A 57,671-nucleotide genomic window follows, 5' to 3' on the forward strand; every position below is an offset into this window, starting at 1 on the left:
CGGTTCAGATAGCGCAAGTGCAAATTAAGACTTTTTTTCCGTTCGTCTGAAATTTGCACAAAAGCGCCCTTTTATGCCTGTTTAATGCGCGCTGGCAGTGCGGCCAGGCTATCGATGACCCAGTCAGCGGCGGCTTCCCCTTCAGCGGTCACCGGTTTACCGCTACGCACCAGGACTTTGGTACCGACACCGGCAGCCTGCCCTGCCAGCATATCCTCCAGCTTGTCACCCACCATATAAGAAGCTGCCATATCAATATTCAGCTCTTGCTGAGCCATCACGAGCATACCCGGCTGAGGTTTACGGCAGTCGCACGCCTGACGATACTCTGCAACGGCGGCATCGGGGTGGTGCGGGCAGAAATAGATGCCGTCCAGATCAACGTCGCGATCGGCCAGCGACCAGTCCATCCATTCGGTGAGCTGCATAAAGGTGTCTTCAGTAAACATACCGCGCGCGATGCCAGACTGATTGGTCACGACCACCAGCGCATACCCCATCGCCTTTAGTTGCTGCAGCGCTTCAATGGTGCCGTCAATAAACTGAAAGTTATCGATCTCATGGACATAGCCATTATCGACATTAAGGGTGCCATCACGATCAAGAAAAATAGCGGGGACTTTATTCGCCACGTAGAAACTCCTGCTGTAAAAATTGCCGATCAGTATCGCATGATTGCTGTGAAAGGGAGAATGTCAGATTGAATCACTTCCATTGATTCAGACGTCTGGATGCCTTACCATCCATCCAGCTTTTACCCTTAATAAAAGCAACGAGGCTTCCCACACCACGGACAACGCAACACGATAATAAATAACCTAATGATTAAACTCGAAAATATCACCAAAGTGTTCCAGCAGGGTACGCGCACCATTTCGGCGTTGAAGGACGTCAGCCTGCACGTGCCTGCCGGACAGATTTATGGCGTTATCGGTGCTTCCGGTGCCGGTAAAAGTACGCTGATTCGGTGCGTTAACCTGCTGGAACGTCCGACATCAGGCCGTGTGCTGGTCGACGGTGCTGACCTGACCGCACTCAGCGAGCGTCAGTTGACTCAGGCCCGTCGTCAGATTGGCATGATCTTCCAGCACTTCAACCTGATGACCTCCCGGACCGTCGCGGGTAATGTCTCCCTGCCGCTGGAGCTGGGAAATCTCTCCCGTGAACAGATCAACGCTCGCGTGACGGAACTGCTGGAACTGGTGGGATTAGCCGATAAGCACGATGCCTGGCCTGCGAACCTGTCGGGTGGACAGAAGCAGCGCGTTGCGATTGCCCGTGCGCTGGCCAGCAATCCAAAAGTGCTGCTGTGTGATGAAGCCACCAGCGCTCTGGACCCGGCGACAACCCGTTCTATTCTGGAGCTGCTGAAGGACATTAACCGCCGGCTTGGCCTGACGATTCTGCTCATCACTCATGAAATGGATGTGGTGAAGCGTATCTGCGACCAGGTGGCTGTCATCAGTCAGGGTGAGCTGATCGAGAAAGATAGCGTCAGTGAGGTTTTCTCGCATCCTAAGACGCCGCTGGCTCAGCAGTTCATTCAGTCTACCCTGCATCTGGATATCCCGGATGATTATCAGCAGCGCCTGTCAGCCACTGCCGCTGAGAACAGCGTGCCCTTGCTGCGACTGGAATTTACCGGCAAATCGGTTGATGCGCCGCTGCTTTCCGAAGCCGCACGGCGTTATAACGTGAATAACAACATTATCAGTGCGCAGATGGATTACGCCGGCGGCGTGAAGTTCGGCATTATGCTGGCCGAAATGCACGGCACTGAAAGCGATACCCGCGAGGCGATAGCCTGGCTGCAGGAGAATCATGTGAAAGTAGAGGTGCTGGGTTATGTCTGAAGCGATGATGTGGTTGCTGGGACGGGGCGTGTGGGAAACGCTGATGATGACCTTTGTCTCCGGCTTTTTTGGTTTTGTACTGGGTCTGCCAGTCGGCGTTCTGCTTTATGTCACCCGTCCGGGACAGATTCTGCAGAACCAGGGGCTCTATCGCGTGCTCTCCGCGCTGGTGAATATCTTCCGCTCCATTCCGTTCATTATCTTACTGGTCTGGATGATTCCTTTTACCCGCGTGATCGTCGGCACCTCCATCGGACTGCAGGCGGCAATCGTCCCGCTGACCGTTGGCGCCGCCCCCTTTATCGCCCGTATGGTGGAAAATGCCCTGCTGGAACTGCCTACCGGCCTGATTGAAGCGTCACGTGCCATGGGTGCCACGCCGATGCAGATCGTTCGCAAGGTGCTGCTGCCGGAAGCGATGCCGGGTCTGGTAAACGCAGCGACGATCACCCTGATTACCCTGGTAGGTTACTCTGCCATGGGTGGCGCGGTCGGTGCCGGTGGTCTGGGCCAGATCGGTTATCAGTATGGTTATATCGGATATAACGCCACCGTGATGAATACGGTATTGGTGTTGTTAGTGGTTTTGGTGTATCTCATTCAGTTCTGTGGCGACCGCATCGTACGTGCTGTGTCCCATAAGTAAGCCAGCAATATCACATTATTAAGGAAAGGATATGTCTTTCAAATTCAAAAAAATTGCCGCTGTGGGTGCACTGATTGGCGCGATTGCGCTGGCAGGATGCGATCAAAAAGAGAAAGATGCGAACCACATCAAAGTAGGCGTGATTGTCGGCGCTGAACAGCAGGTTGCTGAAGCCGCGCAGAAAGTCGCGAAAGAGAAGTATGGTCTGGACGTTGAGCTGGTCACCTTCAACGATTACGTTCTGCCGAATGAGGCACTGAGTAAAGGCGATATCGACGTTAACGCCTTCCAGCACAAACCTTATCTGGATCAGCAGATCAAAGATCGCGGCTACAAACTGGTTTCCGTCGGCAACTCTTTCGTTTACCCGATTGCGGGCTACTCGAAAAAGATCAAATCGCTGGATGAGTTGCAGGATGGCGCTCAGATCGCGATTCCAAACGATCCGACAAACCTGGGACGTTCGCTGCTGCTGCTGCAGAAAGCCGGCCTGATTAAACTGAAAGAGGGCACAGGGCTGCTGCCAACCTCGCTGGATATCACTGAGAATCCAAAGCATCTGAAAATTGTTGAGCTGGAAGCGCCACAGCTGCCCCGCTCACTGGACGATCAGCAGATCGCCCTGGCGGTCATCAATACCACCTATGCCAGCCAGATCGGCCTGACCCCGACTAAAGATGGGATTTTCGTCGAAGATAAAGATTCACCTTATGTGAACCTGATTGTCGCGCGCGAAGATAACAAAGATGCGGAAAACGTGAAGAAGTTCGTTCAGGCTTACCAGTCTGACGAAGTTAACGAAGCCGCCAACAAAGTCTTTAACGGCGGTGCAGTTAAAGGCTGGTAAGTCAGCCGACATTCTCCCCAGGGGCGGCGCTATGCCGCCCTTTCTTTTACGGCCTGCCCTGCCCGACTTGTTATTTATTCCTGTCCTTGTTTCAATAACGCCACTTTTGGAAACCTGAGGATGTTGCCATGCGTTTTTTACCGCTCGGCTTGTTAGCATTGATGCTGACAGGGTGCGTTCATGAGTATCACCCGATAACCAGCGCACCGTCCAGGCCGCAGCACTCCACTGAACCGACCCGCAAACCCGCTGCCCGCCCCGCACCGGTTAAGCTCTACACGGATGCCGCCGATCTGGTCAGCAAACCGTTCCGCGATCTGGGTGAAGTCTCTGCTGAAGATTGCCAGATCAGCAATCAGAACTCGCCCGCTAACATCGCCACGGCCCGTAAACGTCTGCAGATCCGGGCGTCACAGATGAAAGCCAATGCGGTGCTGCTGCACAAGTGTGAAATCGTGACGGGTACGCCAGGGTGCTACCGTCAGGCAGTGTGTCAGGGCTCGGCATTAAAAGTCAGCAATCAATGAGTGAATTCACCTTTGCGCAGATTGGGGTCATCCGCTCGCCGTGGAAAGAGAAGTTTGCCGTGCCGCGCCAGCCAGGCCTGGTGCAGGATGGCGGCGGAGAACTGCACCTGCTGCCCCCGTACAATCAGCCGGAAGCGGTTCGCGGACTGGAAGCGTTCAGTCACCTCTGGCTGCTGTTTGTCTTTCATCAGACGATGGCAGGCGGCTGGCGTCCCACGGTTCGCCCTCCCCGACTGGGCGGCAATGCGCGCATGGGTGTCTTTGCAACCCGTTCAACGTTTCGTCCCAACCCGATTGGCATGTCGCTGGTCGAGCTGAAAGAGATCAGGCTTGAGAAGCAGCAGGTGATCCTGCAGCTTGGCAGTCTGGATCTGGTCGATGGCACCCCCATCGTGGATATCAAACCCTATCTGCCTTTTGCCGAAGCGCTGCCCGAAGCCCGGGCGGGATTTGCCCAGGCAGCACCGGCGGCCACGATGCCGGTGCGCTTCTCCGCGCTGGCGCAGGCGCAGCTGCAACAGCATGCCCGCTATCCCCATCTGGCGCGTTTTATCCGTGACGTGCTGGCGCAGGATCCCCGTCCCGCTTACCGTCAGGGCCAGGCAGAGGAGCGGGAATATGCGGCCTGGCTGATGGATTTTAATGTACGCTGGCGCATTGACGATGCCGGGACAGAAGTGATCGCTATCGACCCGCGTTAAAACCCGCTTTTGAGCCAGTGATCTCACTGGTACACTAGCCGCCAGCAAATTTCTGTCTGTGACTTTCCGATCAACTGGAACCGTAATCAATGCGTACTACTCAATATCTGCTCTCTACTCAGAAAGAGACGCCTTCCGACGCCGAAGTGATCAGCCACCAGCTGATGCTGCGCGCCGGTATGATCCGCAAACTGGCTTCTGGCTTGTACACCTGGTTGCCGACCGGGGTTCGCGTGCTGAAAAAAGTCGAAAACATCGTGCGCGAAGAGATGAACAACGCGGGTGCGGTTGAGATTTTAATGCCGGTCGTGCAGCCTGCCGACCTGTGGCAGGAGAGCGGTCGCTGGGAGGAGTATGGCCCGGAGCTGTTACGTATTGCCGACCGCCACGAACGTCCGTTTGTGCTGGGCCCGACGCATGAAGAGGTGGTCACCGACCTGATCCGTAATGAGCTGAGCTCTTATAAGCAGCTGCCACTGAACCTCTATCAGATCCAGACCAAATTCCGTGACGAAGTGCGTCCGCGCTTTGGCGTGATGCGTTCGCGCGAATTCACCATGAAAGATGCCTACTCTTTCCACGTGTCGCAGGAATCGCTGCAGGAAACCTATGATGCGATGTACCGCGCCTACAGCCAGATCTTCAGCCGTATGGGCCTGGATTTCCGTGCCGTACAGGCCGACACCGGCTCTATTGGTGGCAGTGCATCACACGAGTTCCAGGTGCTGGCCCAGAGCGGTGAAGACGATGTGATCTTCTCAACCGATTCTGATTACGCCGCCAACATCGAGCTGGCCGAAGCCGTCGCACCAGCCGGTGAACGCGCTGCGCCGTCGCAGGCGATGCAGCTGGTTGAGACGCCAGACGCAAAAACCATCGCCGAGCTGGTTGAGCAATTTGATGTGCCGGTTGAGAAAACCGTGAAAACGCTGATTGTTAAAGGTGCGGAAGAGAGCGGTCATGCGCTGGTTGCCCTGCTGGTCCGTGGCGATCATCAGCTGAACGAAATCAAAGCAGAAAAGTCAGCTATCGTGGCATCACCGCTGGTCTTCGCGACTGAAGAAGAGATTCGCGCGGCAGTGGGTGCAGGTCCGGGTTCAATCGGGCCGGTCGGCCTGCAAATGCCGATCATCGCAGACCGTACCGTCGCGAAGATGAGTGACTTCAGCGCCGGTGCTAACGTCGATGGTAAGCACTACTTCGGCATTAACTGGGAGCGCGATCTGCCGCTGGCCACCGTTGCGGATATCCGTAACGTGGTTGAAGGCGATCTGAGCCCGGATGGCAAAGGCACACTGCAGATTAAGCGCGGCATCGAAGTGGGTCACATTTTCCAGCTCGGCACGAAATATTCGGACGCGCTGAAAGCCTCTGTTCAGGGCGAAGATGGCCGCAACCAGATAATGAGCATGGGCTGCTACGGTATCGGCATCACCCGTGTTGTCGCCGCGGCGATCGAGCAGAACCATGACGAGCGCGGCATCATCTGGCCGGCGGCACTGGCTCCATTTGAGGTCGCGATTCTGCCCATGAATATGCAGAAATCCTTCCGGGTGAAAGAGCTGGCGGAAGAGCTGTATGCCACACTGCGCGCGAAAGGCGTCGACGTGATTCTGGATGACCGTAAAGAGCGTCCGGGCGTGATGTTCGCTGATATGGAACTGATCGGTGTGCCACACACCATCGTCATTGGCGATCGCAATCTCGATAATCAGGAGATTGAGTACAAATCACGTCGTGCCGGTGAGAAGCAGATGATTAAGCAGGATGAGATCGTCGATTTCCTGCTGAAGGCGCTGAATAAGTAAGTTCTCAGCGCGGGCTGGATCTCTTCGCGGCTCGCCCCTGAAGCCATAAGCACTCAAACGCCCCGCCTGCGGGGCGTTTTTTATTGCACTCTGCCGCGCATCGCTTTGGTACTGCTGCGGCGCGCTTTTCCTTCCAGTCGTCGCTCTTTTGACGCGCGGGTCGGCCGCGTGGCGCGACGCACTTTTTCGACCGTGCTCAGTTCGCGGATCAGATTGAGCAGCCGTTGCAGCGCGGCTTCGCGATTCATCTCCTGACTGCGGTACTCCTGCGCCTTGATCACCACGACGCCTTCAGCAGTGATCAGATGATGGCTGGCGGTAAGCAGCCGCTCTTTATAGAAGGCCGGCAGTGAAGAGGCGGCAATGTCAAAACGCAGATGGATAGCCGTGCTGGCTTTATTGACATGTTGCCCACCCGCTCCCTGAGCGCGTATCGCCGTCAGCTCAATCTCACTGTCCGGGATCTCAACCGAACGGGACAGCATAATCATCGCTCTCCTCTCCCCTGCTTCATGACCTTTACCTCTGATAACCTGTTCATCAACTTAACCTTTTGTGCGAGCCCGCGTTGCGCGGCAGCCAGCGGAATCTGTCACTTTAGCAGTGTTTTACGTGCTGTTCCTGCTTTACGCAGGCTGATTTCCTGTAAATGGCTATGGTATAGTCGCCAGTTAATCAGAGTATCTACGCTCTGCCGAGGAGGATCATGTGCAAAATTATTGTGAGTTAGTTCGCCGCAAATATGCCGAAATCGGTAGCGGAGATTTAGGTTACATACCGGATGCGATTGGCTGCGCATTGAAGGCACTTGATGATATTGCCGCAAATAGTGAGCTAAACTCTTCTGTCAGGGAACAGGCGGCCTACGCCGCTGCTAACTTATTGGTGAGCGACTATGTTGATTAATGAAGCGTACCACCCCATCAATTGCGATGATTACGATAATCTGGAACTCGCCTGTCAGAAAAACTGGATGCTGTCACTGGACATGAAAGATGGCGAGCAGCTGAAGGCAAAGGCGAAAGAGATTTTTTCACGTAAGAACGTGGAATATCTGGCTATCGATCTCTCTGGTGAACATCGCGAGTTACGTCTCGACCACATCGCCAGCTTTACCCATCCCGAGCTGGGCACGGTGGTTGTCAGCGCAGAGTAATTCACTCCTTCCGGGCGGGACATCCCCGCCCCTGTCACACTCAGGGCTGCAGCGAACTGTAATACGCCGCCAGATCCGCCATATCGTCATCACTTAATCCCGCAACAAACGCCTTCATGACCTCAGCCTGACCGCCACTGCGCTCGCCCTTTTTATAAGCCTGCAGCGCATGTTCAAGATACGGGGCGTGCTGCCCGGCCAGACTGGGATAAAGCGGCACGGTCGCTTTGCCTTCCGCGCCGTGACAGGCCATACAGCTGCCCGCTTTCTCTGCGCCACGCTGCGCATCGCCAGCGGCCCAGGCCGGTAATACAGCGGCCATCAGGGCGCCGATCAGCCACGTTTTCATTGTTCAGCTCCTGTGCAGGTGGCCCTGTCCCAGACAATCTGCCAGCCCTGCTCATCGCATGCCACACCCTCCCGGGTGATAAAGAGATCCGGAACACAGACCAGCGTCTGATTATAAAAAATTAGCGGCAGCCGCTCGCGCTGCCATGGAGGAATATGCAGTGCCTGCCAGAGCTTCTTCATCTCCCGTCCCCCTTCCCGCCCCACCAGATGCACCTGGCCCTGCGCGTGAAATCGCACGCTGACCTGCTCATCAGGCTGCGGATGGCGCAACAGGCTCTGCGTCTGGCTGGCACGCAGCGTGCCGAGGCTTTGCGGCAGCGTCAGCGGCTGGCAGCGATCGGGCCACGTCAGCACCGTGTCGCGCAGCGAACTGCGCACCGGCAGCCAGTAGAGCTGCTGCCGGTATCGCCGCAGTTCCGCCTGACCGAATCGCAGACGAGGCTGCGCATCCTCACGACTCGCCATCACCTCATTGCGGATGCGCTGCAGCGCGTCGCGGGAGGGCATCGCTCCGCCCTGCCCGGCGATCCAGCGACGCAGTAAGGCGTTAGCGCGCGGCTCACTCATCGTCATCAGCGGCGGAAAGTGCAGACTGCCATCCGGCTGGACGCGCTCAGCCAGCTCTCCGGCGAGAAGTTCATCCAGCAGCTGCTCCTGCTCACTGCACAGGGCTGCGCTTCGGGCGGTCGCCTCGGCAAAGTGGGGCCAGCGCTGAGAGAGTTCAGGCAGCAGCCGCTGACGCAGAAAGTTACGGTCGTAGCGCAGATCCTGATTACTCTCGTCTTCGATCCACACCAGCTGATGGGCATGAGCATAGGCTTCAAGCGACTGTCGTGACTGATTAAGCAGAGGACGTAACAGCCGATGGGAACCCAGCCTGCGCACTTCGGGCATGGCCGCCAGCCCGGCCGGACCGCTGCCGCGCTTCAGCGCCAGCATAAAGGTTTCACACTGATCGTCGAGATGCTGCGCCGTCAGTAGCTGTTCGTCCGGCTGCAGCGCCGCGCCCAGCGCCTGATAACGGGCGGTGCGAGCCGCCGCTTCAATGCCCTTTTCACTGCCGTCAACGGTGACGTGCAGCACGTCACACGTCAGCTGCCACTGTTCGCATATCGCCTGGCAGTGGGCCGCCCAGCGGTCAGCATTCGGGCTGAGTCCGTGGTGAACATGCAGCGCCCGCAGACGCGACTGAGGATGCTGCTGCTGCCAGTCGCGAAGCTGATGCAGCAGCACGGTGGAGTCAAGTCCGCCGCTGAACGCGACCACCAGGGCAGCGTCCGGTTGCAGCAGTAAGTCAAAAGCGGGCAAAGACATCGCAGAATCCAGAATATCGGGCCACTCAATGTCGCCCGCCGAGCGCGCTAGTTTACGCCTGATAGAGCTCCAGCGGCAAACCATCCGGGTCGGCAAAGAAAGTACAGGCTTTACCGGTGAGTTCATCAATCCGAATCGGCTCGCAGATCACACCTTTCTCAGCCAGCGTCGCCACCGCGGCGGCCACATCCGGCACGGTAAAGGCCAGATGGCGCAGGCCGCACGCCTCGGGATGACTGACCCGTGCAGGGGGTTCGGGAAAAGAGAAAAGCTCAATGGTATAGCGATCCCCTAACGCGAGATCGCCTTTCCAGGAGTCGCGCACTTCGCGGTAAACTTCGCCCATCAGTCGAAAGCCCAGCACATCGCAATAGAAGGCTTTGCTGCGCGGATAGTCAGAGGCGATGATGGCGATGTGGTGAATAGCGTTTAACTGCAACATGTTGAATATCCTGATTCGGGCAGGATGCCTGAGTCAGGCATCCTGCCGCTGATAAAATTTAAAAATTTATGCCGGGTCGTTTTTCAGCACGCGCACACGGTATTCGCCCTCTTCCGTCAGACTGGCACCGTGAATGTCGGTTTCAAACCCCGGATAGTGCCGGCCAATACTGCACAGCATCAGCAGGAAATCGAGCACCGCGCGACTCTTCTCTGTGATCATCTCTCCCGGCATCACCAGGGGAACGCCCGGCGGATAGGGCAGGATCATGTTGGCCGAAACCCGACCGACCAGCTCACTGATATCCACCGTTTCGATGTTGCCCTTCACCTGCTGCTGAAACGCCTGATGCGGTGTCATCTTCATTTCAGGCAGCACGTCGAATGCCTGCAGCATCAGACGCGGCAGATCGTGATGGCGGATCAGCTGATGGATCCCCTGTGCCAGGGTCTGAATGCGCATATTGCGATAGAAGTCGGGATCCTCTGCGTAGAGATCCGGCAGCATGTTTTTCACCCGCAGATTCAGATCGTAGGCGCGTTTAAATTCGGTCAGCCCGCGCAGCACGCTCATCGCCTTGGTTTTATCGATGCCGATACTGAACAGGAACAGCAAATTATAGGGGCCGGTTTTCTCCACCACGATGCCGCGCTCATCCAGAAACTTCGCCACCAGCGCCGCCGGGATCCCCTCTTCCGCCATCTCCCCCAGCTCGCTCATGCCCGGCGTCAGGATTGTCACCTTGATCGGATCAAGATACATGTGATCGCGATCGGCCTGCGTGAATCCATGCCACGCTTCGTCGCCCGGCTGGATCGGCCAGCACTGCGCTTCGTCAACCTGTTCCGGCTGCCAGATGTCAAAGAACCAGCTGTCAGACTCTTCACGCAGCCGCTGGATCTCACGGCGGAAATGAAGCGCGCGTTCGACCGAGCGATTGATCAAACGCTTACCCGGATTGCCGCGCAGCATGGCGGCAGCGGTTTCAATAGAGGAGACGATGGCGTAGTTAGGCGAGGTGGTGGTGTGCATCATGTAGGCTTCGTTAAACGTCTGCTCGTCGTAGTCGCCTTTAATGTGGATCATGGATGCCTGAGAGAACGCCGCCAGCAGTTTATGGGTCGACTGCGTTTCATAGACCACCTTGCCCGGAATGCGGTCTCCGCTCATGCCGCTTTTGCCCGCATAAATCGGGTGGAAATTGGTGTAAGGCACCCAGGCGGAGTCGAAATGAATCGACGGCACAGCCAGCGTCTCTTTGATGTACTGGGTGTTGTAGAGCAGCCCGTCATAGGTGGAGTTAGTAATGACCGCATGCACCGGCCAGGTGGCTCTGTCAGTCGATGCCACTTTATGCGCTATCGCGTCGCGGGTGAACTCCTGCTTCGGGATGCCGCCAAGGATCCCCAGCGCATTGCGGGTCGGCTTCAGCCAGATCGGGATCAGATCGCTCATCATCAGCAGATGGGTCAGCGATTTGTGGCAGTTGCGATCGATCAGCACGGTGCTGCCCGCCGGAGCGGCATACATCCCGACAATTTTATTTGAGGTCGAGGTGCCGTTGGTCACCATATAACTCTGCTCAGCGCCGAAGGTGCGCGCGATATACTCTTCCGCTTCCAGGTGCGGCCCGGTGTGGTCAAGCAGCGAACCCAGCTCGGTCACCGAAATCGAGATGTCTGATTTCAGGGTGTTAGCCCCGAAGAAATCGTAGAATAGACAGCCGACCGGGCTCTTCTGAAACGCGGTGCCCGCCATATGGCCCGGCGTGCAGAAGGTGTACTTGCCCTCTTTCACATAGGTGAACAGCGCTTTGGTCAGCGGCGGCGTGATGTGGTCAAGATAGTCATCCGTATATTGCCGGATGTGCAGCGCGATATCCTCGGCGGCATTCAGCGCATACTCAAAAAAGTGCAGCGGCATACGCATCTCATTGATGCTGATATCCATCTGCGAGTGGGTATTGATAAAGGCATACAGAGGCAGGTATTCGTTTAGCTGATTAATCTCTCCGCACAGTTCGGGGCTGTTGTGCGCATCCCAGTCGAAGATAACGCCGCTGATACGCGGGTTGTGTTCGATCAGTTTCAGCAGATCGTCACTGTTTTTCGGGTAAAGCAGCTGGAAGCCCTGCAGATTTAACGCCGCGTCGAGTTCGCGTAACGGTTCATCTTTGTAAAACACGCCGTGCGCGCCCATGATCGCCAGAATATTCAATGCCTGTCTCCCTGATTGTGGTGGAACCGGTCAAGCATAACCGCTAACCCCCATAAGGTGTAGCGAGGCGGTGCCAGGAGGAAACTGAAAGCGGCGAGTGAGCGTGTTGAGGGAAAGTGCAGGCATAAAAAAAGCGGACCGGAGTCCGCTTTTATGGAAGTGCACTTATCAGGCGTAGCCGTAGCTCATCAGGCGCTGATAACGACGGTCCAGCAGCTCTTCAGTGCTTAACCCATCGAGTTCGGCCAGATCGGCCAGCAGCTGCTGCTTCAGAGACTGCGCCATGTCGACCGGACGGCGATGCGCGCCACCCAGCGGCTCCGGGATTACGGAGTCAATCAGCTTCAGCTCTTTCAGACGGTGAGCGGTAATGCCCATCGCTTCCGCAGCCAGCGGCGCTTTATCTGCACTTTTCCACAGAATAGAGGCACAGCCTTCCGGCGAGATAACGGAATAGGTGCTGTACTGCAGCATATTCACTTTATCGCCCACGCCGATGGCCAGTGCACCACCTGAACCGCCTTCACCGATGACCGTACAGATGACCGGTACTTTCAGGCCAGACATTTCACGCAGGTTGCGCGCAATCGCTTCAGACTGCCCGCGCTCTTCCGCGCCCACACCCGGATAAGCACCCGGGGTGTCGATGAAGGTGATGACAGGCATTTTGAAGCGCTCAGCCATCTCCATCAGGCGCAGCGCTTTGCGATAGCCTTCCGGTGCTGGCATGCCGAAGTTACGGCGAATTTTCTCTTTGGTTTCACGGCCTTTCTGGTGCCCGATGATCATCACCGGACGTCCGTCCAGACGCGCAATACCGCCAACAATCGCTTTGTCATCCGCATAAGCACGGTCGCCCGCCAGCTCATCGAAATCGTCGAACGCGTTGCGGACGTAGTCAAAGGTATAAGGACGCAAAGGATGGCGCGCCAGTTGAGCGATCTGCCATGCGCCTAAATCGGCGAAGATTTTACGGGTCAGCTCAACGCTCTTCTCGCGCAGGCGCTGAACTTCTTCATCCAGATTAACGTGTTTATCATCCTGACGACCAATTGAAGTCAGCGAATCAATCTTCGCTTCGAGTTCTGCAATTGGCTGTTCAAAATCCAGGTAATTAAGACTCATAATGTTCCTGTTCTAGTCAAACTCCAGTTCCACCTGCTCCGATCCGATCAACGAGCGCAGATCGTTAAGTAAACGATCGCTGGGCGAAATTCGCCACGCTGCCCCAAAGCGCAGCTTCGCTCGCGCGTCGGCTCTCTGATAGTAGAGATGCACCGGAATCGTCCCTGATCGATGAGGTTCCAGGGACTGACGGAGTCGGTTTAATAGCTGGTCATCAATTTGCCTGTCCGTCAGCGAGATAGCAAGTCCGCGCGCGTATTTTTCGCGAGCTTCGTCGATGTCCATAACTTCACGAGCGGTCATTTTAAGGCCACCACTGAAGTCATCAAAGCTGACCTGTCCACTGACGATCAGGATTCGGTCTTTCTCCAGCAGCTGCTGGTATTTATCTAACGCATCGGTAAATAACATCACCTCAAGACGACCAGAACGATCGTCCAGAGTACAGATACCAATTCGGTTGCCGCGTTTGGTGACCATTACCCGTGCAGCGATCACCAGACCGGCCGCCACGGTAATTTTCCCCCGGTCGGTTGGATGCATATCTTTCAGCCGCACCCCGCCAACGTAACGCTCAATTTCTTTCAGATACTGATTAATCGGATGCCCGGTCAGGTAGAGCCCCAGGGTTTCCCGTTCGCCATCCAGCTGCACCTGCTCCGGCCATCGCGTGACGCTGGCGTACGATTTCTCCACCTGCTCCGGCTCTTCCGCCAGCACGCCAAACATATCTGCCTGGCCAATCGCCTCCGCCTTCGCATGCTGATCGGCCGCTTTTAACGCGTCACCGAGCGCACTCATCAGCGCGGCGCGATGCGGCCCCAGGCGATCGAAGGCCCCGGACATGATCAGTTTTTCCATCACCCGACGGTTGATCTTTTTGGTGTCGGTTCGGGCGCAGAGGTCAAACAGCTCGCGGAAGTAACCGCCTTCGTTTCGGGCGTCAATGATCGCTTCGATCGGGCCTTCACCGACCCCTTTTATCGCACCGATACCGTAAACAATTTCACCTGCGTCATTCACATGGAAGGGATAGAGACCGGAGTTGATATCGGGCGGCAGCACCTTCAGTCCCATCCGCCAGCACTCATCGACCAGGCCTACCACCTTCTCGGTGTTATCCATATCGGCGGTCATTACCGCGGCCATAAACTCTGCCGGATAGTGCGCTTTCAGCCACAGCGTCTGGTAAGAGACCAGTGCATAAGCCGCAGAGTGTGACTTGTTAAAGCCATAGCCTGCAAATTTTTCTACCAGATCGAAGATCTTCATCGACAGTTCGCCGTCGATGCCCATGCTTTCTGCACCGTCACGGAAAACGGAACGCTGCTTGGCCATCTCTTCCGGTTTCTTTTTCCCCATGGCGCGACGCAGCATATCTGCGCCACCCAGGGTATACCCGGAGAGGACCTGGGCGATCTGCATCACCTGTTCCTGATAGAGAATGATGCCGTATGTCGGCTCCAGCACTGGTTTCAGGCTTTCATGCTGCCACTGGATATCGGGATAGGAGATCGCTTCACGACCATGCTTACGGTCGATGAAGTTATCCACCATGCCGGACTGCAGCGGCCCCGGACGGAACAGCGCCACCAGTGCGATCATATCTTCAAAGCAGTCGGGCTTCAGACGCTTAATCAGATCCTTCATGCCGCGCGATTCAAGCTGGAATACCGCGGTCGTTTCCGAGCGCTGCAGCATATCGAAGCTTTTCTTGTCATCCAGCGGGATAGAGGCGATGTCGATCGGCTCCAGCCCCTGCTTTTCCCGGCGCGGGTTGATCATCTTCAGCGCCCAGTCGATGATGGTCAGCGTTCTCAGCCCCAGGAAGTCGAACTTCACCAGGCCGGCATATTCCACATCATTTTTATCGAACTGGGTCACCGGGAACTGGCCGTGCTCATCGCAGTAGAGCGGCGCAAAATCGGTGATCTTCGTTGGCGCGATGACCACGCCACCGGCATGTTTACCGGCGTTACGCGTGACCCCTTCCAGCTTATGCGCCATGTCGATCAGCGCTTTGACCTCTTCATCCGCCTCATACATGGCCGGCAGCTGCGGTTCAGCAATAAAGGCTTTTTCCAGCGTCATGCCGGGATCGGGCGGGATCAGTTTGGAAATGCGGTCCACGAAACCGTAGGGATGACCCAGCACGCGGCCAACGTCACGGATAACCGCTTTCGCCGCCATGGTGCCGAAAGTGATGATCTGTGAAACCGCTTCGCGCCCGTACATGTCCGCGACGTGTTCAATCACCTGGTCACGCTTCTCCATGCAGAAATCGACGTCAAAGTCGGGCATTGAGACACGTTCCGGGTTCAGGAAACGTTCGAACAGCAGGTCAAACTCCAGCGGATCGATATCGGTAATTTTCAGCGCATAGGCTACCAGCGAGCCGGCACCGGAACCACGACCCGGCCCGACCGGCACGCCATTATCCTTGGACCACTGGATGAACTCCATCACGATCAGGAAGTAGCCCGGAAAGCCCATCTGGTTGATCACGTTGAGTTCAACCTCCAGACGCTCATCATATTCCGGGCGTTTCTGCAGCCGCTCAGCTTCGTCCGGGAACAGGAACACCAGACGCTCTTCCAGCCCCTCGCGGGATTTCGCGACCAGATAATCTTCCGTGGTCATATCACCGGTCGGGAACTGCGGCAGGAAGTATTCGCCCAGCCGGACCGTGACGTTACAACGCTTAGCAATTTCTACGCTGTTTTCCAGCGCTTCCGGGATGTCCGAGAAAAGCTCGCACATCTCCGCTTCGCTGCGCATATATTGCTGAGGACTGTAGTTGCGCGGACGCTTGGGGTCATCCAGCGTATAGCCGTCATGGATGGCCACGCGGATTTCATGCGCGTCGAAATCCTCTTCATTGATAAAGCAGACTTCGTTGGTCGCGACCACCGGAATGCCTTCGGCAATCGCCAGCTCCACCGCCGCGTGCAGGTAGCTCTCTTCATCCGGACGGCCGGTGCGAATCAGTTCCAGATAGTATCTGTCAGGGAAATGCTGCTGATAAAAAGAGAGGCACTGTGAAACCAGCGCGCTGTTACCGCGCAGCAGGCTGCGGCCGACATCTCCGCGGCGTCCGCCTGACAGCAGGATTAACCCTTCCTGCAATTCCATCAGCCAGTCGCGATCAATAATCGGCCCGTCCACGCCATAGCCACGCTGATAGGCGCGGGAGATCAGCAGCGTCAGGTTCTGATAGCCGGTATTGTTCGCCGCCAGCACGGTCAGCTGCGTGAGTTCATCCCCCATCAGCTCGCTGGCGACCTTAAAATCGGCACCAATAACCGGTTTTATCCCTGCGCCGTGCGCCCCGCCGTAGAATTTCACCAGGCCACACAGGTTAGTGAAGTCGGTGATCGCAATCGCGGGCATGCCGAGCGCAGCCGCCTTTTTGATCAGCGGCCCGGTTTTCGCCAGGCCATCAACCATCGAATAGTCACTGTGGACGCGCAGATGTATAAAACGGGGTTCAGCCATATCAGTTTCCGGTTAAAACAGCGTCAGGCTATTAAAGCGTATGGGGCTGGCTGGCGGCCAGTACGTCCGCATCGATCAGCGCGTTGCGGACAGGAGCAAAACTGCGACGATGGTGCGGGGTCGCGCCATATTGCGTCAGTTTTTCCATGTGCAGCGCCGTCGGATAGCCTTTGTGCTGTGCAAAGCCATATTGCGGGAACAGCAGATCGAGTTCAGCCATTTCACGGTCGCGGGAGACCTTGGCAATGATAGAAGCGGCGCTGATCTCAGCGACCAGACTGTCCCCTTTGACTACCGCCTGCGACGGCATCGGCAGCGCCGGGCAGCGATTACCGTCGATCAGCACATAGTCAGGCTGAATGCAGAGGCCAGCAACCGCACGCTGCATCGCCAGCATAGTCGCATGCAGGATATTCAGCTGGTCAATCTCTTCCGGTTCTGCCCGGCCCAGGCTCCACGCCAGCGCCTTCTCTTTGATTTCGTCAAACAGGGCCAGCCGGCGTTTTTCCGACAGCTTCTTCGAGTCCGCCAGCCCGGTAATCGGGTTGGCCGGATCGAGGATCACCGCCGCCGTAACGACCGCGCCAACCAGCGGGCCGCGCCCGACTTCGTCCACACCGGCAATCAGCGTGGCGGCAGGATAGATAAAATCAGGCATTCACCAGCTCCAGGACCGCATCCGCCGCCTGTTCATCGGCGTTCCAGCGGATCTGTTGATGTAATTCATTGAACGTCTGCAGCAGGGTTTCGCGCTCAGGCCCGGCATGCAGCAGCGGATCTAACGCCGCGGCCAGGGCTTCAGGCTGACACTCATCCTGCAGTAACTCTTTCACCAGTTCCCGCCCTGCCAGCAGGTTGGGAAGCGAAACATAGGGGGTCTTCACCAGCCGTTTTGCCAGCCAGAAGGTCGCCGGTTTCATACGATACCCCACCACCATCGGGCATTTTGCCAGCATGCACTCCAGCGCAGCAGTGCCCGATGCCAGAAGTGCGGCATCACTCGCGATCATCGCCTCGCGTCCCTGACCATCCAGCAGGTGCACAGGAAGGTCGGGAGCCGTTTCGGCTTTTATCTTCTCAAACTGTTCGCGCCGGCGGGCGTTTACCAGCGGAACGACGATTTCCAGCGCCGGATAGTGACGGCGCAGTAACCGGGCCGTTTTGAGAAAATCGGCGCTGAGCATGTCAACTTCTGCGCCACGACTGCCGGGCAGCAGGGCCAGACAGAGCGCATCATCGGCAATCCCCAGGTGACGACGCGCAGCCTGTTTGTCAGGGTGCAGCGGCATCGCATCCGCCATGGTGTGACCGATAAAACGGCAGGGAACATTGAAGCGATCGTAGAACGCTTTTTCAAACGGCAGGAAGGCCAGCACCAGATTGGTGTTACGACCAATCTTGAAGACGCGCTTCTGACGCCAGGCCCAGACAGAGGGACTGACGTAGTGAATGGTACGGATACCGGCGCGTTTCAGGTTACCTTCCAGCGTAATATTGAAGTCAGGCGCATCGATCCCGACAAACACATCGGGCTGGAGTTCGGTAAAGCGCCGGGTGAGATCGCGGCGGATCGTCAGCAGACGGCGCAGACGTCCCAGCACCTCCACAATGCCCATGACCGCCAGCTCTTCCATCTCATACCAGGCTTCACACCCTTCCGCCTGCATCAGCGGACCGGCTACGCCGAAAAAACGCGCTTCGGGATGGCGCGCTTTCAGGGCTCGAATCAGACCTGCACCAAGAATATCGCCGGAGGTTTCTCCGGCGACCAGGGCAATTGTTAGAGGACGCGCTGACATGAATTAACGAATTAATCCACGGGTTGAACGGGCAAAGAAATCGTAGAAAGGCTGCACTTCGCTATGCTGCTGCGCAAGCGCTTCAATCTCCGGCTTCACTTCCTCCAGCGTTCTGCCGCTGCGATAGAGCAACTTGTAGGCGTTGCGGATCGCGTGCAACGACTCTTTGCTGAACCCTCGGCGCTTGAGGCCTTCAATGTTGATCCCGAACGGCGTGGCATGGTTGCCCTGCGCAATAACGTAAGGCGGCACATCCTGCGCCACGCCGGAACAGCCACCCACCATCACGTGCGCACCAATAGTGCACCACTGATGCACCGCTGTCATGCCGCCAATAATGGCGAAATCATCGACCGTGACGTGACCACCCAAGGTCGCGTTGTTGGCGAAGATACAGCGGTTGCCGATGACGCAGTCATGCGCAATATGAACGTTGACCATCAGCAGATTATCGCTGCCCACCGTGGTGACATGGCCACCCTGAGTGGTGCCGCGATGAATCGTCACGCTTTCACGGATGCGGTTGCGATCGCCGATTTCAACCCGTGTTGGCTCACCGGCATATTTCAGATCCTGGTTCACTTCGCCGATAGAGGCGAACTGATAGATCTGGTTATCTTTACCGATACGCGTGTGGCCGTTCACCACAACGTGTGACTTCAGTACCGTTCCTTCACCGATCTCCACATTCGCGCCAATAAAGCAAAACGGGCCAATGTGAACGCTGGCGCCGATAACCGCGCCCTCTTCGATGACAGAACTGGGATGGATAGTGGCGGTTGGATCAATCACGAATTATGCCTCCCGGCTGCGGGCACACATCATGGTCGCTTCACAAACGATTTTACCGTCGACAGTCGCCACGCCTTTGAAGCGGGTCAGACCACGGCGGGTTTTCTCGAAAGTGACTTCCATGATCATCTGGTCGCCTGGTACCACAGGGCGCTTGAAGCGGGCGTTGTCGATACCGGCAAAATAATAGAGTTCACCTGGCTCCAGTTTACCTACGCTTTTAAACGCCAGAATACCGGTGGCCTGCGCCATCGCTTCCAGGATAAGAACGCCAGGAAAAATCGGTTTACCAGGGAAATGCCCCTGGAAAAACGGTTCGTTAACAGAAACGTTCTTCACTGCACGCAGGTATTTGTGCTCTTCAAATTCCAGCACGCGGTCTACCAGCAGAAACGGATAGCGGTGCGGCAGCAGCTCTAAAATCTCTTCAATTTTCAGAGTATGAGTTTCAGTAGTCAAAATACTCTTCCTGTCCTAAAAATCTGATGACATCAATAACACGGCCTGCACAGATCAAAATGATCTTCCGCAGGCCGCAAATAGGTTCTGTGGCGCCGGGCTTCCCTGCTTAACATTTTTATTATGAAAGCCGGTCAGTTTTGGGATGGCGGTCAGTCGTCTTTGCCGACCTTGCGCTCGATGGCTTTTAAGCGTTTGCTCATGTCATCGATGTTCATCACCAGCGCTGCAGTTTTGCGCCAGGTTTTGTTGGGTTGCAGCGGAATGCCTGAGGAATAGACGCCAGGCTCTGTGATAGGACGCATGACCATGCCCATACCGGTCACGGTGACTTTGTCACAGATTTCCATATGGCCGTTAATGACGCTGGCACCGCCAATCATACAGTAACGTCCAATTTTCAAACTACCCGCCATGATCACACCGCCTGCAACCGCAGTATTGTCGCCAATAACTACGTTGTGAGCGATCTGGCACTGGTTGTCTATGATAACACCATTGCCTATCAGAGTGTTATCCAGCGCACCGCGATCAATGGTAGTGCAGGCACCAATTTCCACCCGATCGCCGATAATTACCGCGCCTAACTGCGGGATTTTCACCCAGTTACCGCGATCGTTGGCATAGCCGAAGCCATCAGAACCGATGACGGTGCCTGACTGAATCAGACAATCCTGGCCGATTTGAATCTCATGATAAACTGAGACGTTGGCCCAGAGACGGGTGCCACGACCGATGCGGGTTTTTTTGCCCACAAAGCAGCCTGCGCCGATCACCACGTTGTCGCCCAGCTCCACATCCGCTTCGATGACGGCGTTAGCGCCAATCGCGACGTTGTTGCCGAGTCGGGCTGAAGGGTCGATCACCGCGCTGGGCGCGATATTCTGCGCGGGCTGGGGGGTGGTATCGAGTATCTGTGCCATACGCGCATAGGTCAGGTAGGGATTTTTCACCACCAGCGCTGCCGTATTGCACCACTCCAGATCCGCTTCCGTCAGCACCACGGCTGAAGCCTTTATCAGGGCGAGTTGCTCGCGGTAACGGCTGTTTGCAAGAAATGTGATTTGGCCAGTTGTGGCGGATTGCATAGAAGCAATGCCGGAGATGACGATATCGCCATCTCCGTGCAATTCTGCATCCAACTGCTGGGCTAAATCAGCCAGTCGAATAGATGCCATGAATTATTTAACCTGTTTCAGCACGTCAGCAGTAATGTCTTTTGCGTTTGATGCATAAGCCACCGCGTTCGCATCGATCACGACATCGTAACCATCGCTGTCAGCGACTTTCTTCACGGCGTCCTGAATGCGGCTCAGCAGCTTGTTACGCTCTTCCATCTGACGACGGCGGTTATCCTGCTCAAAGGCCTGGGCTTTTGAAGAGAAAGCTTCACGCTGAGACATAACATCTTTTTCCATGCGGCTGCGTTCGCTGGCCTTCATGGTAGAGCCGTCACGCTGTAAACGCTGCATTTTAGTTTGCAGATCGCGTTCCTGGCTCTGCAGCTCAGTTGCACGGCCTTTGAACTCATTTTCCAGCTGTTTAGCAACAGTCGCACGTTGCGGTAACTGTTGGAAAATGCTGGACACGTTTACCACTGCAATTTTGTCAGCAGCCTGAACACCAGCGGAAACCGCTAAAGCAAGACCCAGACCTGCGGCACACAACAACTTTTTCACTATAAACTCCTTACCATCAACGTTTGTGTCAGCGACACAGTGTTTGCCCCGGAACAGCCTGCGCTGTCCGGCAGCAAGACTTCAGCTATGCATCCATGCTCAGAACATTACCAGGTTTTACCAATGTTAAACTGGAACTGCTCTGACTTGTCTCCATCCACTTTCTTTATCGGCTGGGCGTAAGAGAACACCAGCGGGCCGAGCGGTGACATCCACTGCAGCGCAACACCGCTTGAAACGCGGATATTGTTAGGATCGCTGTAGTCCGGAATGCCCGCCGCACGAGTTTCGGCCGTGTTTTCCCAGTGGGTATCCCATGCGGTACCGGTATCGACAAACACCGAGGTACGTACCGAGTTGGCATACTTCTCGCTCAGGAACGGCGTTGGCGTGATCAGCTCCAGGCTGGCAATCGCCATGGCGTTTCCGCCGACCGCATCGTCAGACTTACAGATGCCATCCGGATCGGCCAGGCGGCAATTCGACGAGTTGTTATTGTAGTAGGCAGCCTTCGGACCAATGGTATTGGACTGGAAGCCACGAACGGTACTGGAACCACCGGCGTAGAAGTTCTCATAGAACGGCATCTCTTTGCCGCCGAGACCATCGCCGTAACCCACACGGCCACGACCCAGCAGCACCCAGGTGTGATCCTGGTTAATCGGCACATACTGCTGGGTGTCCAGCGTGGCCTTGTAGAAGCTGTTGTCTGAGCCAGGAATCGTCACCTTACCGTTCAGGTTGGTGCGGTTACCCGCCGTCGGGAAGAAGCCACGGTCCAGCGTGTTGTAGGTCCAGCCGTAGTTGAAGGTGAAGTCATCAGCAGAGAATTCGCCTTTATCATCCAGCTGCTGCGGCTTGCCGACTGAATCCAGATAACGCCACATCGCCACCTGCGGCTGCATGTTGGAGAGGTCGTTGTGGACATAGCCCAGACCGACACGCAGGGTGTTGTTTTCGTTAACCGGGAAGCCCAGCGTGCCATCCAGACCATAACTCTTGTTGGTATAGTCAGAGAGGTCGGCATTGTCCGCTTTAAAGTCGTTATAGAACAGACGACCACCCAGACTCACCCCATCCACGGTGAAGTAAGGGTCAGTCAGCGAGAACTCGGCATAGGTCTGGTAGTCATTTTTGGTGCCGCTGATGCCGACGGTATTACCGGTGCCCAGCCAGTTATCCTGCGTGACCCCGACCTGGAAGCTTACGCCACTCTCAGTGCCGTAACCGACGCCGAAGTTGAAGGTCCCGGTGTTGCGCTCTTTAACCTTATAGACCACATCAACCTGATCCGGTGAACCTGGCACGCGCTGGGTATCCACATCGACGTTTTCAAAGTAACCGGTGCGGTTCAGACGCTCTTTGCCCTGCTCGACCAGGTCGCTGCCCAGCCAGGCCCCTTCCATCTGACGCATTTCACGACGCAGCACCGCATCTTTTGAGGTGTCGTTACCTTCAAAGCGAACGTGACGCACGTAGTAGCGGTTACCGGCATCCACGTTGATGTGCAGTTTGACGGTCTTGTCAGCATCGTTGATTTCAGGCTGTGTCACGACGCGCGGATAGGCGTAGCCGTAGCGGCCCAGCAGTTTCTTGATGTCATCTTCCATCTTCGTGACTTTGGCGCCGTTATAGAGCTCGCCTGCCGGAATTTTGGTCAGATGTTCAATCTCTGCTGAGTGGCCTGCCATGCTGCCATTCACGATCACGCCTGCGATTTTGTACTGATCGCCTTCAGTGATGTTGACCGTGATGTAGATGCCTTTTTTATCCGGCGTCAGGCTGACCTGGGTCGAATCGATATTAAAGCGGGCATAGCCGCGATCCAGATAGAAGCTGCGCAGGGTTTCGAGGTCACCGGCCAGTTTCTGTTTCTGGTATTTACGGTCGCCGACCACGTTCCACCATGGCACTTCATCGCGCAGCTGGAAGCGGGAGATCAGTTCATCAGAACTGAACGCCTTGTTACCGACGATGTTGATCTGCTGAATTTTGGCAGAGACACCCTCCGTAAAGACCAGCTTCAGATCGACACGGTTACGCGGCAGAGGCGTGACCACCGCTTTCACGTTGGCCGTATATTTACCGACGCTGTAGTAGAAATCCTCCAGGCCCTTTTCGATAGAAGAGAGCGTGGTGCGGTCAAGCGCTTCGCCGACACGCACACCGGAGGCTTCCAGATTCTGTTTCAGCTGATCCTCTTTCACCGCTTTGTTACCGGTGAAGGTAATGCTGGCAATGGTAGGACGTTCTTTGACCTGGACAATCAGCGTTGTACCGTCTCGCAGGACCTGAACATCCTCAAAGTTGCCAGTCGCGAACAGTGAGCGAATGGTGTTTCTGACATCATCGTCATTCACCGTATCGCCAACCCGAACTGGCATGCTCAGCAGAGCCGCGCCGACGGCGACTCGCTGCAGCCCTTCGAAATGAATATCCTTCACCACGAAATCGTCTGCACCGTAAACGGTGGCGCTGCTAAACAGCAGCGACGCTATGAGCAACTTTTTCATCGCCATCGTTATTATGCGTTTTCCTAACACATCCCCTGAATGTTCGCGTTCCAGCGGTTACAAACGGGAGAAATCATTGAAAAGTGCAAGCCCCATTAACAGCACCAGCAAAATCGAACCGATGCGATAACTAAAGTCCTGAACTCGCTCGGACACCGGTCCACCTTTGATCTTTTCGATCGCCAGGAAGAGCAGATGCCCACCATCTAAAACCGGCAATGGGAACAGGTTGATGATGCCCAGGTTGACGCTGATCAGCGCCAGGAACATCAGGTAGTAAATCAACCCATACTCTGCTGACAACCCGGCACCCTGCGCAATCGAGATTGGCCCGCTCAGGTTGTTCAGCTTCACATCACCCGTGATTAACTTGCCCAGCATAGAAACGGTAAGCTTCATCAGCTGCCAGGTTTTTACACTGGCCTCACCGATAGCCGCAAACGCGCCATACTGTCTTACCGTTCTGAACTCTTCCGGCAGCGGGACAATGCGCGGGATAACACCCGCAAATCCTTCGCCTTTGCTGCCCGTTCTGGCTTCTGGCGTCATGGTCAGCGTAATTGCATCACCGCCGCGATCCACCTCAAGCGCCATGCTTTTGCCCGGGTTATCCCGGACCTGCGTGACAAAAGTCTGCCACTGCGATAATGGCTGACCATCGACTTTAACGATCCTGTCGCCAGCTTGCAAACCGGCTTCACTGGCTGGCGAGTTCGCCTGCACTTCTGCCAGCGTAGTCTCAATCTGCGGACCACGTGGCCGGATGCCCAGCGCGACAACCGGATCCTGCTTGTCTGGCTCAAACTGCCAGTTACGCAAATCCAGCTGTTTCTCCTGGGTCGCGTCCTCGCCAAATCGTGCCACCGTCAGGGTTGTGCTGCTGTCGCCGATTTTACCCACCAGCGCCATCCGCACAGCATCCCAGTCAGGCGTTTCGATACCGTCAACCGCCTTAAGTTCCATACCGGGTGCAATTTGCGCTTCCGCCGCGACCGAACCGTTTAAAATTTCACCGATTACCGGGCGCACACCCGGCACGCCGTGAATAAACACAACCCAGTAGGCAAAGATGGCAAAGAGGAAGTTAGCGACAGGACCCGCCGCAATGATGGAAGCGCGCTGCCAGACGGCTTTGTTGTTGAAAGCCTGATGACGCAGTTCGGCGGGCACGCTCTCGACACGCTCGTCGAGCATTTTCACGTAGCCGCCAAGGGGAATCAGCGCGATGACAAACTCGGTGCCCTGGCGGTCACGACGCCGCCAGAGTGATTTACCGAAACCGATGGAAAAGCGTTCAACTTTGACGCCGCAGCGACGGGCGACCCAGAAATGGCCAAATTCATGGACGGTAATCAGCACGCCCAGCGCAACGATAAAGGCGACAAAACTCCAGATTATGCTCAACATCTTTGCCTGTCCTTAAAGGGTGCGAAACACCAGCAGCAATAAACAGGCAAACACCGGCACTGCCGCAGTCAGACTATCAATGCGATCCAGAATCCCGCCGTGACCGGGGATCAGATTACCGCTGTCTTTGATGCCCGCTTCGCGTTTGAACATACTTTCGGTGAGATCACCCAGCACCGACGCCAGCGTCGCAATCACCGCGCAAACCACCAGCGTGCCAGCTGACACCGTCAGAGGGGCCAGCGTTGCGAACAGCAGCGCAATCAGCGCGGAAGAGACCAGACCGCCCAGAAAACCTTCCCAGGTTTTACCCGGTGAGACCTTTGGCGCCAGCTTGTGTTTGCCGAACATCTTGCCAAACATGTAGGCCCCTGAATCCGCGCCCCACACCAGCAGCATGACAAACAGCAGCCACCAGGCCCCGGCAAAGTGATCGGTTTCATAGTGATACTGACGCAGCGCCATCATGCCCCAGAAAAAAGGCACCAGGGTTAAGAGACCAAACAGCAGGCGAAGCGGACGTGAATGGCGCCAGAAGGCGGCCGAAGCGGGATAGGAGAGAACCAGCAGCAGCGCAACGACCCACCACACCAGCGACGCCCAGAGCGATGTCGCCACCTGCGGCAGATGCACATCATGCTGATAAGGAGGCAGAGTAAACTGCATCAGGGCCAGTAAGAGGCCACAAAGAACCGCCAGCCAGACGCGCTGCTGACGGGATGCCATCCCTGCCAGCTGACCCCATTCCCAGGCGGCCAGCATACAGATAATGATGGTGGTAATTGCGAAACCCACAGGTGGTAACCAGAACAGTGCAGCTATTACCAGCGGAATTAAAATTAACGCGGTAATCAGACGAGACTTCAGCAAAGGTTACCCCCAGATTGCTCAGGCGCCGCCTGGTGCAGCGCCGCCAAAACGACGCTCCCGCAGAGAGAATGCATTCAGTGCACCTTCAAAAACGTGTTCATCGAAATCCGGCCAGAGCACATCGGTAAAATAGAATTCAGCATAGGCAATCTGCCACAGCAGGAAGTTGCTAATCCGATGCTCTCCCCCGGTCCTTATCACTAAATCCACTGGCGCCAGCTCCTGCATACAGAGCTGCGACGTCAGGCTCTCTTCGGTAATCTGGTCAGGACGCAGTAAGCCCTCCTGAACCTGTTCAGCCAGTTTTTTCACGCCTTCGATAATATCCCAACGGCCGCCATAGTTGGCAGCAATGTTGAGCGTCAGGCCGCTATTATTTGCAGTCAGCGTCTCAGAACGGCGAATACGTTCCTGAATACGCGGGCTGAATCGGCTGGTATCGCCAATGACGCGTAACCGGACGTTGTGTTTGTGCAGGCTCTTCACTTCACTGTCGAGTGCCCAGACAAACAGTTCCATTAACGCGGTGACTTCCTGCGCCGGACGGCTCCAGTTTTCACTGCTGAAGGCGTAAAGCGTCAGGGCTTCGAGATTGTTGCTGACAGCAAAGCTGACGGCACGACGTACCGATTTGACGCCCGCTTTGTGGCCTGAAATGCGCAATTTTCCCTGATTTTTGGCCCAGCGACCGTTGCCATCCATGATGATAGCGACGTGGCGCGGACCGTTTCCCTGCTGGTCATCAGTGTTGTTGTGATTGTTAGACGACATAACGCTTAACCAATTCCTTTCATCAGAAATGCTGTGGTTTCTGAATACATTGCGCCCGATTCAAATCCCGACAGATTCTCAGTGTCGGGCCACACCGAATTCGGTGACAGACCGTGAAACGCGAGCCAGCGACTATACCATTTTCACCTGAAGCGAACAAATGGCCTCATATCGATCGGCGTCACGACGTGAAGCGCGACAACATTTCTGTTGCCCGCGCGCGCGCAGAGCGATCGATTTCAAGGACAGCGTCCACCGAATCCGGTTCCGCACATACCTGTGCCGCCAGCACCGCACTGTTCAGCGCAGCGATGTCGGTAAAGCGGATCTGGTGATTCAGGAAAGCCGCAACGGCAACCTCGTTGGCTGCATTGAGCGTGGTGGTGGCCGCCTGCCCTGCTTCGCAGGCATCAATGGCCAGCTTCAGACAGGGGTAGCGATTAAAGTCAGGTTCAGCAAACGTCAGCGCCGACATGCGGGTGAAATCCAGCGGCGTCACGCCTGCATTGATGCGCGAAGGCCAGGCCATGCTGTGAGCAATGGGCGTACGCATATCCGGTGAACCTAACTGAGCCAGCACGCTGCCATCGCAGTATCGCACCATGGAGTGAATCACCGACTGCGGGTGGAGTATCACTTCCATCTGCGCTGCGCTGGCGTTGAACAACCAACGGGCTTCAATGTACTCAAGACCTTTATTCATCATGGTGGCCGAGTCGACAGAGATTTTTCTCCCCATCGACCAGTTCGGATGAGCACAGGCCTGATCGGGCGACATGGCGCTGAGATCGGCTAAATCTGTGTCACGAAAAGGACCACCTGATCCCGTAAGGATAATCGACTCGATGCCATTATCCCGCAGGTCAGCGTAACCTAACTGATGCTGGATGGTAGCCGGTAAACTCTGAAAAATGGCGTTATGCTCGCTGTCGACCGGTAGTAACTGTGCGTGATGATGACGCACGGCCTCCATAAACAAACGGCCGCAGGTGACAAGGGACTCTTTGTTCGCCAGCAGCACGGTTTTTCCGGCACGGATGGCTGCCAGCGTCGGCAGCAGGCCGGAGGCGCCAACAATCGCCGCCATCACCTGATCCACTTCATCCAGCGCGGCCAGCTCACAGGCTGCCTGAACGCCGGAGAGCACTTCAGTATTGACCCTGATTGCTCTCAGTCGCTCACGCAACGCAGCAGCGGAGGCTTCGTCTGCCATGCAGGCGTAGCGCGGGGTAAAGGCTGCACACTGTTCGGCCATCAGCGCCACGTTATGACCGGCCACCAGTGCTGTAATCTGATAGAGCGCCGGATTGGCGCGAACCACCGCCAGCGTGCTGGTGCCGATTGAGCCGGTTGATCCCAGCAGAGTTAATCGCTTCATGAAGCTATCCGTGTGAAGTCAGCGTGCACAGAGGCACAATGTAAAACGCCGCCAGATGTCGCATTCATACGAATACCTCTCTGTACGGCGTTTTTTCCGGCAGCGATGGGATTAGAAATCCATCAGCTCCGTCTCTTTTTCTGACAGTGCAGCATCCACTTTCTTGATGTAAGCATCCGTCATTTTCTGGATTTCATCCTGCGCACGACGTTCGTCGTCTTCGCTGATCTCTTTATCTTTCAGCAGCGCTTTGATTTTATCGTTGGCATCGCGACGGACGTTACGTACCGACACACGGCCCTGCTCGGCTTCGCCGCGCACGATTTTAATCAGATCTTTACGACGCTCTTCGGTCAGCGCAGGCAGCGGAACACGGATGTCGCTACCGGCTGAACTTGGGTTCAGACCGAGATCGGACTTCATGATCGCTTTTTCAACTGCCGCACTCAGGGTGCGATCAAACACGTTGATTTTCAGCGTGCGTGAGTCTTCCACAGTGACGGAAGCCAGCTGACGCAGTGGCGTCGGCGTGCCGTAATATTCGACGACGATGCCGTCAAGCAGCGAAGGGGAAGCACGACCCGTGCGCACTTTGCTGATGGTGTTTTTGAATGCTTCAACGCATTTTTCCATGCGCGTGTCAGCATCTTTTTTGATGTCGTTAATCACGTTGAAACCCTTGGATTCGGTTTGACCTGGCCAGTTCCGGCCTGGCCGGAAGCGGGATCGATAATCATCGATAATCCTGACTGGTGCGCGATGCGTCATCATCGCGCAGACAGAATATACCTTATTTTATCTCGCCTCGGGTATTAATGCGTAATCAGGGTGCCTTCTTTTTCACCCATCACTACGCGACGCAGCGCGCCTGGCTTATTCATGTTGAAAACACGGATAGGCAGTTTGTGGTCACGCGCCAGGGTAAAGGCCGCAAGATCCATCACTTTCAGCTCCTGATCCAGCACTTCAGTATAGGTCAGTTGCTCATACAGGGTCGCATCCGGGTTTTTTACCGGATCGGCAGAATAGACGCCATCCACTTTGGTCGCTTTCAGGACCACATCCGCTTCGATCTCAATACCGCGCAGGCAGGCCGCAGAATCGGTGGTGAAGAACGGATTGCCGGTACCGGCGGAGAAGATCACCACGCGGTTGTTACGCAGCAGGCTGATCGCCTCTGCCCAGCTGTAGTTATCGCAGACGCCATTCAGTGGAATCGCTGACATCAGGCGGGCATTCACATAGGCGCGGTGCAGCGCATCACGCATCGCCAGGCCGTTCATTACGGTAGCCAGCATACCCATGTGGTCACCCACAACGCGGTTCATCCCGGCCTGCGCCAGGCCCGCTCCGCGGAACAGGTTACCCCCGCCGATCACAACGCCAACCTGGATGCCCAGCTCAACCAGCTCTTTTACCTCTTGTGCCATACGGTCCAGCACACTCGCGTCGATACCAAAACCTTCAGCGCCTTGCAGGGCTTCACCGCTGAGTTTAAGCAGGATACGTTGATAAACAGGTTTTGCGTTGGTCGCCATGGTCAGTTCTTCCTGGAAGATAGGGTGTAAAGGAGAAGTAAATTGTGATCGATCATCCGCTTACCGCAATGAAATTGCTATTGGGATGAAACTGAAAATGTGTCTGTTGCGGTTCACAGACAAAAAAGAACCGCCATCTGGCGGTTCTTTCAGAGCATTAAGACTGCTTGGACATGGCTGCAACTTCTGCAGCGAAGTCAGACTCAACTTTCTCGATGCCTTCGCCCACTTCGAAGCGGATGAAGTTGATGACGTCAGCGCCCTGCTCTTTCAGAGCCTGGCCAACGGTTTTGCTTGGGTCGATAACGAAAGCCTGACCAGTCAGAGAGACTTCGCCGGTGAATTTCTTCATGCGGCCTTCAACCATCTTCTCTGCGATCTCTTTTGGCTTGCCAGACTGCATCGCGATGTCCAGCTGAACCTGGTACTCTTTCTCAACCACGTCAGCAGAAACGTCTTCTGGCTTAACGAATTCAGGCTTGCTTGCCGCAACGTGCATAGCGATCTGTTTGATCAGATCTTCGTTAGCGCCTTTCGCTGAAACCAGTACGCCGATACGTGCGCCGTGCAGGTAGCTGCCCAGCTCTGCGCCTTCCAGGATTGCGACGCGACGGATGTTGATGTTCTCACCGATTTTAGCAACCAGTGCAACGCGCTCTTCTTCGAACTGCGCTTTCAGAACTTCTACATCGGTTACGCGATCGGCTGCAGCCGCGTCCAGAACTTTGTCTGCGAATGCCTGGAAACCGCCATCTTTTGCGACGAAGTCAGTCTGGCAGTTTACTTCCAGAATCACGCCGTAGTCGCCAACGATCTTGGTTTTGATCACGCCATCAGCCGCAACGTTACCTGCTTTTTTCGCTGCTTTGATTGCGCCAGACTTACGCATGTTCTCAATCGCCAGCTCAATGTCGCCGTTCGCTTCGGTCAGCGCTTTTTTGCAGTCCATCATGCCAGCGCCAGTACGCTCGCGCAGTTCTTTTACCAATGCAGCGGTAATGTCAGCCATTCCAGAATCCTCGGTTCGTGCCTGAGTACATGTGCACCAGCAGACACTTATTTGCGGAAAATTTACTCTGTCCCGCCGTCCGACAGGGGGCGTTACAGACTTAGATAAAATAAAGGGGCCAGTACAGGCCCCTTACAGATCACATCTGAATACTAAGGGCTCTTATGCAGAGCAAACCTTATTAAGCGTTTTCTAAAGACGCTTCTTCAGCTTGCTCAGCCAGATCCTGAGAACGGCCTTCGCGAACGGTGGTCGCAACGGCATTCAGGTACAGGCTTACAGCACGGATTGCGTCGTCGTTACCTGGGATAACGAAATCAACGCCATCTGGATCAGAGTTGGTATCAACGATAGCAAATACCGGGATACCCAGGTTGTTTGCTTCTTTGATTGCGATGTGTTCGTGGTCAGCATCAACAACAAACAGCGCGTCTGGCAGACCGCCCATGTCTTTGATACCGCCCAGGCTGTTTTCCAGCTTGGCCAGCTCACGCGCACGCATCAGCGCTTCTTTTTTGGTCAGTTTGTCGAAAGTACCATCCTGAGACTGAGTCTCCAGATCTTTCAGACGCTTGATTGACTGACGCACGGTTTTCCAGTTAGTCAGCATGCCACCTAACCAGCGGTGGTTTACGAAGAACTGGTCGCAGCTCAGTGCAGACTCTTTTACCGCTTCAGCAGCAGCGCGCTTGGTACCTACGATCAGGATCTTACCTTTACGGGAAGCGATCTTGTTCAGTTCAGCCAGAGCTTCGTTGAACATAGGAACGGTTTTTTCCAGGTTGATGATGTGAACCTTGTTACGTGCACCAAAAATGAATGGCTTCATTTTTGGGTTCCAGTAACGGGTCTGGTGACCGAAGTGAACACCAGCCTGGAGCATGTCGCGCATGGAAACAGTTGCCATGATTACCTCTGAAATTTGATTTGGGGTTGGGCCTCCATGTATCCCATACGACCGACCTCTTTCAAGGCACCCCGGCGTATGTGTCGATACATGTGTGTTTTATTACACATAATGAGAGTTATGCGTTTCCTGCTGACCAAAACGGCCATACAGAGAATCGTCGGCGCGCTTTATACCACAAACCGCCGGGGGACGCCAATAAATGATCGCTGACGGAAGCCAGCGCGTTCTCTATTTGGCAGCCCATTTTCTGGCTGCTAACATGACAGCACAGAACTTATTATTGTCGAAAATTTCGACAAATGCGGATTAATTTAATGCCAATTTCAATCAAAACAGCTGAAGAAATCGAAAAAATGCGCGTCGCGGGCCGCCTGGCCGCCGAAGTGCTGGAGATGATCGAACCGCACGTTAAACCGGGTGTGACCACCGGTGAACTGGACCGCATCTGCCACGATCACATTACCCAAAAGCAGCAGGCTGTTTCTGCCTGCCTCGGCTATCACGGCTTTCCAAAGTCGGTCTGCATTTCGGTGAACGAAGTGGTGTGCCACGGTATCCCGAGCGACGATCGCCCGTTAAAGGATGGCGATATCGTCAACATTGACGTCACCGTGATCAAAGATGAGTACCACGGCGATACCTCAAAGATGTTTATTGTCGGCAAACCGACCATTCAGGGCGAGCGCCTCTGCCGCGTGACCCAGGAGAGCCTCTATCTTTCACTGCGTCTGATCAAGCCAGGTATCCGTCTGCGCGAGCTGGGCCGGGCTATCCAGAAGTATGTAGAAGCCAATGACTTCTCCGTGGTGCGCGAATATTGCGGTCACGGCATCGGTAAAGGGTTCCACGAAGAGCCGCAGGTGCTGCATTACGATGCGGATGATAGCGGCGTCGTGCTGCAGGCGGGCATGACCTTTACCGTTGAACCGATGGTCAATGCCGGCGATTACCGCATCCGCACCATGAAAGATGGCTGGACGGTAAAAACCAAAGATCGCAGCTTGTCCGCGCAGTATGAGCATACTATTGTGGTGACGGAAAACGGCTGCGAGATTTTAACCCTGCGCAAAGACGACACGCTGCCTGCTGTGCTCGTCGCAGAGGGGTAATTCCCCGGATAGAGATCAAGCCGGCCATGTGCCGGCTTTTTTTTGGCTAAAAAAGAGAAGAGCAGCATGAGCGTGAGCCTGTCGGAAGAGGTAAAAAACGGTCTGGTCGATTCACCGGCCGAATGGGGTGACGATCAGCTGACGCGCGAGCTGCTGAAGCCGCGGCTGGAGCAGTTCCAGCAGCATCTGGCTGCAGCGTTCGACGCCGGTGAAGCCGTGGAACAGCTGATTGATGCCCGCACGCTGTTTATCGATCGGCTGCTGCGCCGCCTGTGGCGCTTCTTTGGCTTCGATGCGATGCCCGCCATCGCGCTGGTGGCCGTGGGCGGCTATGGGCGGGCCGAACTCCACCCGCTCTCTGACATCGATGTACTGATCCTCAGCCGTCAGCCGCTGGATGAGCAGGCGGCGCAGCGCACCAGCGAACTGCTGACCCTGATGTGGGATCTCCGGCTGGAAGTGGGCCACAGCGTGCGCACGCTGGAGGAGTGTCTGCTGGAGGGGTTATCTGACCTCACCGTCGCCACCAATCTGATTGAGTCACGCATGCTGACCGGCGACGTGGCGCTGTTCCTGGAGTTGCAGAAGAACGTCTTCAGCGACGGCTTCTGGCCCTCATCCCGCTTTTTTGCCGCCAAAATCGAAGAGCAGCAGGAGCGCCACAAACGTTATCACGGCACCAGCTACAACCTTGAGCCGGATATTAAAAGCAGCCCCGGCGGCCTGCGTGACATTCATACGCTGCAATGGGTCGCCCGACGCCATTTCGGTGCCACCACGCTGGATGAGATGGTCGGCTTTGGCTTTCTCACTGAGGCAGAGCGCAGCGAACTCAACGAATGCCAGGCGTTTCTCTGGCGCATCCGCTTTGCGCTGCACCTCTCCCTGCCCCGCTACGATAACCGCCTGCTGTTTGATCGCCAGCTCAGCGTGGCGCAGCGCCTGAACTATCAGGGCGAAGGCAACGAGCCGGTCGAGCGGATGATGAAGGATTTCTACCGGGGTACGCGACGCATCGGTGAACTGAACCAGATGCTGTTACAGCTGTTTGATGAGGCGATTCTGGCGCTCTCCACCAATGAGAAGCCCAGACCTGTCGATGACGACTTTCAGCTGCGTGGCGACCTGATCGACCTGCGTGATGAAACGCTGTTCACCCGTGAGCCGCAGGCGATCCTGCGCATGTTCTACGTCATGGTGCGCAACGAGAACATCAAAGGCATCTACTCCACTACGCTGCGTCACCTGCGCCATGCCCGCCGCCATCTGAAACAGCCGCTGTGTCAGATCCCGGAGGCGCGCCGCACGTTTATGTCGATTCTGCGCCACCCTGGCGCGGTCAGCCGGGCGCTGGTGCCGATGCATCGCCACAGCGTGCTGTGGGCCTATACGCCGCTGTGGGGCCATATTGTCGGCCAGATGCAGTTTGATCTGTTCCACGCCTACACCGTGGATGAGCACACCATTCGCGTCCTGCAGAAGCTGGAGAGCTTTGCCAGCGAGTCCACCCGTCCGCAGCATCCGCTGTGCGTCGAGCTGTGGCCGCGCCTGCCTCAGCAGGAGCTGCTGCTGATGGCCGCGCTGCTGCATGACATCGCCAAGGGGCGCGGCGGTGACCACTCGATTCTCGGCGCACAGGACGCGCTCGACTTCGCGGAAATGCACGGCCTCAACTCGCGGGAAACGCAGCTGGTGGCCTGGCTGGTGCGCCATCATCTGCTGATGTCGGTCACGGCTCAGCGGCGCGATATTCAGGATCCGACGGTCATCCAGCAGTTCGCGGAGGTGATGCAGAACGAAAACCGGCTGCGCTATCTGGTCTGCCTGACGGTGGCCGATATCTGCGCCACCAACGAGAGCCTCTGGAACAGCTGGAAGCAGAGCCTGCTGCGCGAACTCTTTTTCGCCACGGAGAAGCAGCTGCGTCGTGGCATGGAGAACAGTCCGGATCTGCGCGAGCGGGTGCGCCATCATCGTCTGCAGGCGCTGGCGCTGCTGCGGATGGACAATATAGATGAGGAGCGCCTGCATCAGATCTGGAACCGCTGCCGCGCTGACTACTTCCTGCGCCATACGCCAAATCAGATCGCCTGGCATGCCCGCCATCTGCTGGTGCATGACCTGAAGAAGCCGCTGGTGCTGGTCAGCCCGCAGGCCACGCGCGGCGGAACGGAGATTTTTATCTGGAGCCCCGATCGCCCCCACCTGTTTGCCGCTGTCGCCGGTGAACTGGACCGCCGCAATCTCAGCGTCCATGACGCTCAGATCTTCACCAGCCGCGACGGCATGGCCATGGATACCTTTATTGTGCTGGAACCCGATGGCAGTCCGCTCTCCCCGGATCGCCATCCGATGATCATTCAGGCGCTGGAGCAGGCGATAACCCAGTCGCAGTGGGTGCCGCCGCGCACCCGCCGACCGTCAGCCAAACTCCGGCACTTCAGTGTGGACACCGAGGTCAACTTCCTGCCGACCCACACCGACCGGCGCAGCTACCTGGAACTGGTGGCGCTGGACCAGCCGGGTCTGCTGGCCCGGGTTGGTGAAGTCTTTGCCGATCTCGGCGTTTCACTGCACGGCGCGCGCATCAGCACCATCGGCGAACGGGTCGAAGATCTCTTTATTCTGGCCAACAGTGAGCGGCAGGCGCTGGACGAAGAAATGCGCAAAGCATTGCAACAACGGTTGACAGAGGCCCTTAATCCAAACGATAAAGTGTGACCAGACACGATTTATCATCCTCTATTTTTATTTGTGCCGGGAGAGTGCCCGGCATTGCACATGACCGATCAGGAAAAAAATATGCAACAGTTACAGAGCGTTATCGAATCCGCCTTTGAACGTCGCGCGGACATTACCCCCGTCAGCGTTGACAGCGAAACCCGTGATGCCATCAACCAGGTGATCGCCCTGCTGGACAGCGGCGAACTGCGCGTTTCTGAAAAGATCGACGGCGAGTGGGTAACGCATCAGTGGCTGAAAAAAGCAGTGCTGCTCTCTTTCCGCATCAACGACAATCAGGTCATGGAAGGGGCAGAAACCCGTTTTTACGACAAAGTCCCGATGAAGTTTGCTGGCTGGGATGAGGCGCGTTTTAAAGCCGCCGGTTTCCGCGTGGTGCCGCCTGCGGCTGTGCGTCAGGGTGCGTTCATTGCCCGTAACACGGTGCTGATGCCCTCTTATGTCAACATCGGCGCTTTCGTGGATGAAGGCACCATGGTGGACACCTGGGCGACCGTCGGCTCCTGTGCGCAGATCGGCAAAAACGTTCACCTCTCAGGTGGCGTGGGAATCGGTGGCGTGCTGGAACCGCTGCAGGCAAACCCGACCATTATCGAAGACAACTGCTTCATTGGCGCACGCTCTGAAATCGTTGAAGGCGTGATTGTTGAAGAAGGCTCCGTGATCTCAATGGGCGTCTATATCGGTCAGAGCACCAAAATTTATGACCGCGAAACCGGCGAAGTGCATTACGGCCGCGTTCCTGCCGGTTCGGTCGTCGTTTCCGGTAACCTGCCGTCTAAAGATGGCAGCTACAGCCTCTACTGTGCGGTGATCGTGAAGAAAGTTGACGCGAAAACCCTGAGCAAAACCGGTATCAACGAACTGCTGCGCAACATCGACTGATGTCAGTGACGGGCTGGAAACCAGCCCGTCATCTTTTCTTTACAGCCATTCCAAATCAACCTGATTCGCGCCGCGAAGGAACGGGTGCGTTTAGATTTCATCCAGGTCATAATCCGCGCCAGTTAAATCCTGTCGCGCAATGTTCATCCCGCTGATTTATGTCTACAGTTGTCTGACGTCATGAACAAGACTGCGCGCTTCTCACTTTTGATGGAAACAACGCCATGTATGACAATCTGAAAAGCTTAGGAATCAGTAATCCGGACGACATCGATCGCTACAGCCTGCGTCAGGAAGCGAATAACGACATTCTGAAAATCTACTTCCGCAAAGATAAAGGTGAATTTTTCGCGAAAAGCGTCAAATTCAAATATCCGCGTCAGCGCAAAACCGTCGTGGCCGATCACGCGACCCAGGGCTATAAAGAAGTTCAGGAGATCAGCCCGAATCTGCGTTATGTCATCGACGAACTGGACCAGATTTGCCAGCGTGACCAGGTTGAAGTGGATCTGAAACGCAAAATTCTGGATGACCTGCGTCATCTGGAAAGCGTGGTTTCTCACAAAATCAGTGAGATTGAATCGGACCTGGAAAAATTAACCCGTAACGGTCGTTAATTCCCTGCCCGACCGGAAAGGCCAGCACTGCTGGCCTTTTTTATGCCCGCTGTTTGCGTGTTATCCCTGCTCATCCAGCTGCAGCGCCACATAGAGCAACAGCCTGTCATCAAACTGTCCCAGATTAAGCCCGGTCAGTTCAGAAATCCGGTTCAGCCGGTACTCCAGCGTGTTGCGATGGATAAACAGCGCGCGCGCAGTGGCGCCCGGCTGCACGTTATGGGTAAACCAGGCCATCAGCGTACGACGCAGCAGGCCGTTGTTATCCATGCTTTTAAGCTTTGCCAGTGGCCGCGCCAGCTCATTCGCCTGCCAGCCGCCTCGCAGGCTGTCGAGCAGCACCGGCAGCACCAGATCCTGATAGAAGTAGCTGCGTAATCCCGGCATCCGCTGCTTGCCTACCATCATGGTGGTGCGGGCGGTGCGATAGGAGCGCGCAATGCTGCCGGGCCCGGTAAAAACATTGCCGAGTGCAATACGCATCCGCAGATGCCCACGCTCTTTCATCCGCTGCAGCAACTGCTCGATGCGGCGGCGATGATCCTCCTGATCGTGGCGTCCATGCGCATTCAGGGCGGGTTTCAGCACCACCATTTCGGTCAGCGAAACAATGGCGATCAGATTATCGCGCTCCGGCGTGGTTAGCAGTGTCTGCAGCTGCTGCAACTCTGACATGGCGCTGTCCACGCCGAGCTGGCCGCTGTCCACCTCGATGACAGCGGCAACGCGAGGCTGATTGAGGTCGATGCCGAGCCGCTGCGCCCACTCGGTCAGCTGCGGCGACAGCGTGTCACTGCGGATCAGATTCAGCACCAGCTCTTCACGCAGGCGGCTATCCTGGGCCAGCATGTGCAGCAGCCGCGCCTGCTCCAGCATCATCTCTGCCGCCATACAGACCAGCTCGCCATAATGACGCAGCGACAGCGGTTCGCCGGTCAGGCCAATCACACCCGCAATATCGCCATCCAGGCGCAGCGGCAGGTTGATGCCTGGCCGCACGCCGTGCAGATGTTTAGCCACGGCGTCATCAATGTCCACCACGCGTCCCTGAGAGAGCACCAGCAGTGCGCCTTCGTGCAACTCTCCAACGCGTTCAGGATCGCCGCTGCCAATGATGCGGCCCCGCGCGTCCATCACGTTGACATTGCTGTCGATAATTCTCATGGTGCGCGCCACGATATCCTGCGCCAGCCGGGCATCAAGGTGATAGGCAGCCATCCATTACTCCTGAAAAAATAGGGGAGCAACAGAATACGCAGGCGTCGCACGCGGAGCATTGTGCAATTGCACAGAGGCTGGCGCTGATTTCCCGGATTTGCGGTCACTATCACACTCTGCCACGGCGGAGAGCGGGCATAAAAAAGGCGGACCGCAGTCCGCCTGAGAGGTTATTACGCGTCGCTTACTGCATCAGCAGATAGAGCGTATTGTCACCACGCTTCACGTTCAGCGCCAGAACCGACGGTTTGGTGTCGAGGACTTTACGCAGCTCGCCCAGGTTGGTCACCACCTGCTGGTTTACGCCCTGAATCACGTCGCCCTTCTTCAGGCCGATACGCGCCGCGGCACTGCCCGGTTTGACGTTATCCACCCGCACACCTTTGGCACCCGCTTCGATGTTGCTGAGATCGGCGCCTTCAATGCCGGTGTAGATGGTCGCAGACTGAACTTTCGCCTGGCTGCTCTGCTGCAGCTGGACAGAGACGTCGAGCGGCTTGCCGTCACGCAGCAGTCCCAGCTTCAGCGTAGTGCCCACCGGCAGTGAGCCCACTTCCGCACGCAGCGAGGCAAAGCTGCTGAGCGGTTTGCCGTTCATGGAGACGATCACGTCACCGGCTTTAATCCCCGCTTTGGCGGCAGCTGAGTCCGGCAGCACCTGGCTGACAAAGGCACCGCGCTGTGCGTCCACCTTCATCGCTTTAGCCAGCTCGGAGTTCAGCTCTGTTCCCTGCACGCCCAGCTCACCCCGTTTCACCTGACCAAACTCCACCATCTGCGCCGTCAGGTTTTTCACCATGTTGCTGGGGATAGCAAAGCCGATACCGATGTTGCCGCCATCCGGTGCCAGAATCGCGGTGTTAATTCCGATCAGCTCACCGTTGAGGTTAACCAGCGCGCCGCCGGAGTTACCCCGGTTGATCGCCGCATCGGTTTGAATAAAGTTCTCATAATTTTCCACGTTCAGGCCGCTGCGTCCCAGCGCAGAGACGATACCTGACGTCACGGTTTCACCCAGTCCGTAAGGGTTACCGATGGCCACGGTGTAGTCACCCACACGCAGGCTGTCAGAGTCGGCGATCTTCACCGCGGTCAGGTTTTTGGCGTCCTGCAGCTGCACCAGCGCAATATCAGAGCTCGGATCTTTGCCAATGACCTTGGCGTCATAGCGACGGCCATCGCTCAGTTGCACCTGAATTTTGGTGGCGTTGTTCACCACGTGGTTGTTGGTGACCACATAGCCTTTTTCGGCGTTAATGATGACGCCCGATCCCAGCGCGCGGAATTTCTCTTGCTGGGTATCCGGGCCTGGCGCTCCGCCGTTACCGCCTGCTCCACCGTCCTGGCACATTGGTGAGCCCTGGAACGGCGAGCCGTCCTGACAGAAAGGCGAATTGTCGCCAAAGAATTGCTGAAACTGTTGTGGCATGCGGGGAGTTTTAACCGTGGTGGTGCCCTCGACGCTGATACTGACCACAGACGGCATGACCTTCTCCAGCATTGGAGCCAGACTTGGCAGTTGCTGGCTATCTGAAGAGGCCGTTTGCGCAGCAGAAACAGTAACAGGGGCGAACGCCATGCTCAGGCTTAACGCCAGCGCACTTAATACTAAGGTCTTTTTTTTCATTTTTCGTTTCTCTGTAAGATTACTGTTCAGACCATTGCTGTGGTCGAAAGGTGAGATAAATGTTTTAGCGCGAAGTTCCTTAAAAAGTTTCAGGAAAAAGTAAAAATTTATTCGCGCTCTTTACAATTGGCGGCTTATTCTACGGCCATCAGCCGCCGGTACTCATCCCAGGCATAGAGATCGGTCATGCCGCTGATATAATCCTGAATAAGGCGGAAGCGATAATAACGCTCCCACAACAGCCGCTGATATTTATGCTCCACCACCAGGTTACGCATCTTATGTAAATACGCTTTGCGGTGTTTACCGGAGAGCTTATGAAAAAGCCGGGTTTCGATGGGATGCTGACGCAGGAAATCTTCATTTATCAGCGTGGTAAAGGCTTCGTAATTGAGGCGCATCAGCGGCTGATAGATCTCCAGCAGGCCCCTGATGACCCGGTAACCCTGAAGTTCCAGCTGCTCCACTTCAGAATGGTTAAAGACCTGCTGACGGGCGACGGTCTTAAACAGCTGCAGCAAACGCCCCTCTTCACCCTCATCTTCCAGCAGCGCATGGTTGAAACTGCCGTCGAATATGGCAGGCAGATTATCAACAAAACGCTTGACCGCATAGCTGACCAATACACTCTGAACATTTACGCGTAATGACATAAAAAATTGATCGCTGCGGCTGCGGCGTTTTTTATTACAGGCTTCACGCCAGGCTTCGCCAATCGTCCGGCTGAAAGCATCATTATTTTTAACCGGCCCCCAGGCTTTATTGAGAAATTCATACAAACTCTCAACATTGAAGATATCTTTTTCTACAGCGTCGTCCAAATCGGCAATACAATAGGAGATATCATCCGCGGCTTCCATTATATAGGTGAGCGGAAAGCGGTGGTGCTCTTTCATATTGGTGGCAGCACGCAGCTCGATAATATAATCCTGTTCAGAGAGATAAAAACCCGGTTTCTTCATCAGGACGCTAAATTCGGCGGGTTTTTCACCCTGCCACCAGGCGGGGGCCGTATATTTCAGGATGCAGGCAACCTGAGAATAGCTGAGATTGAGTTGCAGCAGCGTATGCACCATGCGAATGGCCTGGGCGTTGCCTTCAAAATGGCAGAGATCCTGGCGGATGGTGGCGTTGAGCTGATCAAAAGCCTGACGCTGCGCCTCCCCTTCCACACCGGCCACCAGCGGATCGACCAGTTCGGCAGGCAGATTTTCTTCAAACCAGTCGTTGATCGCCGCCTCGCCAAAGTGGCCAAACGGCGGATTGCCGACGTCGTGCAGCAGACACGCCATCTCTATCAGACTTTCAAACGCTCCCTCTAACTCATCCAGACCATAGTGCGCCAGCCCGCCCTGCATCTTCAGCGTCTGCAGGATCTCTTTGGTGATGTAGCGGCCGGTCTGCTGAACCTCCAGCGAGTGCGTCAAGCGGGAGCGGACGGCGGCGTTGCGCTCCAGCGGGAACACCTGGGTTTTCTGCTGCAGGCGACGGATAGCGGCGGAGTTGATAATCCGCCCGCGGTCGCTCTCAAAATGGCGGGTAATGTAATATTCGCCTTCCGGATCTTTTCGACTGGTATAAGGGCGCGAGAAGCTGATCTTCTTCCTGAAATTGATCGCCGACATGGATTACCCCTTATTTTTTCGTGAATTAATCCCCTGAATGCCATGCTAAACTATGCCCTAATTTTTCATTTTTTACATTAGCGGGACTCACTATGAAAGCAGGCATTATTGGCGCGATGGAGCAGGAAGTCACACTGCTGCGCGACAAAATTGAAAACCGTCAAACGCTGTCGCTGGCGGGTTGTGAAATTTATACCGGCACCCTGCAGGGCGTTGAGGTGGCACTGCTGAAATCGGGCATTGGTAAAACCTCTGCCGCGCTGGGTACCACGCTGCTGCTGCAACTCTGCAAGCCTGACGTCGTGATCAACACCGGCTCTGCGGGTGGATTAGCGCCGTCGCTCAGCGTGGGCGATATCGTGGTCTCTGAAGAAGTGCGTTATCACGATGCGGACGTCACGGCCTTTGGCTACGAGCCGGGTCAGATGGCGGGTTGTCCGGCCGCGTTCGTGGCAGACAGCACCCTCATCGCCGCAGCGGAAGCCTGCATTAAACAGCTTGATCTGAATGCCGTGCGCGGCCTGGTGGTCAGCGGAGATGCCTTTATCAACGGCGCCGAACCGCTGGCGCGCATTCGCAGTCAGTTCCCGCAGGCGATTGCGGTTGAGATGGAAGCGACCGCCATCGGTCACGTCTGCCATCAGTTCCAGGTGCCATTTGTGGTGGTGCGGGCCATCTCTGACGTGGCCGACAAAGCGTCGCACCTCAGTTTTGATGAGTTCCTCAGCGTGGCAGCAAAGCAATCTTCACTGATGGTGGAGAACCTGCTGGCGCATCTGGCGCGTGGCTAAAACCCTGCTCTTCTGCTGGCTGCTGCTGTTGAGCGGCAGCCTGCTGGCTTCCCCACCCCGCGTTATTACCCTTGCTCCCCATCTCACCGAGCTCGCCTTTGCCGCCGGGATCACCCCGATTGCGGTCAGCGCCTGGTCCGACTTTCCGCCACAGGCAAAACAGATTGAACAGGTTGCCGACTGGCAGGGCATCAGAACAGAACGGATCCTGCAGCTTAAACCCGATCTGGTTCTGGCCTGGCGGGGCGGCAATCCGCAGCGGCAGATCGCCCAGTTACAGCAGCTGGGTGTACCGGTTAAGTGGATCGATCCGCGGACGCTGGATGAGATGATCGCGGCGCTGGCCGATCTGGGTCACTGGAGCCCCAGGCCGGAGCAGGCGGCCCGCGCGGCCCGGCAGTTACATCAGCAGGCAACGGCGCTGCGCCAGCGCTATACTCACCTGGCTGCGGTTCCGCTTTTTTTGCAGTTTGGCCAGCAACCGCTGTTCACCGCCGCCAGAGAGACGATGCAGAATGAGATGGTTACCCTCTGCGGGGGCAGGAATATCTTTGCTGACAGCCGCGTCAGCTGGCCGCAGGTGAGCCGCGAGCAGGTTCTGATGCGCCATCCTCAGGCGATAGTGACGGGCGGCGATGCGCAGCAGGCGGAGAATATCCGGACATTCTGGCAGCCGCAGCTCAGGGTGCCGGTGATCGCCATCAACGAGGACTGGCTTAGCCGCCCTGGCCCGCGACTGCTGCTGGCGGCGCAGCAACTCTGTGCGGCCCTGCATCCCGATCGATAAATCAGCGAATTGATTAAAGCCGCCGCACTTTTTGCCGTTAATCAATAACAGAGACGGGCGAGCCACGTATGCTCGCCCTCCTTTTAGCGCCCCGGCGCCTTTTAAACACCAGGAACTTCATATGACCAGAGCACTGCTGCTGGCCATAGGGCTGACGATCGCCGGATCTGCCTGTGCGGGATCGATCACTGGCTCTATAGGCGCCAGGCTTGTCATCTATTCACGCTGTGAAATTAACACGGCACGTGGTCAGCCCGCACCGCAGGTTGACTGTGGCAGACAGGCCAGTGCGCAGCCGCGCATTACAGAGAGCCAGAGCCGGACAGAGGGAAGTCAGAAGCAGGGAATCCGTCTGGTAACGGTAGAGTGGTAAACGAGGCCGTCAGATTGACGGCCTGCATCATCAGATACTGAAAGAGGAGCCACAGCCACAGGTGGTTTTCGCATTCGGGTTGGTCACGATGAAGCGCGAACCTTCCAGCCCTTCGGTGTAATCCACCGATCCACCCACCAGATATTGCAGGCTCATCGGGTCAACCACCAGCGAGACGCCCTGCTTTTCAATCGTCATGTCGCCATCGTTCAGCTGGTCATCAAAGGTGAAGCCATACTGGAAACCACTGCAACCGCCACCGGTGATATAGACACGCAGTTTCAGCGCCGGGTTCTCTTCATCGGCAATGAGGTTCTTGACCTTGTTAGCTGCGGCGTCGGTAAACTGCAACGGCAGTGCTACTACTTCATCACTCATGTTTTACTCCGCTAAACGTCCAGGTCAGAAAACGACCTTAATTACGCTATTATCAGTCAGCACCTCAGCGCAATCAAGCTCTGCCCTTCGCACTCTGTGCCGCTTTCCCCTCTGTAAGGGGCGCTGCGGGTGAAACCACCTTTCGCCGGCTGCCCCTCTTCCGTAGAATGGCACCCTATTTTTCTGAACCGCTGGAGCCGAAAATGAGTAAGTCCGAACAACTGTTTGCCGAGGCACAACGCCTGATCCCGGGTGGCGTAAACTCGCCAGTACGCGCATTTACCGGTGTGGGCGGCGTTCCGCTGTTTATCGATCACGCTGACGGAGCCTGTCTCTATGACGCCGATGGCAAAGCCTATATCGATTATGTCGGCTCATGGGGCCCGATGGTACTGGGTCACAACAATGCGGCGATCCGCGATGCGGTGATCGAAGCGGCCGGGCGTGGCCTGAGCTTTGGCGCACCGACCGGCATGGAGGTGACCATGGCGCAGCTGGTGTGCGATCTGGTGCCGAGCATGGAGATGGTGCGGATGGTGAACTCCGGCACCGAAGCGACCATGAGCGCTATCCGTCTGGCGCGTGGCTTTACCGGCCGCGACAAAATCATCAAGTTTGAAGGCTGCTATCACGGCCACGCCGATCATCTGCTGGTGAAAGCGGGTTCCGGTGCACTGACCCTCGGTCAGCCAAACTCGCCGGGTGTCCCGGCCGATTTCGCCAAACATACCCTGACCTGCATCTTTAACGACCTCGACTCGGTGCGCAGCGCGTTTGAGCAATACCCTGAGGCGATTGCCGCCATTATCGTTGAGCCGGTCGCGGGCAACATGAACTGCATTCCGCCACAGCCTGAGTTTCTGCCGGGCCTGCGCGCCCTGTGCGACGAGTTTGGTGCGCTGCTGATTATTGACGAAGTGATGACCGGTTTCCGCGTTGCGCTGGGCGGCGCGCAGGCTCACTACAATGTCCGTCCCGATCTTACCTGCCTGGGTAAAATCATCGGTGGCGGTATGCCGGTAGGCGCATTCGGTGGCCGTCGCGAAGTGATGGCGGCGCTGGCCCCGACCGGTCCGGTTTATCAGGCGGGTACGCTCTCCGGTAACCCGATCGCGATGGCGGCGGGCTACGCCTGTCTGACTCAGCTTGCACAGCCGGGCACCCATGAGAAACTGGATGCGCTGACCCGTCAGCTGGCTGAAGGTCTGCGTGACGCGGCGAAAGAGCAGAATATCCCGCTGGTGGTGAACCACGTTGGCGGCATGTTCGGCTTTTTCTTCACCGACGCTGACAGCGTGACCTGTTACGCGGACGTGACCCGTTGTGATGTGGATCGCTTCAAAACCTTCTTCCACCTGATGCTGGAGGAAGGCGTTTACTTTGCTCCATCGGCTTATGAAGCGGGCTTTATGTCGCTGGCACACAGCGAAGTGGATATTCAGCACACCATCGATGCCGCGCGTCGTTGTTTCGCGAAGCTGTAACAGGCGGCAGTAGAGATGCAGATCGGCAGTAGCATCCGATCCAGGATCTCACAGCAACACGAAACTCAATGCGCAGGGAACACAGGCAGAGGAGGAAAGCGTCCCGCGCCAGGGATGGCGCGGGCCGAGCGTGTCAGGGATGACGGCTTTTGCGCCTTTCCGATCTGACTGTGTTCCCTGCGCAGGCTCGGTCTGACAGCGAGTCGGACCAGATTTTGTCAATACTCTCAGACCGGCGGCGGCGCCGGTCTTATTAAACTGAACGCCGCAACAGCCAGATGAAGTAAGGTGCGCCTAAAAACGTCGCCATCAGCCCGGCTGGGATCTGATCCGGAAAGGCCAGCATCCGCCCGCACCAGTCCGCCAGCACCATTAACCCCGCTCCCAGCAATCCTGACAGCACCATCTGCGGCAGAGCCCGCCGGAAGCCCAGCATCCGCGCCATATGCGGAGCCATCAGCCCGACAAAGCTCAGCGGACCGATAGTCAGCGTCGCGCTGGCGGTCAGCGCGGCCGCCAGCAGCAGCAGACTCAGCCGCACCGGTGTTAATGCGATGCCGGCCGAGCGCGCGGTGACACTGCCGAGCGGCAGCAGGGTCAGCCAGCGACTGGCGAGCGGCGTCAGCGCGACCAGCACCAGCGCGCAGAGCGCGCTCTGCATCGCCTGACGGCCGCTGATGTTATAGGTCGAGCCGGAGATCCAGCTCAGCAGGTCGCCCATGCGCGGATCGCCACTGGCCAGCAGCAGCATCAGCAGCGTGACAAAGGCGCTGTTCAGCGCCATACCTGCCAGCAGCATCCGCTCCGGCGAGAATCCCCCCCGGCTGGCGACCAGCATAATCACCAGCAGCGTCAGCGCCGCCCCCAGCGCACCGGCAGGCAGCAGCCACGCCAGAGCATCCCCCGGCACGAGAAACATCATGACGACCACACCACAGGCGGCACCGGAACTGATGCCCAGCACTTCCGGGCTGGCCATCGGATTGCCGGTCAGCCGCTGGATCAGGCTGCCTGCTACGCCCAGCATCAGGCCGGTCACCAGCGCAGCCAGCACCCGCGGCGCACGCCACGGCAGCAGTGAATGCAGCATCTCACCTGCTGACCAGCTCCAGCCCTGCGCATCCCGGCCCCCGGCCAGGCCGACCCAGGCCAGCAGGGCCAGCACGGCGATGCCGATCAGCGCCCAGCGCAGCAGATTCTGCCGCTCGGCGGGCACGTTGTCACCCTGATTCAAGGCGGGCGGCACGGAGCCGGTTCGCAGACGCGGCAGCAGCCACAGCAGGATGGGCACGCCCAGCAGCGCGGTGGCTGTACCGGTCGGAATATCACGCCAGTGCGTGCTGAGCCACAGCACGCCGCTGTCCGCCAGCCAGAGCAGCAGCGCACCCGTCAGGGGAGCCAGCATCATCCGGGTGATCAGACGTCTTCCCCCCAGCAGCTTCGCCAGCAGAGGAGCGAACAGCCCGATAAAACCGATGACCCCGGCCACATTCACCAGCTGGGCGCTGAGCAGGATGGCCAGCGCAAGGCCGCCAATGCGCGCCACAGAGAGCGCGAGGCCCAGATTCTTCGCCACACTATCATCCAGCCCCATCAGCGTCAGCGGACGCAGCAGCGCCAGGGCCAGCACAAAGGCCAGCAGCAGGCGCGGCCAGAGTTGCTGCACATTGTCCCAGCTCATCTGATTCAGTGCGCCGGTGCTCCACAGAAACATGTTCTGCAGCTGATCGTGATTGAAGATAGCGAAGATTTGATTGACCGAGCCGCTGTAGAGACTCAGCACCAGGCCGGCCAGAATCAGCGTGACCGGCGACAGGCGCTTGCCCCAGGCCACACCCAGCACCAGCGCCCCCACCAGCACCGCGCCGCTGAGCGCGGCAAACTGCTGGGTCAGCGCGCCGCCGGGCAGATGCCAGAGCGTCGCTACGGTGATCCCAAGCTGCGCCCCGGACGAGACGCCCAGCGTGGTCGGCTCCGCCAGCGGATTGCGCAGGATCTGCTGAAACAGCAGACCGGCCAGCCCCAGTCCGGCACCGACCAGCAGCGCCAGTACGGTGCGCGGCAGCAGGCTGTAGTGAAACACCATCTGCGACAGGTTATCGACAGCCGGTGACCAGAGCGCCTGCGCCCAGTCGGCGGGCGGCAGGGCCTGTTGCAGATTGACCAGCGTCAGGCTGAGCGCCAGCAGAAACAGCAGGCTAAGCAGCAGGAGAGGAAACAGGGCATGGCGCATCATTGCGTCTCCAGCGCGCGTTCCAGCACGCGAACAAAGTGCAGCGCCGAGAGCGTGGCACCGTAATACCAGACCGCCGGAACGCGCTGAAAACGTCCGGCGCGCACAAACGGCAGCGACTGCCACAGCGGACTGCGCATCAGCTGTGCCATATCGGCATCGTTGTCGTGATCGAAGCAGATTGCCTGCACATCCCCGGCCTGCGCCAGCTGTTCGATGCCAACCACCGCGCTGCCCCAGAAGTTGGTTTCGCCCTGCCAGCCATTTTTCAGGCCCAGCAGCGTCATCACTTCCAGAAACAGACTGTTTTTGCCGAAGGTGATGGCATGACGGCTGTCGAGCAGCGACATCAGCAGGAGGGTGCGTCCGGCATAGGGTGCCAGACGCTGCCGCGCTGCCGCCAGCTGAGCGTCGACCTCGCGCAGATGCTGCTCCGCCCGCTCGCTGACCCCAAGCCGCGCAGCCAGCTGGCGCAGCGATGCCCGGGCGGCAGTCAGGGGTTTGCCGTCGCCGCTTTGCAGGTCAAAGCCCATGATCGGCGCGATGCGCATCAGTTTTTCTTTCGAAGGGCCGTAGCCGTTGGAGCAGAGGATCAGCGACGGCTGCATCTGTACCATCAGCTCAAGATTGGGTTCCGTGCGCAGACCGACATCCGTCACGCCCGCCGGCAGCGGCGGCTCTCCGACCCAGATGTTGTAGTTATGCAGATCGGCCACGCCGTAAGGTGTGATACCCAGCGCCATCAGCAATTCGGTGGGTAACCACTCCAGCGCGATAATCCGGCCAGGGTTCGGCGTCGCGGCACGCAGGGGAAGCGCACAAAAGAGTGGCGAGGCCGCCAGTGCCAGCATCAGGCGGCGGCGAGAAAGATCGGGCATCATCCTTTCCTTAACAGACAAAACTGACCGGTGCGCCACCCTGCGGGTGCGGTAAAATCCCCATCGGGATGCCATAAATCGCACCCAGCACCTCAGCCTGCATAATGGCCTCTGCGTCACCTTCGGCAATCATTGTTCCCTGACGCAGCGCCACCAGATGATCGCAATAGCGTGCTGCCATATTGATATCATGCAGCACCGCAATCACGGTCAAGCCGCGCTGCTCACTGAGATTTTTGATCAGCGCCAGCACCTCAACCTGATGAGCAATATCCAGCGCCGAGGTGGGTTCATCGAGCAGCAGGCAGCGGCTGTTCTGCGCCACCATCATGGCCAGCCAGGCGCGCTGGCGTTCACCGCCCGACAGGCTGTCCACCAGCCGACCGGCAAAGGGTTTAAGCCCCACCTGCGTAATCGCATCCTCCACCCGGTCGCGATCTTCCTGACCAAAGCGGCCCAGCGCGCCGTGCCAGGGATAGCGGCCAATCGCCACCAGCTCACGAACCGTCATGCCTTCGGCTGCCGGTAGCTGCTGCGGCAGATAGGCGACCTGACGGGCAAAGGCTTTACTGTTCCAGCGCCCGACCGGCTGCTGATTCAGACGAACCTCGCCGTGGCTGGCACCATGATGACGACCCAGCATTTTCAACAGCGTCGACTTACCTGAACCGTTGTGACCAATCAGCGCAGTCATTTTGCCTGGTGGAAAAGTCAGTGAAAGTGGCTGGAGGAGGGTTCGGCCCGGGACCTCAAAGCTGGCGTTATCCAGCGTAAAGGTGGCCTCTTCTGCGTGCGGATACGGCATGATAATCCCTGTGAACGGGCGCCGCAGCGCCCGGTTAAATCAGAATCTGAAGGTGGCGGTACCGACAATCTGGCGCTCTGCACCCCAGTAGCAGGCGTATTCACGGTAGCAACTGGCGACATACTCGCGGTTGAACAGGTTGTTGACGTTAACGCCCACCGACGAGCCTGGCAATCCGAAACGGCCCAGATCATATTTCAGCGCCGCATCCACCGTGGTGTAACCGGCAACCTTAAAGTTCTGGTTCTGCTCAGAGCCAGTGCTGTAAAGCCCCTGACTTTCGCCCACATACCGTACCCCAGCACCGATCGTCACGCCTGACAGCGCGGTTTCGTGGAAGGTGTAGTCGCTCCAGAGTGAGGCCATATGCTTCGGCACCTGCACCGGCGTTTTGCCTTTCAGCAGGGTGTCTTCGGTATATTCCGCATCGGTGTAGGTATAAGAGGCGGTCAGGTTGACGTTAGCATTCAGCGCCGCTTTGGCTTCCAGCTCAACACCGCGCGAACGGATCTCACCGCTCTGCACGCTGAAAAGAACATTACCGGGTTCGGCTGTCAGGTTTTTGGTTTTGGTCAGCTGATAAACCGCCGCCGTCACCACGACCGGACGATCTTTCGGCACATATTTCACGCCTGCTTCATATTGCTTAGCGCGCGCCGGATCGAAAGGCTGACCGTCAGACGTTGTGCCTGCCGTTGGTATGAACGATTCGCTGTAGCTGAAATAAGGCGCGATCCCGTTATCAAATACGTAATTAAGGCCACCACGCCAGGTAAACGCCTGATCATGATTTTTAACCTCCGTATCCCCATTACGATTCAGCGCTGATGTCATTGCATAATCGTAACGGCCACCCAGGGTCAGTACCCAGCGATTCCACTCCATCTGATCCTGCGTATACAGGCCTGTCTGCTCCTGTTTATTCAGGTACTGATAAGGGAATGGGGTGCCGATATTCGCATCATTACCGTACTGCGGATTAATGGCATTCAGTGGCGCAGCGCTACCAAAAGCTGCATCAATGTCATTGCGCGTCCGCTGATAATCGACACCCAGCAGCAGCGTATGATCCACCAGGCCGGTGGCAAATTTCGCCTGCGCCTGCGTATCCACGGCAAACTGATTCAGCTTCTCGCTGGAGGCTGCTGACCCACGGGTAATCTCCTGCGTCGCAGCGTTGAAACCATTGCCATAAATACTGCGGTAGTCGGTGCGCAGATCGGCGTAGCGCAGGTTCTGACGCAGCGTCCAGGTGTCGTCGACGCTGTGCTCGGCGCTGTAGCCCACCATTTTGGTGGTGCGGGAGATTTTGTTGCTCTGCTCGCCTTCATCGAAGTTGGTCGGCAGCTTATATTCACGGCCATCCGCGCGGGTGATCGGCACGATCGTGCCCTGCCGCGGCAGCCAGCCGTAATAGCCGGTTTCCGGCTCGTTCTGGAAATAGGTCAGCAGGTCAACGCGGGTCCGCTCATCGGGACGCCAGCTGAATGCGGGCGCGATGGTGTAGCGCTTCTCTTTGTTCATCGCCTGCTGCGCATCCTGACTGCGCGCCTGCCCGGTCAGTCGATAGCTGTATACACCGTCATCATCGAGCGCGCCGCCAAAATCAAAGCCGGTTGAGAAGAGATTGTCGTTACCCATCTGGAACTGGACTTCACGCAGGGTCTCCTGCGTCGGACGCTTACTCACCAGCGCGACCACGCCGCCGGGGTTACTTTTGCCGTAGAGCACAGACACCGGACCGCGCAGCAGCTCGGCACGCTCCAGGAAGTAAGGGTCGAGGGCAAACTCCGAGTAGTTATCCCCCTGCAGTTTCAGGCCATCCAGATACTGGTTGGTGTTGGTTTCGCTGAAGCCGCGGATCGACAACGCATCGATCACGTCTGAGCTGCCACGGTTGCCGGTCAGCACGCCAGGCGTGTAGTTAAACGCTCCTTTGACGCTGGTCACGTTGCGCATCTCCATCTCTTCGCGGGTCACCACGGAGACGGACTGCGGATTTTTTTCGATTGGGGTATCGGTTTTGGTGCCGGTAGCGCTGCGCTTCGCGGCGATCGTTGGCGCCGGGCCCCAGGGGCTTTCGGCTTCGACCCCACTGCCGCCTTCTGCCGAGACGACCATCGTCTCCGTCTGCGCGGCATACAGCGAGGTGCTCAGGCTGAGTGAAATCATGACGCCCAGAAGCGGTCGGGAAAATGTTTTTTTGGTGTTGTCGGCAAAACGCGTTCGCGCATTCATAAAAGTGTCTCTTAAAATAGGCTCAGGCGAGCGAATCGAAACGATAATGATTATTATAACGGATTAGATAATATGCGAACTGCAGCGGGCACTGCAAGAACAAATCCCAGCGTTGACGCCGTTTGCGGGGCGATTGAAGAGTAATAAAAGACCACAAAAAAAGGGCGCCGAAGCGCCCTTTTTAACCCATCTGGCCGATTTATTTGCCAAACATATCTTTTATCCACCCTGCTACGCCGTCGCTCTCTTTCTGCTCCTGCGGTTGCTGAGTCGGCTGCTGCTGTTGCTGCTGTTGCTGCTGCTGATCGAACAACTGTTGCTGCTGCTGAACCTGTTGCTGCTGTTGCTGACACAGCGCATTCGGATCCAGCGCCCAGACCGGCAGCGCGCGCCAGGTACTGCTGCCCGTGCCGCAGACAAAGTTACCGGCAGAGTCGATGTTCATCAGCGAGACATCTTCCGGCGGCGTCAGCTGCAGCGGCATCGGCGCCTGATTATCGAGGTAGCGACGGTAGATCTGCATCGCACCGCTGGCACCGTAGAGTTTGGTCGGCTGGTTGTTGTCGCGTCCCACCCAGGTGATCGCCACTTCTTTGCCATCAATACCGGCAAACCAGCTGTCGATCAGATCGTTGGTGGTCCCGGTTTTTCCGGCCAGATGCGCATTCGGGAAACGCGCGCCCAGCGCACGGGCGGTGCCGTGATCGGCGACCTGCTGCAGGGTATAGAGCGTCAGATAGGCGGCCTGAGCCGGTTCCACGCGCTGCGCCTGCGGATAGCTCTGATAGAGCACGCTGCCATCTTCGGCGATCACCGACCGCACCGCCGAGAGCTCAGCGCGGTTACCGCCGCTGGCAATCGACTGGAACGCCTGCGCTACTTCAACCGGCGTCAGGTTCAGTGCACCCAGCAGCATGGCAGGCACCGGATTGAGCTGATCCTTCGCCACGCCCAGCTTCGTCCAGGTGTCCACCACCGCATCCAGCCCCAGCGTCATACCGAGGTTCACCGTCGGCACGTTCATGGAGTTGGTGAGCGCATCCACCAGCATCACTTTGCCGCTGAAGCGACGATCGTCGTTCATCGGTTTCCAGAGGCTGCCGTTGGGCTGCTTCAGCGCAATCGGCTCATCGGCGATCCAGCTGTTGAGACGGTAGCTGTTAGGCTGACTCAGCGCGGTCAGATAGGTCGCCGGCTTCGCCAGTGAGCCAATCGAACGGCGCGCCTGCAGCGCACGGTTGTACCCGGCGTACTGCGGATCGGCACCGCCGACCATGGCGCGCACTTCGCCACTGAAGCGGTCAACCACCACCATCGCCGTTTCCAGATCCTTCAGGCCGCGCTGTTTTTTCAGCGTCGGAATCCCGTCAACCACCGCTTTTTCCGCCGCATCCTGCGACACCGGGTCCAGCGTGGTGAAGATTTTCACCCCGGAGAGATCTTTGATCTTATCGCCCAGTTTCGCCTGCAGTTCGTTACGCACCATCTGCATAAAGGCAGGCTGTGGCGTGATCACGCCGCCTTTTGGCTGCACGCCCAGCGGACGCGCCGACAGCATGTCATACAGCTCCTGATCGATCACCTTCTGCTGCTGCAGCAGGCGCAGCACCAGGTTGCGTCGCTCCAGCGCCAGTTTCGGGTTGCGCCATGGGTTGTAGAGCGAGGCACCTTTTACCATGCCGACCAGCATCGCCTGCTGATCCAGACTCAGCTCATCGACCGGACGGCCAAAGTAATAGAGGCTCGCCAGCGGGAAACCGCGGATCTGATCGCTGCCCGCCTGGCCGAGATAGACCTCGTTCAGGTAGAGCTCCAGGATGCGGTCTTTGCTGTAGCGCGCATCCATGATCACCGCCATGTAGGCTTCACGCGCTTTTCGCCACAGCGAACGCTCGTTGGTGAGGAACAGGTTCTTCACCAGCTGCTGCGTCAGCGTACTGCCGCCCTGCACCGCTTTGCCGGCGGTGATGTTCGCCAGGAAGGCACGGCCAATCGAGTAAGGGCTGATGCCGTCATGCTCATAGAAATGGCGATCTTCTGTGGCAATCAGCGTATCGACCAGCAGATCCGGGAAACCGGCGCGGGGCACGAAGAGTCGCTGTTCGCCATTTGGCGACTGCAGCATGGTGATCAGCCGGGGATCGAGGCGGAAGAAGCCAAAATCGCGACCGGTTTCGAGGTTTTTAATCTCGCTCAGCTCATCCTTGCTGAAGCTCATGCGTGCATGGATCTGCCCCTCTTTACTGTCGGGGAAATCAAACGGACGACGCAGTAGCTCGATCGTGTTGCCCTTCACCGAAAACTCGCCGGGACGGGTAATGCGCGACACTTCGCGATACTGGGTGCCTTCCAGCAGGGCGACCATTTCACTTTTGTTGTAGGCCATGCCCGGTTCCAGGCTGACCATGCGGCCATAGACGGTGGCAGGCAGTTGCCACACTTTACCGTCGATACGGCTGCGAATTTCCGAGTCGAGGTAGATGCCCCACGCGGCCATAACCACCACAAACACCAGGAACAGTTTAATTACCCATCCCAGCCAACGGCGTTTGCCGCGCGGCGGTTTTCCACCTTTACCTTTACGTGGCACCGGCGCTTCCTCCTCGTCATCATTAAAATCGTCCTGGTCGATATCCTGTTCGATATCCCTGCGTCGTCCCCGCCCCGCACTGCTGCGCGGCGGCAACGCTTTACCTTTGCGCCCTATTGGTTCGCGATCGTTCCCAGACATTACTTTTCTTCTCCAGGCAGTGCTTACGGCAGCGCCGCTACTCTAACTGCTTTCTCGCATAACGCATGGCAGAACCCTCTGAATTCGATCCAGTGGACTCAACCCTGCGGGGACATTTTTTTGGTTCGCCTTGTTGGCAAGGCGGTAGCCGGATCGTCGGGCCAGAGGTGTTTCGGATAACGTCCCTTCATCTCTTTCCTGACCTCCGGCCAGGCACCGCGCCAGAATGCCGCCAGATCGCGGGTGATCTGCAATGGCCGCTGGGCGGGCGATAACAGCTCCAGCACCAGCGGAATGCGGCCTTCCGCTACGGTGGGGTTCTGCGCTTCACCAAACATCTCCTGAATCCGTACCGCCAGCGCGGGCGGCTTCTCCGCATCGTAGCGAATCGGCAGCCGGCTTCCGGTCGGCACAGTGTAATGAGTTGGCAGCGCACTATCCAGCCGCTGACGTTGTGACCATGTGAGTAAATGTAAGAGTGCGGAGGTCAGGTTTACCGCCTGCAGGCTGCGGAGATCGCGCACCGTGGTCATCTGCGGCAGCAGCCACTCCGGCAGACGTTCAAGCAGTGCCGCATCATCGACGACAGGCCAGCCCTCTTCCGGCAGCCACTGCGCCGCACACTGGATACGCACCCGCAGCTGCTCTGCCTCTGGCGTCCAGCCGAGCACGGACAGCCCCTTTTCCGCAATCCAGCGCAGCATCGCCGCGTGCAGCACCGCCGGTTCCGGCTTTGCCATCGGCTGCGTCCGGAGTATCAGTGCGCCAATCTGCTCACGCTTCAGGGCGCGCAGCGTGCCCCTCTCTTCATCCCACTCAACCTCGGTGCGGCGCTCAACCAGGGCGGGCCGCTGCTGGCACAGCGCCTCAATGTCGACCGGCAGAGCCAGCAGCATCCGGGCATCCGGCGCGGCGTTGCTCTGTAACAGGGCAGGCGCGATCAGCCATTCATGACGCGTCAGGCCATCCTGCTCATCCAGCCTGGCCCCCAGCCCGTTGGCGAGCTGATAGCGGCCGCTCTGGTCGCGTCGCCGCGCCAGCCGATCGCCAAACCCCACCGCCAGCAAGCCAGCGAAACGATCCTCATCGACCCGTCCGCCGCGTACCTTCAGTCGCTGCTGCCACTGCTGCGCCCGTCGCTGCCACTGTGCCTGAGGCCGGTGCAGCGCATCGCGCAGATCGGCGCTGCCGCTGCGGGGTGGCTCTTCCAGAATCGCCACCAGCAGTGCGGCGCTGGCGACCGCATCCGCCTCGTCGCCCGCCGCACAGAGCATCGCCGCCAGGCGCGGATCGCTGCCCAGCTGTGCCATGCGCCGCCCCAGGGTATTCAGCAGGCCATGGTCATCCAGTGCCCCCAGACGGGTTAACTGCTGCCGGGCCGCCGCCAGGTTTTTCACCGGTGGCTGATCCAGCCACTGCAGCTGTTGCGGCTGGGTGCAGCCCCACTGCAGCAGATCCAGCCACAGCGAGGAGAGATCGCTGTTCATGATCTCCGGCTCGCTCTGCGCGGCCGCGCGGGCGGCCTGCTCCTGCGGCAGTAAATGCAGGCAGATCCCCGGCATCAGGCGCCCGGCGCGGCCCGCACGCTGGATCATAGACGCCTGGCTGATGCGCTGGGTCTGCAGACGCGTCACGCCACTGCGGGCATCGAACAGGGCGCTGCGTTCCAGTGCGCTGTCGACCACCAGCCGGATCCCCTCAATGGTCAGACTGGTTTCGGCAATATTGGTGGCGAGCACCAATTTGCGGCGTCCGGCCGCGGCGGGCTGAATTGCCCGGCGCTGTGCCGCCAGCGGCAGCGCACCGTAGAGCGGCGTCAGATCCACGTCGTCGCTGATGCGCGCCTCCAGTTCACGCTTAACCCGTTCGATCTCCGCCACGCCCGGCAGAAACAGCAGCAGCGAACCGCTCTCCTCCCGCAGCAGCTGGGCGACTTCACGCGCTACCGCCTCTTCGAAACGCACCGTCTGGTTCAGCGACGCATAGCGCCGCTCCACCGGAAAGCTGCGTCCTTCAGAGACGATCAAAGGGGCGTCGGGCAGCAGCGCCGCCAGCCGGGCATTGTCCAGCGTGGCGGACATCAGCAGGATTCGGAGGTCGTCGCGCAGCCCCTGCTGCACATCAAGCAGCAGCGCCAGCGCCAGATCGGCCTGCAGGCTGCGCTCGTGAAACTCATCCAGGATCACCAGCGACACGCCCTCCAGCATCGGGTCGTGCTGAAGCATGCGCGTCAGCATGCCTTCGGTCACCACTTCCAGTCGCGTCTCTGGCCCGACGCAGCTTTCGCCGCGCATGCGGAATCCCACCGTCGCCCCCGGCTGCTCGCCGAGCTGCTCCGCCAGCCGTTGCGCTACGTTGCGCGCCGCCAGCCGCCGTGGCTCCAGCATAATGATTCGCCCCGGCAACGCCGCCTGCTGTAACAGCTGCAGCGGCAGCCAGGTCGATTTGCCCGCCCCCGTCGGTGCGGCCAGCAGGATTTGAGGGGCGTGGCTCAGCGCCGCCAGAATGTCAGGCAGCACCGCGCTGACCGGTAAATCGCTCACAGCAAACTCCGCTTCTGCCTGTGCTAAGATGGCGCGCATTGTAGCATCCATCCGTGATATTTGCCGGAGAGCGCCATGGCGACACAACGCTTATTTTTTGCCATCAGCCTGCCTGACGCGATGCAGCAACAGCTGGTGCGCTGGCGGGCCGACACCTTTCCTGCGGAGGCGGGCCAGCCGGTGGCCGCCGCCAGTCTGCACCTGACGCTGGCGTTTCTTGGCGAGGTCGCGCCGGAGACCTCCCAGCGCCTGCAGACGCTGGCATCGCGTATTGATCAGCCCGGCTTCGATCTCGAGCTGGATGATGCCGGTCACTGGCCGCGCCCCGGCGTGGTCTGGCTCGGCTGCCAGCGCGCCCCACGCGGTCTGTTACAGCTCGCCAGCCTGCTGCGGGCCCAGGCTGCCCGACACGGCTGCCACCAGAGCCCGCAGCCGTTTCATCCGCACATTACGCTGTTACGCCAGGCGACACAGCCCGTGGCGCTGCCGCCGCGCGGCTTTCACTGGCGTTTTCATGTCCCGGCGTTTTCGCTGTTTGCCTCGGAGTACAGCCGGGGCCGTACCCGTTATCGCACCCTGGCCAGCTGGCCGTTACGCTCTCAGGATCCCCATGCACTTCTCTCCTCCTCTTAAACCCGCCCGCCTGATCGCCCGCTACAAGCGCTTCCTGGCCGATGTCGTGACGCCCGAGGGCGAGCAGCTGACGATTCACTGCGCCAACACCGGCGCCATGACCGGCTGCGCCACCCCAGGCGATCGGGTCTGGTACTCCACCTCCGGCAGCCTGACGCGCAAATACCCGCACAGCTGGGAGCTGACCGAGACGCAGGCGGGAGAGTGGATCTGCGTCAATACGCTGCGCGCGAATCAACTGGTAGCCGAAGCGCTGGACCAGAACCGGATAGCGGAACTGACCGGTTATGCCCAGCGTCAGGCGGAAGTCAGATATGGCAGTGAAAAAAGCAGAATTGATTTCCTGCTCAGAGCAGAGGGCCGACGC

Annotated in this window: 51 protein-coding genes (1 of these 51 running past the window's edge); 18 read left to right on the forward strand and 33 right to left on the reverse strand. The window is 57.5% G+C overall.

Annotated elements, in window-relative coordinates; translation table 11 throughout:
* Positions 1-71 precede the first annotated feature (71 nt).
* The gene (gene gmhB / locus OXR04_RS07890; RefSeq protein ID WP_009091953.1) at positions 72-632 is read right to left on the reverse strand and encodes a D-glycero-beta-D-manno-heptose 1,7-bisphosphate 7-phosphatase; all 561 of its coding nucleotides are present in this window, start codon (positions 630-632) and stop codon (positions 72-74) included.
* Between the two features lie 189 nt (positions 633-821).
* Between gmhB and metN the strand changes: the two genes are divergently transcribed.
* The 6 genes from metN (at position 822) to proS (ending at position 6,382) form a co-directional block, all read left to right on the forward strand.
* Positions 822-1,853, forward strand: coding sequence for a methionine ABC transporter ATP-binding protein MetN (metN, locus tag OXR04_RS07895; RefSeq protein ID WP_111208494.1), 1,032 nt, complete (start codon positions 822-824; stop codon positions 1,851-1,853).
* Positions 1,846-2,499: a methionine ABC transporter permease MetI gene (locus tag OXR04_RS07900; protein WP_009091958.1), complete on the forward strand. Its 654-nt coding sequence runs from the start codon at positions 1,846-1,848 to the stop codon at positions 2,497-2,499. Before metN ends, OXR04_RS07900 begins: the two co-directional genes overlap by 8 nt.
* A gap of 31 nt (positions 2,500-2,530) precedes the next feature.
* Positions 2,531-3,346 (forward strand): MetQ/NlpA family lipoprotein, encoded by an 816-nt coding sequence (locus tag OXR04_RS07905; RefSeq protein ID WP_009091959.1) that lies wholly within the window; start codon positions 2,531-2,533, stop codon positions 3,344-3,346.
* 128 nt (positions 3,347-3,474) lie between these two features.
* Positions 3,475-3,873 (forward strand): Rcs stress response system protein RcsF, encoded by a 399-nt coding sequence (rcsF, locus tag OXR04_RS07910; protein WP_009091960.1) that lies wholly within the window; start codon positions 3,475-3,477, stop codon positions 3,871-3,873.
* A complete protein-coding gene (gene tsaA / locus OXR04_RS07915; RefSeq protein ID WP_267395072.1) occupies positions 3,870-4,574 on the forward strand; it encodes a tRNA (N6-threonylcarbamoyladenosine(37)-N6)-methyltransferase TrmO in 705 nt (234 codons plus the stop codon). Before rcsF ends, tsaA begins: the two co-directional genes overlap by 4 nt.
* An 89-nt stretch (positions 4,575-4,663) precedes the next feature.
* A complete protein-coding gene (proS, locus tag OXR04_RS07920) occupies positions 4,664-6,382 on the forward strand; it encodes a proline--tRNA ligase (RefSeq protein WP_058958062.1) in 1,719 nt (572 codons plus the stop codon).
* Between the two features lie 80 nt (positions 6,383-6,462).
* On the opposite strand, the gene arfB is transcribed toward proS, so the two are convergent.
* A complete protein-coding gene (gene arfB, locus OXR04_RS07925; RefSeq protein ID WP_009091963.1) occupies positions 6,463-6,873 on the reverse strand; it encodes an alternative ribosome rescue aminoacyl-tRNA hydrolase ArfB in 411 nt (136 codons plus the stop codon).
* Positions 6,874-7,090: 217 nt separating this feature from the next.
* Between arfB and OXR04_RS07930 the strand changes: the two genes are divergently transcribed.
* Positions 7,091-7,288, forward strand: a complete 198-nt coding sequence (locus OXR04_RS07930) for a YaeP family protein (protein WP_009091964.1) — start codon at positions 7,091-7,093, stop codon at positions 7,286-7,288.
* Positions 7,278-7,538, forward strand: coding sequence for a Rho-binding antiterminator (rof, locus tag OXR04_RS07935; protein WP_009091965.1), 261 nt, complete (start codon positions 7,278-7,280; stop codon positions 7,536-7,538). Before OXR04_RS07930 ends, rof begins: the two co-directional genes overlap by 11 nt.
* A 40-nt stretch (positions 7,539-7,578) precedes the next feature.
* Here rof and OXR04_RS07940 read toward each other — a convergent pair whose 3' ends face one another.
* The 21 genes from OXR04_RS07940 to rpsB all read right to left on the reverse strand — a co-directional run bounded on the left by OXR04_RS07940 (position 7,579) and on the right by rpsB (position 31,604).
* Entirely contained in the window at positions 7,579-7,887 is a 309-nt protein-coding gene (locus OXR04_RS07940) for a cytochrome c (RefSeq protein WP_046101267.1), read from the reverse strand.
* A complete protein-coding gene (tilS, locus tag OXR04_RS07945) occupies positions 7,884-9,203 on the reverse strand; it encodes a tRNA lysidine(34) synthetase TilS (protein ID WP_267395079.1) in 1,320 nt (439 codons plus the stop codon). The genes OXR04_RS07940 and tilS overlap by 4 nt, the downstream gene beginning before the upstream one ends.
* Before the next feature lie 52 nt (positions 9,204-9,255).
* Positions 9,256-9,645 carry a VOC family protein gene (locus OXR04_RS07950; protein ID WP_267369838.1) on the reverse strand — a complete coding sequence of 130 codons (390 nt, stop codon included), beginning with the start codon at positions 9,643-9,645 and terminating at the stop codon, positions 9,256-9,258.
* A gap of 66 nt (positions 9,646-9,711) precedes the next feature.
* Entirely contained in the window at positions 9,712-11,862 is a 2,151-nt protein-coding gene (locus tag OXR04_RS07955; RefSeq protein ID WP_046101264.1) for a lysine decarboxylase LdcC, read from the reverse strand.
* Between the two features lie 168 nt (positions 11,863-12,030).
* A complete protein-coding gene (accA, locus tag OXR04_RS07960; RefSeq protein ID WP_009091971.1) occupies positions 12,031-12,987 on the reverse strand; it encodes an acetyl-CoA carboxylase carboxyl transferase subunit alpha in 957 nt (318 codons plus the stop codon).
* Positions 12,988-12,999: 12 nt separating this feature from the next.
* A complete protein-coding gene (dnaE, locus tag OXR04_RS07965; RefSeq protein ID WP_267369837.1) occupies positions 13,000-16,482 on the reverse strand; it encodes a DNA polymerase III subunit alpha in 3,483 nt (1,160 codons plus the stop codon).
* Between the two features lie 31 nt (positions 16,483-16,513).
* On the reverse strand, positions 16,514-17,140 hold the full coding sequence (gene rnhB, locus OXR04_RS07970) for a ribonuclease HII (protein WP_046101263.1): 627 nt from the start codon (positions 17,138-17,140) through the stop codon (positions 16,514-16,516).
* Positions 17,133-18,281 carry a lipid-A-disaccharide synthase gene (lpxB, locus tag OXR04_RS07975; protein ID WP_267369836.1) on the reverse strand — a complete coding sequence of 383 codons (1,149 nt, stop codon included), beginning with the start codon at positions 18,279-18,281 and terminating at the stop codon, positions 17,133-17,135. The genes rnhB and lpxB overlap by 8 nt, the downstream gene beginning before the upstream one ends.
* Positions 18,282-18,284: 3 nt before the next feature.
* The gene (lpxA, locus tag OXR04_RS07980) at positions 18,285-19,073 is read right to left on the reverse strand and encodes an acyl-ACP--UDP-N-acetylglucosamine O-acyltransferase (RefSeq protein WP_267369835.1); all 789 of its coding nucleotides are present in this window, start codon (positions 19,071-19,073) and stop codon (positions 18,285-18,287) included.
* Positions 19,074-19,076: 3 nt separating this feature from the next.
* Positions 19,077-19,532, reverse strand: a complete 456-nt coding sequence (gene fabZ / locus OXR04_RS07985) for a 3-hydroxyacyl-ACP dehydratase FabZ (RefSeq protein WP_009091980.1) — start codon at positions 19,530-19,532, stop codon at positions 19,077-19,079.
* A 152-nt stretch (positions 19,533-19,684) separates the two neighbouring features.
* The gene (gene lpxD / locus OXR04_RS07990) at positions 19,685-20,710 is read right to left on the reverse strand and encodes a UDP-3-O-(3-hydroxymyristoyl)glucosamine N-acyltransferase (RefSeq protein ID WP_058958057.1); all 1,026 of its coding nucleotides are present in this window, start codon (positions 20,708-20,710) and stop codon (positions 19,685-19,687) included.
* 3 nt (positions 20,711-20,713) lie between these two features.
* Positions 20,714-21,211 (reverse strand): molecular chaperone Skp, encoded by a 498-nt coding sequence (gene skp / locus OXR04_RS07995; protein WP_003852644.1) that lies wholly within the window; start codon positions 21,209-21,211, stop codon positions 20,714-20,716.
* Positions 21,212-21,318: 107 nt separating this feature from the next.
* Positions 21,319-23,730 carry an outer membrane protein assembly factor BamA gene (gene bamA, locus OXR04_RS08000; RefSeq protein WP_009091984.1) on the reverse strand — a complete coding sequence of 804 codons (2,412 nt, stop codon included), beginning with the start codon at positions 23,728-23,730 and terminating at the stop codon, positions 21,319-21,321.
* A 51-nt stretch (positions 23,731-23,781) separates the two neighbouring features.
* Positions 23,782-25,131 (reverse strand): sigma E protease regulator RseP, encoded by a 1,350-nt coding sequence (rseP, locus tag OXR04_RS08005; protein WP_267369832.1) that lies wholly within the window; start codon positions 25,129-25,131, stop codon positions 23,782-23,784.
* 12 nt (positions 25,132-25,143) lie between these two features.
* Positions 25,144-26,001: a phosphatidate cytidylyltransferase gene (cdsA, locus tag OXR04_RS08010; RefSeq protein WP_009091988.1), complete on the reverse strand. Its 858-nt coding sequence runs from the start codon at positions 25,999-26,001 to the stop codon at positions 25,144-25,146.
* An 18-nt stretch (positions 26,002-26,019) separates the two neighbouring features.
* On the reverse strand, positions 26,020-26,772 hold the full coding sequence (ispU, locus tag OXR04_RS08015; RefSeq protein ID WP_009091989.1) for a (2E,6E)-farnesyl-diphosphate-specific ditrans,polycis-undecaprenyl-diphosphate synthase: 753 nt from the start codon (positions 26,770-26,772) through the stop codon (positions 26,020-26,022).
* A gap of 181 nt (positions 26,773-26,953) precedes the next feature.
* A complete protein-coding gene (gene ispC, locus OXR04_RS08020; RefSeq protein WP_046101259.1) occupies positions 26,954-28,150 on the reverse strand; it encodes a 1-deoxy-D-xylulose-5-phosphate reductoisomerase in 1,197 nt (398 codons plus the stop codon).
* Between the two features lie 111 nt (positions 28,151-28,261).
* Positions 28,262-28,819: a ribosome recycling factor gene (gene frr, locus OXR04_RS08025; protein ID WP_009091992.1), complete on the reverse strand. Its 558-nt coding sequence runs from the start codon at positions 28,817-28,819 to the stop codon at positions 28,262-28,264.
* A gap of 143 nt (positions 28,820-28,962) precedes the next feature.
* The gene (pyrH, locus tag OXR04_RS08030) at positions 28,963-29,688 is read right to left on the reverse strand and encodes a UMP kinase (protein ID WP_009091994.1); all 726 of its coding nucleotides are present in this window, start codon (positions 29,686-29,688) and stop codon (positions 28,963-28,965) included.
* A gap of 157 nt (positions 29,689-29,845) precedes the next feature.
* Positions 29,846-30,697 carry a translation elongation factor Ts gene (gene tsf, locus OXR04_RS08035; protein WP_009091996.1) on the reverse strand — a complete coding sequence of 284 codons (852 nt, stop codon included), beginning with the start codon at positions 30,695-30,697 and terminating at the stop codon, positions 29,846-29,848.
* 181 nt (positions 30,698-30,878) lie between these two features.
* Positions 30,879-31,604, reverse strand: coding sequence for a 30S ribosomal protein S2 (gene rpsB / locus OXR04_RS08040; RefSeq protein ID WP_009091997.1), 726 nt, complete (start codon positions 31,602-31,604; stop codon positions 30,879-30,881).
* Positions 31,605-31,921: 317 nt separating this feature from the next.
* Here rpsB and map point away from each other — a divergent pair, with 317 nt between their 5' ends.
* The 4 genes from map to OXR04_RS08060 all read left to right on the forward strand — a co-directional run bounded on the left by map (position 31,922) and on the right by OXR04_RS08060 (position 36,960).
* Positions 31,922-32,716, forward strand: a complete 795-nt coding sequence (gene map / locus OXR04_RS08045) for a type I methionyl aminopeptidase (protein WP_009091999.1) — start codon at positions 31,922-31,924, stop codon at positions 32,714-32,716.
* A gap of 66 nt (positions 32,717-32,782) precedes the next feature.
* Positions 32,783-35,437, forward strand: coding sequence for a bifunctional uridylyltransferase/uridylyl-removing protein GlnD (gene glnD, locus OXR04_RS08050; protein ID WP_150028609.1), 2,655 nt, complete (start codon positions 32,783-32,785; stop codon positions 35,435-35,437).
* A gap of 81 nt (positions 35,438-35,518) precedes the next feature.
* Positions 35,519-36,343, forward strand: coding sequence for a 2,3,4,5-tetrahydropyridine-2,6-dicarboxylate N-succinyltransferase (dapD, locus tag OXR04_RS08055; protein WP_267369828.1), 825 nt, complete (start codon positions 35,519-35,521; stop codon positions 36,341-36,343).
* A 224-nt stretch (positions 36,344-36,567) separates the two neighbouring features.
* A complete protein-coding gene (locus OXR04_RS08060; RefSeq protein ID WP_009092005.1) occupies positions 36,568-36,960 on the forward strand; it encodes a DUF3461 family protein in 393 nt (130 codons plus the stop codon).
* A 60-nt stretch (positions 36,961-37,020) separates the two neighbouring features.
* Here OXR04_RS08060 and OXR04_RS08065 read toward each other — a convergent pair whose 3' ends face one another.
* The 3 genes from OXR04_RS08065 to dgt form a co-directional block, all read right to left on the reverse strand.
* On the reverse strand, positions 37,021-38,178 hold the full coding sequence (locus OXR04_RS08065; RefSeq protein ID WP_009092007.1) for a CdaR family transcriptional regulator: 1,158 nt from the start codon (positions 38,176-38,178) through the stop codon (positions 37,021-37,023).
* Positions 38,179-38,362: 184 nt separating this feature from the next.
* The gene (gene degP / locus OXR04_RS08070; RefSeq protein WP_267369826.1) at positions 38,363-39,805 is read right to left on the reverse strand and encodes a serine endoprotease DegP; all 1,443 of its coding nucleotides are present in this window, start codon (positions 39,803-39,805) and stop codon (positions 38,363-38,365) included.
* A gap of 134 nt (positions 39,806-39,939) precedes the next feature.
* Positions 39,940-41,430: a dGTPase gene (gene dgt, locus OXR04_RS08075; protein ID WP_267369824.1), complete on the reverse strand. Its 1,491-nt coding sequence runs from the start codon at positions 41,428-41,430 to the stop codon at positions 39,940-39,942.
* 92 nt (positions 41,431-41,522) lie between these two features.
* On the opposite strand from dgt, the gene mtnN reads away from it, so the two are divergent.
* The 3 genes from mtnN (at position 41,523) to OXR04_RS08090 (ending at position 43,381) form a co-directional block, all read left to right on the forward strand.
* Positions 41,523-42,221 (forward strand): 5'-methylthioadenosine/S-adenosylhomocysteine nucleosidase, encoded by a 699-nt coding sequence (gene mtnN, locus OXR04_RS08080; RefSeq protein WP_046101257.1) that lies wholly within the window; start codon positions 41,523-41,525, stop codon positions 42,219-42,221.
* Complete coding sequence (gene btuF / locus OXR04_RS08085; RefSeq protein WP_154928392.1) at positions 42,214-43,008, forward strand: vitamin B12 ABC transporter substrate-binding protein BtuF; 795 nt, start codon at positions 42,214-42,216, stop codon at positions 43,006-43,008. The genes mtnN and btuF overlap by 8 nt, the downstream gene beginning before the upstream one ends.
* A gap of 121 nt (positions 43,009-43,129) precedes the next feature.
* On the forward strand, positions 43,130-43,381 hold the full coding sequence (locus OXR04_RS08090; protein ID WP_009092016.1) for a hypothetical protein: 252 nt from the start codon (positions 43,130-43,132) through the stop codon (positions 43,379-43,381).
* A 30-nt stretch (positions 43,382-43,411) separates the two neighbouring features.
* Here OXR04_RS08090 and erpA read toward each other — a convergent pair whose 3' ends face one another.
* A complete protein-coding gene (gene erpA, locus OXR04_RS08095) occupies positions 43,412-43,759 on the reverse strand; it encodes an iron-sulfur cluster insertion protein ErpA (RefSeq protein WP_009092018.1) in 348 nt (115 codons plus the stop codon).
* A 203-nt stretch (positions 43,760-43,962) separates the two neighbouring features.
* Here erpA and hemL point away from each other — a divergent pair, with 203 nt between their 5' ends.
* Positions 43,963-45,243 (forward strand): glutamate-1-semialdehyde 2,1-aminomutase, encoded by a 1,281-nt coding sequence (gene hemL / locus OXR04_RS08100; RefSeq protein ID WP_267369822.1) that lies wholly within the window; start codon positions 43,963-43,965, stop codon positions 45,241-45,243.
* Positions 45,244-45,496: 253 nt separating this feature from the next.
* Here the strand turns inward: hemL and fhuB are convergent, their stop codons facing one another.
* The 6 genes from fhuB to hrpB all read right to left on the reverse strand — a co-directional run bounded on the left by fhuB (position 45,497) and on the right by hrpB (position 56,710).
* On the reverse strand, positions 45,497-47,476 hold the full coding sequence (gene fhuB / locus OXR04_RS08105; protein WP_267369861.1) for a Fe(3+)-hydroxamate ABC transporter permease FhuB: 1,980 nt from the start codon (positions 47,474-47,476) through the stop codon (positions 45,497-45,499).
* Positions 47,476-48,354, reverse strand: a complete 879-nt coding sequence (gene fhuD / locus OXR04_RS08110) for a Fe(3+)-hydroxamate ABC transporter substrate-binding protein FhuD (protein WP_046101254.1) — start codon at positions 48,352-48,354, stop codon at positions 47,476-47,478. Before fhuD ends, fhuB begins: the two co-directional genes overlap by 1 nt.
* A 10-nt stretch (positions 48,355-48,364) precedes the next feature.
* The gene (fhuC, locus tag OXR04_RS08115) at positions 48,365-49,159 is read right to left on the reverse strand and encodes a Fe3+-hydroxamate ABC transporter ATP-binding protein FhuC (protein ID WP_111208505.1); all 795 of its coding nucleotides are present in this window, start codon (positions 49,157-49,159) and stop codon (positions 48,365-48,367) included.
* Between the two features lie 39 nt (positions 49,160-49,198).
* Positions 49,199-51,397 carry a ferrichrome porin FhuA gene (gene fhuA, locus OXR04_RS08120; protein WP_267369820.1) on the reverse strand — a complete coding sequence of 733 codons (2,199 nt, stop codon included), beginning with the start codon at positions 51,395-51,397 and terminating at the stop codon, positions 49,199-49,201.
* A 199-nt stretch (positions 51,398-51,596) separates the two neighbouring features.
* Entirely contained in the window at positions 51,597-54,128 is a 2,532-nt protein-coding gene (mrcB, locus tag OXR04_RS08125; RefSeq protein ID WP_009092030.1) for a bifunctional glycosyl transferase/transpeptidase, read from the reverse strand.
* Positions 54,129-54,226: 98 nt separating this feature from the next.
* Positions 54,227-56,710, reverse strand: a complete 2,484-nt coding sequence (gene hrpB / locus OXR04_RS08130) for an ATP-dependent helicase HrpB (protein WP_267369818.1) — start codon at positions 56,708-56,710, stop codon at positions 54,227-54,229.
* Positions 56,711-56,746: 36 nt separating this feature from the next.
* Between hrpB and thpR the strand changes: the two genes are divergently transcribed.
* Both thpR and sfsA read left to right on the forward strand, forming a co-directional pair.
* A complete protein-coding gene (gene thpR / locus OXR04_RS08135) occupies positions 56,747-57,304 on the forward strand; it encodes an RNA 2',3'-cyclic phosphodiesterase (RefSeq protein WP_009092036.1) in 558 nt (185 codons plus the stop codon).
* Positions 57,282-57,671, forward strand: the 5' portion of a protein-coding gene (gene sfsA / locus OXR04_RS08140) for a DNA/RNA nuclease SfsA (protein WP_058957914.1). 315 nt of this gene lie beyond the right edge of the window; only the first 390 of its 705 coding nucleotides appear in the window; it begins with the start codon at positions 57,282-57,284; the stop codon falls past the right edge of the window. Before thpR ends, sfsA begins: the two co-directional genes overlap by 23 nt.

It is taken from the genome of Pantoea sp. GM_Pan_3, from assembly GCF_026541045.1.
Taxonomy (GTDB): Bacteria; Pseudomonadota; Gammaproteobacteria; order Enterobacterales; family Enterobacteriaceae; genus Pantoea; species Pantoea anthophila.

Bases quoted from the DNA above. Each gene is read 5' to 3' on its own strand.
- metN (WP_111208494.1), top strand. From the start codon at position 822: ATGATTAAACTCGAAAATATCACCAAAGTGTTCCAGCAGGGTACGCGC.
- OXR04_RS07900 (WP_009091958.1), top strand. From the start codon at position 1,846: ATGTCTGAAGCGATGATGTGGTTGCTGGGACGGGGCGTGTGGGAAACG.
- OXR04_RS07905 (WP_009091959.1), top strand. From the start codon at position 2,531: ATGTCTTTCAAATTCAAAAAAATTGCCGCTGTGGGTGCACTGATTGGC.
- rcsF (WP_009091960.1), top strand. From the start codon at position 3,475: ATGCGTTTTTTACCGCTCGGCTTGTTAGCATTGATGCTGACAGGGTGC.
- tsaA (WP_267395072.1), top strand. From the start codon at position 3,870: ATGAGTGAATTCACCTTTGCGCAGATTGGGGTCATCCGCTCGCCGTGG.
- proS (WP_058958062.1), top strand. From the start codon at position 4,664: ATGCGTACTACTCAATATCTGCTCTCTACTCAGAAAGAGACGCCTTCC.
- arfB (WP_009091963.1), bottom strand. From the start codon at position 6,873: ATGATTATGCTGTCCCGTTCGGTTGAGATCCCGGACAGTGAGATTGAG.
- rof (WP_009091965.1), top strand. From the start codon at position 7,278: ATGTTGATTAATGAAGCGTACCACCCCATCAATTGCGATGATTACGAT.
- OXR04_RS07940 (WP_046101267.1), bottom strand. From the start codon at position 7,887: ATGAAAACGTGGCTGATCGGCGCCCTGATGGCCGCTGTATTACCGGCC.
- tilS (WP_267395079.1), bottom strand. From the start codon at position 9,203: ATGTCTTTGCCCGCTTTTGACTTACTGCTGCAACCGGACGCTGCCCTG.
- OXR04_RS07950 (WP_267369838.1), bottom strand. From the start codon at position 9,645: ATGTTGCAGTTAAACGCTATTCACCACATCGCCATCATCGCCTCTGAC.
- accA (WP_009091971.1), bottom strand. From the start codon at position 12,987: ATGAGTCTTAATTACCTGGATTTTGAACAGCCAATTGCAGAACTCGAA.
- dnaE (WP_267369837.1), bottom strand. From the start codon at position 16,482: ATGGCTGAACCCCGTTTTATACATCTGCGCGTCCACAGTGACTATTCG.
- rnhB (WP_046101263.1), bottom strand. From the start codon at position 17,140: ATGCCTGATTTTATCTATCCTGCCGCCACGCTGATTGCCGGTGTGGAC.
- lpxB (WP_267369836.1), bottom strand. From the start codon at position 18,281: ATGTCAGCGCGTCCTCTAACAATTGCCCTGGTCGCCGGAGAAACCTCC.
- lpxD (WP_058958057.1), bottom strand. From the start codon at position 20,710: ATGGCATCTATTCGACTGGCTGATTTAGCCCAGCAGTTGGATGCAGAA.
- bamA (WP_009091984.1), bottom strand. From the start codon at position 23,730: ATGGCGATGAAAAAGTTGCTCATAGCGTCGCTGCTGTTTAGCAGCGCC.
- rseP (WP_267369832.1), bottom strand. From the start codon at position 25,131: ATGTTGAGCATAATCTGGAGTTTTGTCGCCTTTATCGTTGCGCTGGGC.
- ispU (WP_009091989.1), bottom strand. From the start codon at position 26,772: ATGTCGTCTAACAATCACAACAACACTGATGACCAGCAGGGAAACGGT.
- ispC (WP_046101259.1), bottom strand. From the start codon at position 28,150: ATGAAGCGATTAACTCTGCTGGGATCAACCGGCTCAATCGGCACCAGC.
- pyrH (WP_009091994.1), bottom strand. From the start codon at position 29,688: ATGGCGACCAACGCAAAACCTGTTTATCAACGTATCCTGCTTAAACTC.
- tsf (WP_009091996.1), bottom strand. From the start codon at position 30,697: ATGGCTGACATTACCGCTGCATTGGTAAAAGAACTGCGCGAGCGTACT.
- rpsB (WP_009091997.1), bottom strand. From the start codon at position 31,604: ATGGCAACTGTTTCCATGCGCGACATGCTCCAGGCTGGTGTTCACTTC.
- map (WP_009091999.1), top strand. From the start codon at position 31,922: ATGCCAATTTCAATCAAAACAGCTGAAGAAATCGAAAAAATGCGCGTC.
- glnD (WP_150028609.1), top strand. From the start codon at position 32,783: ATGAGCGTGAGCCTGTCGGAAGAGGTAAAAAACGGTCTGGTCGATTCA.
- dapD (WP_267369828.1), top strand. From the start codon at position 35,519: ATGCAACAGTTACAGAGCGTTATCGAATCCGCCTTTGAACGTCGCGCG.
- OXR04_RS08060 (WP_009092005.1), top strand. From the start codon at position 36,568: ATGTATGACAATCTGAAAAGCTTAGGAATCAGTAATCCGGACGACATC.
- OXR04_RS08065 (WP_009092007.1), bottom strand. From the start codon at position 38,178: ATGGCTGCCTATCACCTTGATGCCCGGCTGGCGCAGGATATCGTGGCG.
- degP (WP_267369826.1), bottom strand. From the start codon at position 39,805: ATGAAAAAAAAGACCTTAGTATTAAGTGCGCTGGCGTTAAGCCTGAGC.
- dgt (WP_267369824.1), bottom strand. From the start codon at position 41,430: ATGTCGGCGATCAATTTCAGGAAGAAGATCAGCTTCTCGCGCCCTTAT.
- mtnN (WP_046101257.1), top strand. From the start codon at position 41,523: ATGAAAGCAGGCATTATTGGCGCGATGGAGCAGGAAGTCACACTGCTG.
- OXR04_RS08090 (WP_009092016.1), top strand. From the start codon at position 43,130: ATGACCAGAGCACTGCTGCTGGCCATAGGGCTGACGATCGCCGGATCT.
- erpA (WP_009092018.1), bottom strand. From the start codon at position 43,759: ATGAGTGATGAAGTAGTAGCACTGCCGTTGCAGTTTACCGACGCCGCA.
- hemL (WP_267369822.1), top strand. From the start codon at position 43,963: ATGAGTAAGTCCGAACAACTGTTTGCCGAGGCACAACGCCTGATCCCG.
- fhuB (WP_267369861.1), bottom strand. From the start codon at position 47,476: ATGCGCCATGCCCTGTTTCCTCTCCTGCTGCTTAGCCTGCTGTTTCTG.
- fhuD (WP_046101254.1), bottom strand. From the start codon at position 48,354: ATGCCCGATCTTTCTCGCCGCCGCCTGATGCTGGCACTGGCGGCCTCG.
- fhuC (WP_111208505.1), bottom strand. From the start codon at position 49,159: ATGCCGTATCCGCACGCAGAAGAGGCCACCTTTACGCTGGATAACGCC.
- fhuA (WP_267369820.1), bottom strand. From the start codon at position 51,397: ATGAATGCGCGAACGCGTTTTGCCGACAACACCAAAAAAACATTTTCC.
- mrcB (WP_009092030.1), bottom strand. From the start codon at position 54,128: ATGTCTGGGAACGATCGCGAACCAATAGGGCGCAAAGGTAAAGCGTTG.
- hrpB (WP_267369818.1), bottom strand. From the start codon at position 56,710: ATGCGCGCCATCTTAGCACAGGCAGAAGCGGAGTTTGCTGTGAGCGAT.
- thpR (WP_009092036.1), top strand. From the start codon at position 56,747: ATGGCGACACAACGCTTATTTTTTGCCATCAGCCTGCCTGACGCGATG.